The sequence below is a fragment of the Neobacillus sp. Soil_C_43 genome, assembly GCF_057656715.1.
The window spans coordinates 82,039-139,709 of sequence record NZ_JBDGJV010000004.1 but is presented as its reverse complement, the minus strand read 5'-3'; the positions used below and the strand labels follow the sequence as shown (position 1 = coordinate 139,709).

58 protein-coding genes, 1 pseudogene and 2 riboswitches (2 of these 61 only partly in view) are annotated in these 57,671 nt (G+C 37.4%); of the genes and pseudogenes, 14 read left to right on the top strand and 45 right to left on the bottom strand.

Annotated features, from left to right (window positions below):
- From AC3A54_RS08220 to AC3A54_RS08165, 12 genes are all read right to left on the bottom strand, one after another.
- On the bottom strand, positions 1–467 hold the 5' portion of the coding sequence (locus AC3A54_RS08220) for a potassium channel family protein (RefSeq protein ID WP_487654107.1). Its footprint begins 193 nt before the window's first position; the window shows 467 of its 660 coding nt (coding positions 1–467); the start codon lies at positions 465–467; its stop codon lies beyond the left edge, outside the window.
- Positions 468–537: 70 nt separating this feature from the next.
- Positions 538–1,449: a DUF4349 domain-containing protein gene (locus AC3A54_RS08215; RefSeq protein WP_487654106.1), complete on the bottom strand. Its 912-nt coding sequence runs from the start codon at positions 1,447–1,449 to the stop codon at positions 538–540.
- A gap of 342 nt (positions 1,450–1,791) precedes the next feature.
- Positions 1,792–2,247, bottom strand: coding sequence for a TlpA disulfide reductase family protein (locus tag AC3A54_RS08210; protein WP_308080332.1), 456 nt, complete (start codon positions 2,245–2,247; stop codon positions 1,792–1,794).
- Positions 2,248–2,316: 69 nt separating this feature from the next.
- Entirely contained in the window at positions 2,317–2,865 is a 549-nt protein-coding gene (locus tag AC3A54_RS08205; protein ID WP_487654105.1) for a peroxiredoxin, read from the bottom strand.
- Positions 2,866–3,137: 272 nt separating this feature from the next.
- A complete protein-coding gene (locus AC3A54_RS08200; protein WP_487654104.1) occupies positions 3,138–4,277 on the bottom strand; it encodes an N-acetyldiaminopimelate deacetylase in 1,140 nt (379 codons plus the stop codon).
- Positions 4,278–4,364: 87 nt separating this feature from the next.
- The gene (gene dapD / locus AC3A54_RS08195) at positions 4,365–5,075 is read right to left on the bottom strand and encodes a 2,3,4,5-tetrahydropyridine-2,6-dicarboxylate N-acetyltransferase (RefSeq protein ID WP_487654103.1); all 711 of its coding nucleotides are present in this window, start codon (positions 5,073–5,075) and stop codon (positions 4,365–4,367) included.
- 109 nt (positions 5,076–5,184) lie between these two features.
- Positions 5,185–6,072 (bottom strand): transcriptional regulator CcpC, encoded by an 888-nt coding sequence (ccpC, locus tag AC3A54_RS08190; RefSeq protein ID WP_308080336.1) that lies wholly within the window; start codon positions 6,070–6,072, stop codon positions 5,185–5,187.
- 32 nt (positions 6,073–6,104) lie between these two features.
- Positions 6,105–7,622, bottom strand: coding sequence for an MDR family MFS transporter (locus AC3A54_RS08185; RefSeq protein WP_487654102.1), 1,518 nt, complete (start codon positions 7,620–7,622; stop codon positions 6,105–6,107).
- Positions 7,623–7,869: 247 nt separating this feature from the next.
- Entirely contained in the window at positions 7,870–8,313 is a 444-nt protein-coding gene (gene cbpB, locus AC3A54_RS08180) for a cyclic-di-AMP-binding protein CbpB (RefSeq protein WP_335547763.1), read from the bottom strand.
- A 110-nt stretch (positions 8,314–8,423) separates the two neighbouring features.
- On the bottom strand, positions 8,424–8,660 hold the full coding sequence (locus AC3A54_RS08175) for a YkuJ family protein (protein ID WP_040204715.1): 237 nt from the start codon (positions 8,658–8,660) through the stop codon (positions 8,424–8,426).
- Positions 8,661–9,077: 417 nt separating this feature from the next.
- Positions 9,078–9,311, bottom strand: coding sequence for a hypothetical protein (locus AC3A54_RS08170; protein ID WP_308080339.1), 234 nt, complete (start codon positions 9,309–9,311; stop codon positions 9,078–9,080).
- Positions 9,312–9,410: 99 nt separating this feature from the next.
- Positions 9,411–10,622: an EAL domain-containing protein gene (locus AC3A54_RS08165; protein ID WP_487654101.1), complete on the bottom strand. Its 1,212-nt coding sequence runs from the start codon at positions 10,620–10,622 to the stop codon at positions 9,411–9,413.
- Between the two features lie 210 nt (positions 10,623–10,832).
- Here AC3A54_RS08165 and AC3A54_RS08160 point away from each other — a divergent pair, with 210 nt between their 5' ends.
- A complete protein-coding gene (locus AC3A54_RS08160) occupies positions 10,833–11,681 on the top strand; it encodes a C39 family peptidase (RefSeq protein WP_335545855.1) in 849 nt (282 codons plus the stop codon).
- Positions 11,682–11,844: 163 nt separating this feature from the next.
- Positions 11,845–12,723, top strand: a complete 879-nt coding sequence (locus AC3A54_RS08155) for a metallophosphoesterase (RefSeq protein ID WP_335545858.1) — start codon at positions 11,845–11,847, stop codon at positions 12,721–12,723.
- A gap of 43 nt (positions 12,724–12,766) precedes the next feature.
- On the opposite strand, the gene AC3A54_RS08150 is transcribed toward AC3A54_RS08155, so the two are convergent.
- Positions 12,767–14,881 carry a putative bifunctional diguanylate cyclase/phosphodiesterase gene (locus AC3A54_RS08150; RefSeq protein WP_487654100.1) on the bottom strand — a complete coding sequence of 705 codons (2,115 nt, stop codon included), beginning with the start codon at positions 14,879–14,881 and terminating at the stop codon, positions 12,767–12,769.
- Between the two features lie 199 nt (positions 14,882–15,080).
- On the opposite strand from AC3A54_RS08150, the gene AC3A54_RS08145 reads away from it, so the two are divergent.
- From AC3A54_RS08145 to AC3A54_RS08135, 3 genes are all read left to right on the top strand, one after another.
- Complete coding sequence (locus AC3A54_RS08145) at positions 15,081–15,578, top strand: YkyB family protein (RefSeq protein WP_309865409.1); 498 nt, start codon at positions 15,081–15,083, stop codon at positions 15,576–15,578.
- A gap of 388 nt (positions 15,579–15,966) precedes the next feature.
- The gene (locus AC3A54_RS08140; RefSeq protein WP_308080345.1) at positions 15,967–16,167 is read left to right on the top strand and encodes a hypothetical protein; all 201 of its coding nucleotides are present in this window, start codon (positions 15,967–15,969) and stop codon (positions 16,165–16,167) included.
- Between the two features lie 162 nt (positions 16,168–16,329).
- On the top strand, positions 16,330–17,484 hold the full coding sequence (locus AC3A54_RS08135; RefSeq protein ID WP_487654099.1) for an aminotransferase A: 1,155 nt from the start codon (positions 16,330–16,332) through the stop codon (positions 17,482–17,484).
- Between the two features lie 50 nt (positions 17,485–17,534).
- Here the strand turns inward: AC3A54_RS08135 and AC3A54_RS08130 are convergent, their stop codons facing one another.
- The 13 genes from AC3A54_RS08130 to AC3A54_RS08070 all read right to left on the bottom strand — a co-directional run bounded on the left by AC3A54_RS08130 (position 17,535) and on the right by AC3A54_RS08070 (position 29,020).
- Positions 17,535–17,711 carry a hypothetical protein gene (locus tag AC3A54_RS08130; protein WP_309865416.1) on the bottom strand — a complete coding sequence of 59 codons (177 nt, stop codon included), beginning with the start codon at positions 17,709–17,711 and terminating at the stop codon, positions 17,535–17,537.
- Between the two features lie 88 nt (positions 17,712–17,799).
- A complete protein-coding gene (locus AC3A54_RS08125; protein ID WP_487654098.1) occupies positions 17,800–18,678 on the bottom strand; it encodes an NAD(P)-dependent oxidoreductase in 879 nt (292 codons plus the stop codon).
- Between the two features lie 167 nt (positions 18,679–18,845).
- Positions 18,846–19,319, bottom strand: coding sequence for a hypothetical protein (locus AC3A54_RS08120; RefSeq protein WP_487654097.1), 474 nt, complete (start codon positions 19,317–19,319; stop codon positions 18,846–18,848).
- Between the two features lie 88 nt (positions 19,320–19,407).
- A complete protein-coding gene (locus tag AC3A54_RS08115; RefSeq protein ID WP_487654096.1) occupies positions 19,408–20,193 on the bottom strand; it encodes an SDR family oxidoreductase in 786 nt (261 codons plus the stop codon).
- A gap of 124 nt (positions 20,194–20,317) precedes the next feature.
- Positions 20,318–20,953: an FMN-dependent NADH-azoreductase gene (locus AC3A54_RS08110; protein WP_487654095.1), complete on the bottom strand. Its 636-nt coding sequence runs from the start codon at positions 20,951–20,953 to the stop codon at positions 20,318–20,320.
- Between the two features lie 196 nt (positions 20,954–21,149).
- Positions 21,150–21,296, bottom strand: coding sequence for a hypothetical protein (locus tag AC3A54_RS08105; RefSeq protein WP_487654094.1), 147 nt, complete (start codon positions 21,294–21,296; stop codon positions 21,150–21,152).
- A gap of 225 nt (positions 21,297–21,521) precedes the next feature.
- Entirely contained in the window at positions 21,522–23,234 is a 1,713-nt protein-coding gene (gene ptsP, locus AC3A54_RS08100; protein ID WP_487654093.1) for a phosphoenolpyruvate--protein phosphotransferase, read from the bottom strand.
- Complete coding sequence (locus AC3A54_RS08095; protein WP_309865430.1) at positions 23,234–23,500, bottom strand: phosphocarrier protein HPr; 267 nt, start codon at positions 23,498–23,500, stop codon at positions 23,234–23,236. Before AC3A54_RS08095 ends, ptsP begins: the two co-directional genes overlap by 1 nt.
- 348 nt (positions 23,501–23,848) lie before the next feature.
- Entirely contained in the window at positions 23,849–25,339 is a 1,491-nt protein-coding gene (gene glpK / locus AC3A54_RS08090) for a glycerol kinase GlpK (protein ID WP_487654092.1), read from the bottom strand.
- A gap of 30 nt (positions 25,340–25,369) precedes the next feature.
- Positions 25,370–26,572 carry a hypothetical protein gene (locus tag AC3A54_RS08085; RefSeq protein WP_487654091.1) on the bottom strand — a complete coding sequence of 401 codons (1,203 nt, stop codon included), beginning with the start codon at positions 26,570–26,572 and terminating at the stop codon, positions 25,370–25,372.
- The gene (locus tag AC3A54_RS08080; protein WP_487654090.1) at positions 26,569–27,765 is read right to left on the bottom strand and encodes a DUF58 domain-containing protein; all 1,197 of its coding nucleotides are present in this window, start codon (positions 27,763–27,765) and stop codon (positions 26,569–26,571) included. Before AC3A54_RS08080 ends, AC3A54_RS08085 begins: the two co-directional genes overlap by 4 nt.
- Positions 27,762–28,712: an AAA family ATPase gene (locus AC3A54_RS08075; RefSeq protein WP_487654089.1), complete on the bottom strand. Its 951-nt coding sequence runs from the start codon at positions 28,710–28,712 to the stop codon at positions 27,762–27,764. The genes AC3A54_RS08080 and AC3A54_RS08075 overlap by 4 nt, the downstream gene beginning before the upstream one ends.
- Before the next feature lie 113 nt (positions 28,713–28,825).
- On the bottom strand, positions 28,826–29,020 hold the full coding sequence (locus AC3A54_RS08070; RefSeq protein WP_309865438.1) for a hypothetical protein: 195 nt from the start codon (positions 29,018–29,020) through the stop codon (positions 28,826–28,828).
- A gap of 247 nt (positions 29,021–29,267) precedes the next feature.
- On the opposite strand from AC3A54_RS08070, the gene AC3A54_RS08065 reads away from it, so the two are divergent.
- The gene (locus AC3A54_RS08065; protein ID WP_149869412.1) at positions 29,268–29,456 is read left to right on the top strand and encodes a YkvS family protein; all 189 of its coding nucleotides are present in this window, start codon (positions 29,268–29,270) and stop codon (positions 29,454–29,456) included.
- A gap of 248 nt (positions 29,457–29,704) precedes the next feature.
- Here the strand turns inward: AC3A54_RS08065 and AC3A54_RS08060 are convergent, their stop codons facing one another.
- On the bottom strand, positions 29,705–29,827 hold the full coding sequence (locus AC3A54_RS08060) for a DUF6254 family protein (RefSeq protein WP_335545819.1): 123 nt from the start codon (positions 29,825–29,827) through the stop codon (positions 29,705–29,707).
- A gap of 143 nt (positions 29,828–29,970) precedes the next feature.
- Between AC3A54_RS08060 and AC3A54_RS08055 the strand changes: the two genes are divergently transcribed.
- Positions 29,971–30,582 (top strand): CPBP family intramembrane glutamic endopeptidase, encoded by a 612-nt coding sequence (locus AC3A54_RS08055; RefSeq protein ID WP_487654088.1) that lies wholly within the window; start codon positions 29,971–29,973, stop codon positions 30,580–30,582.
- Positions 30,583–30,623: 41 nt separating this feature from the next.
- On the opposite strand, the gene AC3A54_RS08050 is transcribed toward AC3A54_RS08055, so the two are convergent.
- Entirely contained in the window at positions 30,624–31,673 is a 1,050-nt protein-coding gene (locus tag AC3A54_RS08050) for a YkvI family membrane protein (RefSeq protein ID WP_487654087.1), read from the bottom strand.
- A gap of 201 nt (positions 31,674–31,874) precedes the next feature.
- On the opposite strand from AC3A54_RS08050, the gene AC3A54_RS08045 reads away from it, so the two are divergent.
- Positions 31,875–34,025, top strand: a complete 2,151-nt coding sequence (locus tag AC3A54_RS08045) for an ATP-dependent Clp protease ATP-binding subunit (RefSeq protein WP_487654086.1) — start codon at positions 31,875–31,877, stop codon at positions 34,023–34,025.
- A gap of 44 nt (positions 34,026–34,069) precedes the next feature.
- On the opposite strand, the gene AC3A54_RS08040 is transcribed toward AC3A54_RS08045, so the two are convergent.
- From AC3A54_RS08040 to AC3A54_RS08030, 3 genes are all read right to left on the bottom strand, one after another.
- Positions 34,070–35,764: a M3 family oligoendopeptidase gene (locus AC3A54_RS08040; RefSeq protein ID WP_335545812.1), complete on the bottom strand. Its 1,695-nt coding sequence runs from the start codon at positions 35,762–35,764 to the stop codon at positions 34,070–34,072.
- 93 nt (positions 35,765–35,857) lie between these two features.
- Complete coding sequence (locus AC3A54_RS08035; protein ID WP_335545847.1) at positions 35,858–36,298, bottom strand: MarR family winged helix-turn-helix transcriptional regulator; 441 nt, start codon at positions 36,296–36,298, stop codon at positions 35,858–35,860.
- A gap of 128 nt (positions 36,299–36,426) precedes the next feature.
- Positions 36,427–37,407: a phosphotransferase enzyme family protein gene (locus AC3A54_RS08030; RefSeq protein WP_487654085.1), complete on the bottom strand. Its 981-nt coding sequence runs from the start codon at positions 37,405–37,407 to the stop codon at positions 36,427–36,429.
- A 139-nt stretch (positions 37,408–37,546) separates the two neighbouring features.
- Here AC3A54_RS08030 and AC3A54_RS08025 point away from each other — a divergent pair, with 139 nt between their 5' ends.
- Positions 37,547–38,785 (top strand): MFS transporter, encoded by a 1,239-nt coding sequence (locus AC3A54_RS08025; RefSeq protein ID WP_487654084.1) that lies wholly within the window; start codon positions 37,547–37,549, stop codon positions 38,783–38,785.
- A 20-nt stretch (positions 38,786–38,805) separates the two neighbouring features.
- Here AC3A54_RS08025 and AC3A54_RS08020 read toward each other — a convergent pair whose 3' ends face one another.
- Positions 38,806–39,330, bottom strand: a complete 525-nt coding sequence (locus AC3A54_RS08020; RefSeq protein ID WP_487654083.1) for a hemerythrin domain-containing protein — start codon at positions 39,328–39,330, stop codon at positions 38,806–38,808.
- 223 nt (positions 39,331–39,553) lie between these two features.
- Here AC3A54_RS08020 and AC3A54_RS08015 point away from each other — a divergent pair, with 223 nt between their 5' ends.
- On the top strand, positions 39,554–39,901 hold the full coding sequence (locus AC3A54_RS08015) for a hypothetical protein (protein ID WP_487654082.1): 348 nt from the start codon (positions 39,554–39,556) through the stop codon (positions 39,899–39,901).
- Between the two features lie 334 nt (positions 39,902–40,235).
- On the opposite strand, the gene AC3A54_RS08010 is transcribed toward AC3A54_RS08015, so the two are convergent.
- From AC3A54_RS08010 to AC3A54_RS07995, 4 genes are read right to left on the bottom strand one after another with little or no spacing between them, the layout of a single operon-like run.
- Positions 40,236–40,520: a ferredoxin family protein gene (locus AC3A54_RS08010; RefSeq protein WP_040204690.1), complete on the bottom strand. Its 285-nt coding sequence runs from the start codon at positions 40,518–40,520 to the stop codon at positions 40,236–40,238.
- Positions 40,520–41,815: an FAD-dependent oxidoreductase gene (locus tag AC3A54_RS08005; RefSeq protein ID WP_308080370.1), complete on the bottom strand. Its 1,296-nt coding sequence runs from the start codon at positions 41,813–41,815 to the stop codon at positions 40,520–40,522. Before AC3A54_RS08005 ends, AC3A54_RS08010 begins: the two co-directional genes overlap by 1 nt.
- Positions 41,808–42,839 (bottom strand): electron transfer flavoprotein subunit alpha/FixB family protein, encoded by a 1,032-nt coding sequence (locus tag AC3A54_RS08000; protein WP_487654081.1) that lies wholly within the window; start codon positions 42,837–42,839, stop codon positions 41,808–41,810. The genes AC3A54_RS08005 and AC3A54_RS08000 overlap by 8 nt, the downstream gene beginning before the upstream one ends.
- 35 nt (positions 42,840–42,874) lie before the next feature.
- Positions 42,875–43,699, bottom strand: coding sequence for an electron transfer flavoprotein subunit beta/FixA family protein (locus AC3A54_RS07995; RefSeq protein WP_487654080.1), 825 nt, complete (start codon positions 43,697–43,699; stop codon positions 42,875–42,877).
- 394 nt (positions 43,700–44,093) lie between these two features.
- Here AC3A54_RS07995 and AC3A54_RS07990 point away from each other — a divergent pair.
- Positions 44,094–44,824 (top strand): annotated as a pseudogene (locus AC3A54_RS07990) (ZIP family metal transporter).
- A gap of 56 nt (positions 44,825–44,880) precedes the next feature.
- Here AC3A54_RS07990 and AC3A54_RS07985 read toward each other — a convergent pair.
- The 6 genes from AC3A54_RS07985 to AC3A54_RS07960 form a co-directional block, all read right to left on the bottom strand.
- Entirely contained in the window at positions 44,881–45,123 is a 243-nt protein-coding gene (locus tag AC3A54_RS07985; protein ID WP_487654079.1) for a Spo0E family sporulation regulatory protein-aspartic acid phosphatase, read from the bottom strand.
- A 374-nt stretch (positions 45,124–45,497) separates the two neighbouring features.
- A complete protein-coding gene (locus AC3A54_RS07980; RefSeq protein ID WP_487654078.1) occupies positions 45,498–46,031 on the bottom strand; it encodes a 1,2-dihydroxy-3-keto-5-methylthiopentene dioxygenase in 534 nt (177 codons plus the stop codon).
- Between the two features lie 248 nt (positions 46,032–46,279).
- Positions 46,280–46,909 (bottom strand): methylthioribulose 1-phosphate dehydratase, encoded by a 630-nt coding sequence (locus AC3A54_RS07975; protein WP_335548202.1) that lies wholly within the window; start codon positions 46,907–46,909, stop codon positions 46,280–46,282.
- Complete coding sequence (locus AC3A54_RS07970) at positions 46,903–47,577, bottom strand: 2-hydroxy-3-keto-5-methylthiopentenyl-1-phosphate phosphatase (RefSeq protein WP_335548199.1); 675 nt, start codon at positions 47,575–47,577, stop codon at positions 46,903–46,905. The genes AC3A54_RS07975 and AC3A54_RS07970 overlap by 7 nt, the downstream gene beginning before the upstream one ends.
- Entirely contained in the window at positions 47,578–48,789 is a 1,212-nt protein-coding gene (gene mtnW, locus AC3A54_RS07965; protein ID WP_487654077.1) for a 2,3-diketo-5-methylthiopentyl-1-phosphate enolase, read from the bottom strand.
- Positions 48,790–48,861: 72 nt separating this feature from the next.
- A riboswitch (SAM riboswitch) is annotated at positions 48,862–48,971 on the bottom strand.
- A gap of 78 nt (positions 48,972–49,049) precedes the next feature.
- Entirely contained in the window at positions 49,050–50,228 is a 1,179-nt protein-coding gene (locus AC3A54_RS07960) for an aminotransferase class I/II-fold pyridoxal phosphate-dependent enzyme (protein WP_487654076.1), read from the bottom strand.
- A gap of 120 nt (positions 50,229–50,348) precedes the next feature.
- On the opposite strand from AC3A54_RS07960, the gene AC3A54_RS07955 reads away from it, so the two are divergent.
- Together AC3A54_RS07955 and mtnK are read left to right on the top strand one after the other, a co-directional pair.
- Complete coding sequence (locus tag AC3A54_RS07955) at positions 50,349–51,134, top strand: carbon-nitrogen family hydrolase (RefSeq protein WP_487654075.1); 786 nt, start codon at positions 50,349–50,351, stop codon at positions 51,132–51,134.
- Positions 51,135–51,240: 106 nt separating this feature from the next.
- A riboswitch (SAM riboswitch) is annotated at positions 51,241–51,401 on the top strand.
- A gap of 99 nt (positions 51,402–51,500) precedes the next feature.
- Positions 51,501–52,685 carry an S-methyl-5-thioribose kinase gene (gene mtnK / locus AC3A54_RS07950; RefSeq protein ID WP_487654074.1) on the top strand — a complete coding sequence of 395 codons (1,185 nt, stop codon included), beginning with the start codon at positions 51,501–51,503 and terminating at the stop codon, positions 52,683–52,685.
- A gap of 42 nt (positions 52,686–52,727) precedes the next feature.
- Here the strand turns inward: mtnK and AC3A54_RS07945 are convergent, their stop codons facing one another.
- The 3 genes from AC3A54_RS07945 to AC3A54_RS07935 form a co-directional block, all read right to left on the bottom strand.
- Complete coding sequence (locus AC3A54_RS07945; RefSeq protein ID WP_487654166.1) at positions 52,728–53,312, bottom strand: DUF2087 domain-containing protein; 585 nt, start codon at positions 53,310–53,312, stop codon at positions 52,728–52,730.
- Between the two features lie 127 nt (positions 53,313–53,439).
- On the bottom strand, positions 53,440–55,734 hold the full coding sequence (locus AC3A54_RS07940) for a thiamine pyrophosphate-dependent enzyme (RefSeq protein ID WP_335548189.1): 2,295 nt from the start codon (positions 55,732–55,734) through the stop codon (positions 53,440–53,442).
- Positions 55,734–56,747, bottom strand: coding sequence for a 2-oxoacid:acceptor oxidoreductase family protein (locus AC3A54_RS07935; protein WP_335548187.1), 1,014 nt, complete (start codon positions 56,745–56,747; stop codon positions 55,734–55,736). Before AC3A54_RS07935 ends, AC3A54_RS07940 begins: the two co-directional genes overlap by 1 nt.
- 399 nt (positions 56,748–57,146) lie before the next feature.
- Here AC3A54_RS07935 and AC3A54_RS07930 point away from each other — a divergent pair, with 399 nt between their 5' ends.
- Positions 57,147–57,671: the 5' portion of a B12-binding domain-containing radical SAM protein gene (locus tag AC3A54_RS07930; RefSeq protein WP_487654073.1), read on the top strand. The gene runs 1,212 nt beyond the window's last position; 525 of the gene's 1,737 nt are visible here — the first part of the coding sequence; it begins with the start codon at positions 57,147–57,149; its stop codon lies beyond the right edge, outside the window.

Sequence of the window (57,671 nt, the reverse complement as noted above, 5' to 3'; positions counted from 1 at the left end):
CCGTTAGCAACGATTTCGACTATGCTATGCTCATCAGAAAGTTGTAGATAATCAACCACATTGCTTGAGGCCATATTAGTTGCAATTCGTTTTCCCATATCCCTTTCCGGGTGTACAACATGATCCGCTCCAATTTTCCTAAGAACTTTTTCATGATAATCATTTTGTGCTTTAACTGTAATACGTCCAACTCCTAATTCCTTTAAGATTAGGGTAGTTAAGATACTCGATTGAATATCATCGCCAATGGCTACAATTACATGATCAAAATTCCGAATCCCGAGGCTTTTTAATACATTTTCATCTGTTGTATCACCAACCACCGCATGGGAAGCAATCATTGCATATTCATTTACTCGCTCTTCATTTACATCAATTGCCAATACTTCCATTCCTTCATCGGTTAGCGTCCGGCATATACTACCACCGAAACGTCCTAAACCAATTACCGCATAACTCTTCTTCATAATATGACTCCCCCGCTAACTCATTAATCATGATGGTACTATCATAGCATTCTGGTGCTTGAGAGCGCCACTAATCTTGTCTATTTCGGTTTCGTCTCTGCTTAAATACTAGTAAACCTAAGAATCCGATTACACCCAATACTATAAGGATAGGTAGGTTTCCAATAATAAAAACAACAACTCCTGACAAGAAAGCTAAGAGCATGTTCGTACTCTTCATAAATTGTTTTTTTGTTTTTTCCCATGTATTTAACTGGTCTTTATTAAGGTCAGGAACGCTCACCTTATTCTCGTAAAGGGTAATTGTCACTGTAGAAAGTGATATTTGATTATCCAGATATTTCATTCTACCTTCAATGGTTTCAATTTCCTCCTGAACAACAGCTAAATCAGAGGAGATTTTTAATAGATCCTCTGTTTTGGTTGCATTTTTCATAAAAGCTAGGAGCCGTTCTTCCACTACTCTTTTTGATTTTAATCTTGATTCAAGGTCAACATATTCTTCCGTCACATCTTGCCCAGAAATGTTTCTCTGGAGTACTTCTACAGCTTCCCCTTCCGCATCATGTAGAAAGGTTTGAAAATATTTTTGCGGTATTCGTATAACAATTCTTCCGCTTAATTGTTCGTTCCCCTCTTTTGCCACGTTGGATTCTGAAATATAGCCTCCATATTTCACTGCTTTTTCTTCTAAACTTTGGACTGTCCTCTCAAATTTCTTTACTCGAAGCTGCAAATCCGCCTGATAAATAACCATCTGAGTAGTTGCCTCTAGTTTATCAGATTGGTTTGTTTGTTCCCCCTTAGCTTTTTCACCTGAAGCATTCATTGTTTCCTCTTGGCTGCCAGATGGAGCAGAATCCATTACGGCTTTATCTTCGTTCATCTTAGCCGATTCACTTTTACTGCTAGAACTACATCCTGCTAAAACCATGCACATAATCAGTAAATAAAATGGTACCCATTTAATTAATCTTTTCATAACCTTGACACCCCTTTTATATATCGTCTTGCCAGGCTGAATAAATACTGCAGTTCCAGTATTATTAATACGGACGATAAAATGGACACAAGGTTACAACACTACAAAAATAAATGGCTATATTAAAAGTGCCTGTTGATTTCCGCTCCAGGCACAAGCGGTTCGCGGGCGTGCAGGGGAGCCTCCTCGTCGCTTTGCTCCTGCGGGGTCTCCCCTGCCCCGTACTCCCGCAGGAGTCTTCGTGCCTTCCGCTCCAATCAACAGGGTATCAACAATATGCTTTAACATCACCAAATAAATAAAAACTGTCCGTTTGATGTAACGGACAGTCTTTTGTTTATTTTATTCTGTTTTTTCTAACTCATCTAATACTCGATTTACACGTTTTTCAAGCATTTTCATTCCACTTCCACCCGCTTGGAAATGTCGAAGTTTCCCTTCACGATCGAATACATAGTAGGCAGGAACATATTGATTTTCAAGCGCTTCAGTAAGCTTATGCTCATTATCAACAAAAATCGGTTGTGTGATACCGTGTTCAGCTGCTACTTGCTTTATTTCTTCCAGGTTCAAGTCATTTTCAGAACGGGGCATATGAACGGCAACAACATTTAGCTTGTCTTTAAAATCATCACGGAATTGATTTACCTGTGGCATTGCTTCCTTACATAAATGACAGCTGATAGACCAAAAATGGATTAATGTTGGTTTCTCACCAATCAAATCCTCTCTTGTCACTTGTCCGTTTAACCATTCTGTCGCACCCGCTAACTCCGGCATTGGTTCACGTAATTTCATTTGAAAATCCTCCTATTAAAAAGACCTAACACTTTAAAAAGGTTAGGTCTATCTTTTGTTTGTTAAAAATTAAACATTAAGTGTAGCTTGTCCAGGCTTCCAGTTAGCTGGGCAAAGACCACCAGTTTGTAATGCTTGAAGAACACGTAGTGTCTCATCCACGTCACGGCCAATGTTGTTGTGGTTAACAACAGAGTACATTAATTCGCCTTCAGGGCTGATGATGAATAATCCACGTAATGCAATACCTTCTTCTTCAATTAACACTCCATAGTCACGTGCTACAACATGGTTAGTGTCAGCAGCTAGAGGATAGTTCAAGTCGCCAAGACCATTTTCTTTGCGATCTGTTTTAATCCAAGCAAGGTGAGTATGGATAGTATCAGTTGAAGCACCAATAACTTCCGCATCAAGATCTTCGAACTCATCATAACGATCAGACATTGCTGTAATTTCAGTTGGACATACAAATGTGAAGTCCATTGGATAGAAGAACAATACTGTCCATTTATCATTTTTCATGTTTTCTTCAAGACTTACTTTTTTAAATTCTTTGTTTGGCATAACCGCATCCATTTCAAATCGTGGAGCTTGTTTACCTACCATACGTTCTGGCATACCGAATCCCTCCAATAATTAAATAAAATGAGTTTATAGCAAGTATTATTTGCTAACTCTTTGACATTTTCATTATAGGATAAAGACTATTTTGAGTCAATATTAAATTATAATTAATTTAAATAAATATTAATTATTAACTATAACCTAAATCTCCCTTATTAAGTTTTGCCCTATTCGCAATAGAATAAACGACGATATGTAACAATATTCTTTTTATTCTATTTGATTTTATCATGTCTAAACGATAAGTTGAAATGATAAGGCTTGTACTACAGGTAACTTTCGTTTCCTTTAAACTCGATATATGTCGTCATAGCTTTTACTGCAACATCGATTGCACTTTCATTTGGATTTAATTTGGAATGGTGTAAACCGAATGGTGAATCTACACCAAGCCAAAACATCAGCCCTGGAATTTCTTTGAGCATATATCCAAAGTCTTCGCCAGTCATCGCTTCCTTACATTCAACCACATGGATATCAGTCTCTTTTTTAATGGTACCAATGAATTCTTTTGTAATTGACTCATTATTATTTACCTGATAATACATGGAACCATAATCAATTACCGCTTTACAGTCAAAGCCAGTTTCGATCCCTTTTACCAACGCTTCTATACGTTGTTTCACCTTTCGCATCGAATCTGGTGACAATGTCCGAATCGTCCCTTCTAGCCTAGCTTTTTCTGCAATAATATTTTGAACCGTTCCCCCTGTAATCTTTCCTACTGTCACTACAGCACTATCTAATGGGTCCACATTTCTTGAGATAATCGTTTGCAACTGATTAACCAGCATGCACGCAGCAACAACCATATCATTTGTTTGGTGGGGATAGGCGGCATGACCTCCCTTTCCAATTAGGTCAATGAACAATTCTGAGGTATTGGCAAATAACAACCCAGGCTTTAATGCAATCGTTCCGACAGGATACTCTGGTGCAATATGAAGAGCAAAAATCATATCCGGTTTCCATTCCTGCATAATGTCCGATTTCAGCATTGGTTCTGCCCCTCCAGGACCTTCCTCGGCAGGTTGAAAAACAAATAAAAGATTATCATTAATTGGCTTCCGGATAAAGTGAGTCAACACTCCTAGAGCAATGCTCATGTGGAAATCATGACCGCAGGCATGCATATATGAATCGTGTGTAGAGGAAAATGGTAATCCTGTTTCCTCACTTATTGGAAGACCATCAATATCCGTCCGGTATCCAATCGTTTTTTGAGGATTTAAACCTTGGAGCATGACAAATAGCCCCGTCTTCCACTCCTTAATAGTTAGCCGTTCCTGTGGTAGAGACTTTAGATATGACAACAAATAAGCCTGTGTTTTAAACTCCTGAAAACCAAGTTCAGGAATTTGATGTAAATCACGTCGGATGTTAATTAAATCATTCACTACCTTCACCCTCTTCTCTCCTATAAAACAAGCGTGGAGAAGCTCCACGCTTTGTTTTGTTCTTACATCAGTCTGTTCAAGGCGCTTACGCTTTTCTTATAACTGACGAAGCTCTTGCATTATTTCAGTTTTTGATTTTGTCTTTTCGTCAATATCCTTGATTTTCTTTGCAGGTGTCCCTGCAACTACTGTGTACGGTGGAACGTCTTTTGTCACAACTGCGCCTGCAGCAACCACAGAGCCTGTACCAACTGTAACACCTTCAAGGACTACTGCATTCGCACCGATCAATACATCATCCTCAATGACAACAGGCTTTGCTGATGGTGGCTCAATTACTCCTGCTAATACAGTACCAGCACCGATGTGGCAATTTTTACCAACAGTTGCTCTTCCACCTAGGACAACGCCCATATCAATCATAGTCTTCTCACCAATAACTGCACCAATATTAATTACTGCACCCATCATTATAACTGCGTTATCACCAATTTCCACTTGATCACGGATGATTACACCTGGTTCGATACGAGCATTGATGTTTTTAGTATCTAGAAGTGGAATCGCAGAATTTCTGCGGTCATTTTCTAGTACATAATCTTCTATTTTTGCTTGATTTGCTTCTAATACTTCATTAATTTCTGACCACTCACCAAAAACTACACCAGTATTTCCGTTAATAAACACTTTTGAATTGCTGCCAAAATCTAATCCTTCTAAATCACCCTTCAAATACACTTTAACTGGAGTCGATTTTTTACTATTTTGAATAAAAGAGATAATTTCATTTGCATCCATCATTTTCATATTGTTGCCCCCTATGTAGTTGATCTAATAAAGTAGAAGCGACTAGTCGCTTCAGTTATTATAGAAAATACTTTAACAAACAAAAGAGTTGAAAACAAGAAAAACAACATCAATCTTCTGAAGATTCGGCGATATGTTCCTTAATTAGTTCTACAAATGCTTGAACCTGTTTTAACTGGAAAGAAGATTCATAACCAAGCAGCCAAGTATCACGTTTTAATGCTTCATTATTCTCATTTACAAGAGGAATTTTGAAAATATCCCTCTCCGCCTTAGTTAAGGTGATTCCTGGCAAAATGGCATAGCCAATACCATTAAAAGCCATCTGTTTACATGTTTCAATTTGGTCAACCACAACTGTTCTCTTTGGGGACATTTTAAAATTTCGCATCCACCAATCCTGAATTTCCTGATAGTAATTGGAATCACTTTTAAATTGAATAAAAGGACGATCGGTCGCCAAGACCTGCTCTGGTCTGGTAATTTCTCTGTCAACTAAATACAGAGGATCATTAAATAGGTGTACCTTTACCCCTTTCCAGTCCGGTGTTCCACGTATAATCCCAATATGAACCTGATCATCGTATAGGCATTTTAAAATCTCACTGCTCCACCCAGTTACTAATGAAATTTTCGCTTGTGGATATTTATCAATAAACTTTTTTAAAACTTGTGGCAGCCAATTTTGTCCTACAATTGATGCAACAGCAATTTTTAATGTCCCTGAAACGCCTGATTGAAGGGAGTGAATGGTCTCACGAACCTTCTCCTGTTTTTTTAGTACATCATTCACAAAATCAATCACATGTTCTCCAGATGGAGTTAGGGCTAACCCCTTTTGCGATCGAATAAATAATTTCGTACCCCAATCTTTTTCAATTGTTTGTAAGCGCTGTGAAAGAGCGGGTTGCGAAACAAACAGCCGTTCAGAAGCTTTTCGCATATTCATTTCTTGTGCAAGTACAGATAATAAGTGAAATTCTGATAATGAGGACAACGTGATCCCTCCTAAAAAAAGCCCTGTGAGCTTTACACAGAGACTTCATCCTTTTTTTTCGGAATAAAAAAGATTAAAACTAGACTAATTATAGCAAATGTAAAGACCACATAATAAACCGTATGTAATGATAAGGTTAGTCCATCCTGTAAGATCCGTCGCACCCCTTCCGCGAGGTCCTCACGCTCACTTGCCTTTAAGAGAATATTTGTATCGTCTACTGATAAAGAAGGATCTTTTTGACTAAAGTAAGCATTCAATCTGTTATTCAGTATTCCACCCAGTAATGCTGCTCCTATTGTATTGCCCAGATTTCGCATGAACATGTTTGCCGCAGTGGCTATTCCTCTATGCTGCCAGCTAACAGTACTTTGAATGGAAACAATAAATGCCGTTGATGTTAGACCCATACCTACACCAACAAAAAAGGACCCCACTGCTGCCCATATTGGACCAGAAGAAGATGACATCGTGATAAAAACAAAGCTCCCTAGGATTAAGAATACGCCACCAATTATAGAAGTTTTACGATAACCTATTGAGATAAGCATTCTCCCTGCAAGTGTAGAGGCAATTGGCCATCCAATAGACATCGTAGTTAATGTAAAACCGGCTACAATTGGTGTTTGTTCCATAACGCCTTGAACAAAAGTAGGTAGGAAGCTTGATATTCCAATTAACATTATCCCAGTAGTCAATGAAGTTATATTTGCTATAAATATGGAACGCTCTTTCCATATTGAAAATGGCATAACCGGCTCAATCGCACGACTTTCCTGAAAAACAAATGCAATCAAGGCGAGTACTGATAAAACTAAAAGACTAACAATTTGCCAAGATCCCCATGCCCAATGGCTTCCTGCTTCTACGAGGACAAACATAAGTGAGGATATTGTAATAGTTAATAAAACCGCCCCAAAATAATCAATGTCATGTTTTTTCTTTTCAACATTTTCATGAAGATACATCCATAGCCCTACTAAGGAGAGTATACCAAGAGGAATGTTTATCCAGAATACATAATGCCAACTGACATATTGAACAAGTAATCCACCAACAGCAGGACCTGTAATAGCGGATATTCCCCACACACTTGATAGATACCCCTGTATCTTTGCTCTTTCTTCAGCTGTATAAATATCTCCGACAATAGTTGTCGCGATCGGCATGACAGCACCAGCACCGAACCCTTGAATCAATCGAAAGATAATGAGTGTTTTCATAGATGTCGCAAACCCACAAAGGATAGAACCTAGTAAGAAAATAATAATCCCAAACGTGAGAATCGGCTTTCGACCGAACAAATCTGATAATTTACCATAGATAAGTACCGTTATTGAATTCATTAAAAGATAAGCAGAAAAAACCCAACTATAAAGTGTGAATCCACCCAAATCTGCTACTATTGCCGGCATGGCGGTTGAAACAATCGTTGCCTCAATCGCCCCCATAAACATGGCTAGCATAACAGCCGCTAATACAAGTGGCTTTTTCGTTTGCTTTTTTCGAGCACTGTCTGCTGCGGCATTCTTAGTGGTGGTATTACTCATCCTAACACCTCATATCTTTAAATAAATACAGCTCCCTAATTGGGAGCTCTTACCATCTTATTTTTTGGCTCTGTTAAACTTGCCTGTTGATTTCCGCTCCAGGCACTTCGCTTTCCGTGGGTGTTTCGGCGAGCCTCCTCGGCGCTTGCGCCTGCGGGGTCTCCCCTGAACCATACTCCCACAGGAGTCTTCGTGCCTTCCGCTCCAATCAACAGGTGTAAAAATCAACACTGTTCTTTAACACAGCCTATTTTTTAAACCTTTTTACTACCTTGTTTAGTTGGTTTAATACCGTGCTTCTTGGGAGTATGCCCTCAAAGAAGCCTTCCTCTGTTTCTACACAAAGGAATGGATGGTTAACCAATAAATCTAAGCACAAATAGATTGAATCAGTCACTTTTACTCGAGGTATTGAAATCTTCATGACCTCTTCTACCCGTTTATTTTCAAGCGCTTCAAATTCAATTCGTTCAAGTCCAAGAATAGAATCCATTATGATGGGGGTACTGATTAACCCATGTAGTTTATAATGCGGGTCTAAGACAGGTATAGCTGTATAACCACTTTTTGTTAAGACCAACAATGCATGTTCGAGATTGTTTCCGATTTGCACATGTGCAACGCGCTCTGATGGTATCATTAATTCTTCTATCGTATACTCTAAAAATTCCCCGCTTGGAAGACTGATCATCGCCGAAAACTCCTCAATATTTGTTTTTCTACAGACTTATTTTATCATAGTTTTCGGGGGTCTGTGAAAAATTTAAATCATATTCGAAAAAGAAAGGAACCCGAGGGTTCCTATTGAATCAAATCAAAAATTTCAATTGTAATCATATCAATATTATCAAATTGATATCTTTTTGGCTTTTCTTTCTCGTTATATATTTCTAATTCAAATGTTTCTGTTTTCGGATGAAATGTTACCTGACACTTTCTTTCACCATTTACCTCAAAATAGCGTTGTGCCGGTTCACCACTATTTGATTGTTCTTGTAGATTTTTTAATCTTGTTAATATACCTTGAAGCTGTGACATTTGCTTCTTCTCCTTTCAAACACAAACATAACTGTATACAGATATGTTTCTCATTTGGCCTATTTCTATCCTGATTGAAGATTTTTTCAGAATTTTACAATCGAGTGAATTTATATGCCAATATTAAAAGAATAAAATAACAAACTCCATTTGTCCAAGTAAAAATAAAGAATTAGTTATTTTTTTTAGGGCTTTGTTAAAATTGCCTGTTGATTTCCGCTACAGACACTTCGCTTTCCGTGGGTGTTTCGGCGAGCCTCCTCGGCGCTTGCGCCTGCGGGGTCTCCCCTGAACCATACTCCCACAGGAGTCTTCGTGCCTTCCGCTCCAATCAACAGGTTATAAAAATTAAAACTTTTCTTTAACACATACTTTTTTAGAAAACGCATAAAAAAATGGATCTCTTATTGAGACCCATTAATAAAAAGTAATGGCTACAAAAAAAACGATGAAAAGTAGTAAAGCAAAGAAGATTCCGTAGGCTAGAAAAATTGGATTTTTTATATATGCATGCTTCTGGACATGTTTTTCTATTTGAGTATCCATATTCCCTTCAACCACTTTCTGCTGTCTACCTAAAACCAGCGTATAAATAGCCGAAATGGCAAGAATTGCAATAATAAGAATTCCAAGAATATTGATAAAACCCATTAACAAAACCCCTTTTTAATGAAGTGTTCCGTATTGACCGGCTGTAGTACCCTCTTCATTAAAATGCCACTCCAGGAATCTTTCTATTCAACTGTATGTTTAAAGAAGTTGATCATGTTCAAATAAATATTGGTACGAGATATCAATGAATAGATAATCATTCCCGTTCATTGGAAAGGAAAAAGTTCGAATGGTTTCACCTGTTTCAATGTCACAATATAAATCAGACAGAATACCTTTTTGTTCATGACGCATTTTTATTATGTTTTCTAAAAAATAGGGACGCCAACTCCAGTTTTTATTTAAGTACTCAGATTGGCTGATCCAGCCATTTTTATCTTTAAAAATATTTGCTGACTTTTGAAAACCATCTTCGTCACATATATACATCCTAAAAGCCACCTGATCCATTTCCTTTATCAAAGCCTGAAAAAGTTCTTCATAACTTGCTTTTCTGTTTTTTATCACTAACTCCTGAACCTTTACTTGCAAGTTTTCTGCAGTAGTAAAAACAGCCTCTAACTTTTTCTTTTCATAGGAAATAAAATCATGAAATTTTTCTTTTAACCGATGCTTTAATAAGTCTCGTTCTATGAACTCAGCTGATGGTGGGTGTAAGTAATATCCCTGATAATAGTGGCCGCCATTTTTCCAAGCAAATTGCAGCTGATAACTCATTTCAATATTCTCAAACAAAAGAGTAGCACCTATTTTCCTTGCAAAAAGCGACAAGGAGAACAGAACATCATTAAAGTTCATCCCTGTTGACGTCGATTTGAGCGGGTGCAAATTGATCTTTAGTATATCTGGATTAAGCTGACCTAGACGTTCAAAATAATGACTTTCACTGTCAATGCTAGCTATGGCAATTTTAATACCATATGTCCTGTAATACTGCAGAAGATGGTCAAATTGATCAACATCCCCATTGTAATTACGATCAGAAATTTCCAGAACTATTCGCTGAAGATTTAACCCTCTTTTCTCAAAAGCTAAAAGCTCCTGTAAAAATGGCTCACCATGTTTATACATTAATAAATCGGCATTCCGATTTAAAAACAAGCGAATATCAGGATCTAGTTCCATTGATTTTTCAAGCGCCTTTTTAACAATTAATAAATCCACTTCGTATTTATATTCATCAGGGATCTCTTCGTCTTGAAAAAATGGACCCAAGCTTATTATATTGCCTTCAGATTGGTATCTCCCTAAGACCTCATAAGCTATAACCCGCTGTTCATCGGCACTAAAAATCGGCTGAAAATAGGGAAAGCAATTTTCAACATCCGATAGGATATCCAAAGCATCCATCTAAGTACCTCCAAAAAAATATTTTCATTATACCATACGCGTACGTGCCGTTTCTCGTTCTTTTCCAAAAGGATACCATTATAGCAACATAGATACAATCACATCCTATATACAAGCCCTATAAAAATGATTTTGGAATTCAGCGTTAATAGGGCAGATGGTGATACCAAAAGATCAACGCTTTAATTGAGCGTTCAAGGAGGATTATTATTGAAGAAGCTTTGCTTGGTGGCATTACTCCTTCCAATGTTTGGTTGCAGCCATTTTAATGCGAATACAAATTCTGTCTCTAACATGGAAAAACCAGAGTCTAGAGTTCCGATAAGTAAGAGTTCTGAGAACGAATCACTGACCGTCCCTATTAGTAATAAATCAAATACCTTAACGGACGTTAAAGACCAAATAATAAATGTAAAAAACAAGCCAATAAAGAGTAATTCTGTTAGTGCTCCACCGAAAAAAAATTCTTCCATGCTTAATGTAGTTTTAATCAAACAAAACCCCGAGTTACGTTATGGGTGTGAAGTAACAAGTTTAGCGATGGTTTTGAATTATGCAGGCGTGAAAACCAATAAAATGGATCTTTACCGCTCCATCCAGAAAGACCCAGATCCTATTATTCGTTCAACCAAAGGAGACATACTACGCTGGGGTAATCCTGCTGATGGATTTGTTGGGGATATGACTGGCCGACGAGCAGGGTATGCTGTGTTTGACAAACCCATGATTGCATTAATTAATCAAAAGCTACCGGGAAGAGCTGTTAATTTGACTAACCAACCCTTTGACAAAGTATTAGAGCACGTAGCTGCGGGTTATCCAGTTGTAGTCTGGACGACTGGCGATTACCGACTGCCTGATCGGTGGGAAGGCTGGTACCATGGAAAACAATACATCAAGACACCACTTGATTTACATGCAGTAGTGTTAGTTGGCTTTGATACCAATTACGTGTATTTAAATGATCCACTATCAGGTAGAAAACAGGTTAGAGTCGGTAAAACACAGTTTATCTCCTCCTGGAAGGCCCTGCAAAGTCGAGCAGTAAGTTATAAATAATAAGGCAGTCAAATTGACTGCCTTTTTTTAATGTATATTAGTATCTTTTGAACCGTATATGCATAAAAACTACCAAGTACCTTTTTCACTTGCAATATGGGGTAATTTTAAAGACAATATGAAAGGGCCCCTTTAAGTCCAATAACAGAAGGCTGGTAGAATAATGGCTAAAAAGCAGACGAGGAGAACATTTCTAAAACGATCATTCGGTTCATTTCTTGCCGTTCTCGGAGTAAGTTCGGGGGGCTATCTTTATGCAAACCGCATTGAACCTTCATTACTCGATATTCAAGAACAACAAATAAAACATCCGTTAATCCCTAAAGGCTTTAATGGAATAAAGATGGTCCAATTTAGCGATACCCACCTTGGATTTCAATACACTCTTACCCAATTTAAGAGGTTAGTGGATAAAATAAATACTATACAGCCAGATATTATAATCTTTACTGGAGATTTAATGGACGAGCCAAATAAATACACGGAAATCAATAAACTTGTAGATCTTTTAGAAAAATTACATGCCCCACTTGGAAAGTATTGCATATTCGGTAATCATGATCATGGTGGCTACGGTTCAGACATTTACCGTAATATTATGGAAACCACTAATTTCAGCGTCTTACTAAATGAAGCAAAAGAAATAAAAGTAAAGGATGGAAGTGCTATCTTTTTATTAGGAATTGATGATGCCATGTTAGGGAGGCCCAATTTACCTCTTGCCTTAAAAAATGTTCCTAACGATTGTTTTAAAATCTTACTTTCACATGCTCCAGACCTTGCTGAAACAGCTGCACAATTTCCGATTAACTGGCAAATAAGTGGCCACAGCCATGGTGGACAAGTTAAACTTCCCTTCATTGGTCCGCTTGTTATACCGCCTTATGCCAAAAACTATCCAGAGGGACTTTATACCATAGAAAATAATCACAAGTTAACTCTATATGTCAACAGAGGCATTGGAACTACTAGATTACCTTTCCGGTTTATGTCCAAACCAGAGCTAACCATTTTTACATTACTCTCAACAGAAGACATATAAAAAATCCTTATCAAAAATACAAATGATAAGGATTTTCACGTGTTTAGTTTCCAGCATTTTTTTTCAAAAATTTTTTCTCAAGCTCTTCAACAGGAAGTGGTTTAGAATAAAAATATCCTTGAATTTTATCACACTTCGCCTTAGCTAAAAATTCTACTTGTTGCTGGTCCTCTACACCCTCAGCAATCACTTCCAAACCTAAACTTTGGCCTAAGTGAATAATCGACCTAATAATAGCAGCATCTTTTTGATCTAAAAGAATATCCTTAATAAATGATTGATCAATTTTCAAGCCATCAATAGGAAATTGTTTTAAATAACTTAAGGACGAATACCCAGTCCCAAAGTCGTCAACCGAGATGGATATCCCTAGCTCCTTCATTCTTTTTAAAATAGGAATTGTTTCTTTTGTATCCTGCATGGCCCCTTCAGTAATTTCAATCCCTAGAGAAGAAGCTTGTATTCCATAGGTTTGAATCATTGATTGAATGAAAGGAACAAGGTTTAGATGCAGGAATTGTTTAGGTGATATGTTTATCGCTACACGAATATTCATATATCCCAAGGAATTCCAGGTATGAATTTGTTGACAAGCTTTTTCAATTACCCAATAACCTATTGGAATGATTAGCCCCGTATCTTCTGCCAATGGGATAAATACATTAGGTGAAATAAACCCAAATTCACTATCTTTCCATCGCAGCAGGGCTTCAAAACTATTTACTTCTCCTGTGGCGATATTAATCTGTGGCTGATAAAACAAAGACAGCTCATCTTTTTCAATAGCCTTTCTTAGGTGTGTCTCTAACGTAACCACATTGGTAAAAGTTGAATTCATATCAGTACGATAAAATTGAAAATGTGCCTTTCCTCTTTCCTTCACACGATAAAGTGCCTCGTCAGCGTTTTTGATCAGCATCTCCGCATCATTTCCGTCATCGGGATATAAGCTTATACCTATGCTGGGTGAAATATAATACTCCTGGGTATTTAAATAAAAGGATTGTGAGAAAACAGAAAATACTTTTCTGACAAAAGAACTGGCCCTTTCTCGATTAGCCGCGAGCAAAAGAACAGTAAACTCGTCACCACCTAGACGGTAAATATAGCATGTATCACTTTGAAATTGAGATAATCGATCAGCTACCTTTTTTAAAATCTCATCTCCTGCCAAATGCCCAAGAGTATCGTTAAGAAACTTAAACCTGTCAAGATCAATTGAAATTAAAGCAAATCCTTTTAATATATTTTCAGGTAAATGAATTTGATCATTTAATTGTTCCAGTAAGGCTCTTCGATTTAATAATCCCGTTAATTGATCGTGAAAAGCCATAAACTTTATCATTTCCATATTTTTAACTTTTTCTGATAGGTCCTTTAAGATCACATATAGCCCTTTGATTTCGGTATGAATGACAATCGGAACAGTTTTAATATGGACAATAAGTAAATAGCCTTTCGAATGAATAACCTTACAATCATGTGCCTCAAGTGCTATGCCAGTACAAGATTTCTGTAAGAGCACTTTAAATTTCTCAATATCCCTATCATTTATCAAGTCGTAAATGGATCGATTGATCATCTGCTTTTCTGAGTAGCCTGTTAAAAGGGAAGCAGCAGGATTGGCTTCTAGAATTTTTCCATTCAGGTTAATTGTAAAAATTGAATCAAGGTTATGTTCAATAATGGATCGATATCTCTGCTCACTTTCAATTATTTTATTTTTCTCATGTAACCATTCAGTCACATCTCTTGTTACTGCTACAATATAACTAATGGCATTGTCTTGATCCAAAACTGGAGTTAAGAGAGTTTCACCATAAATTATTCTTCCATCATTTAATTCAAACTGGTCGTCGAAGGTTATGACTGTTTTCCTTTTTAATAATTTCTCATATTTTCGCTGAAGGGAATTCGCGAATGAAAGGGGCAGCACTTCGTGAAAAGTCTTTCCAAGGGATTCAACAGAAAGGTTAGCTTTTTTCATGCCAGATTCGTTGACAAATATATATCGAAATTGCGGCCCTTCTTCAACCTTCATTACAAAGACCATATCTTGAATGTGCTGAAAAATAATATCAAAAATAATTTTCTGTATTTTTCCGCTGGCTTTGCCAGAAGCTAATTCATTCGTTAATAAATTATTTAAATGCTCCATTAAATCATCCTTCAGCTGAAAAATTCTGATTTCTTACAATAATGTTTTTACATTCTAGTATTTCTATTTTACAATGAATTTAATTGAATGAAAGTAATTTATTGAAAATAATGATTATTTCGCCAAAATTTTTTAGACCTATATATTGCTATGTTTCTATTTTTTTAAAAAAGAGGTATAATAAAGTTGCCTTAACAAAATGAAAGGAGAACATACCTTGAATCACGACCAGAAATATCCCCTATCCAAACTAAATCTAACCATCGAAAACCTCGCTCAAGCAGTCTTTATTGTGAATCGCCATGCAAAAACAGCAACTAATCCCAAATTCTTGTACAAATTGAAACAGGAATCACTAAAAAAATTAATCCAAGAAGGCAAGGCAAAAAAAGTAGGACTCCACTTTTCAGAAAATCCTAGAAACAGCCAACAGCAATCCGATGTGCTCGTTGAATGTGGCAGATACACCTTCCATATTCCTCCTATTAAATCTGATTTCCATGAACTTCCCCATCTTGGTAAACTTGATGGACGTGTTAGAAATCCCAAGGCGACCCTTTCACTAAGTTTCGCTAAAGCTTTATTGCAAACTTACACAGGAATAACTGAAATAGAGAATCCAGTATCCATATCAAAGAAAAATCAACGACCATACCAAAAACCTATATTTAAGAAATTAGGAGAAAGATATTCTTAATAACTAGGCTGTTTAAAGAACAGTGTTGATTTTTACACCCTGTTGATTGGAGCGGAAGGCACGAAGACTCCTGTGGGAGTATGGTTCAGGGGAGACCCCGCAGGCGCTTTTTTGGCCGAGGAGGCTCGCCGAAACACCCACGAACCGCTTGTACCTGGAGCGGAAATCAACAGGCAAGTTTATCAAAGCCAATAACTAAGAAAGGTGACCAAATACCTGGTCACTTTTTTTATTGATGTAAAGAATTCTTATATTCGCTACAACTTCTTGATAGTTTTGTGAACAAAATCACAAACCAATAGACTCAAATTAAAAACCGCATTACAATACAGTCATAAGAAGTTATTCCAAAACATTAGTATAAACTTTAAAAGAGGTGCTTTTAATTATGAAAGGAACTGCCATTCTATTTCAGGAGCAGAACATTACATTTATTGAAGATGTTGAACATTCCTTTTACGAAGAAATAAAAGAGCAATGTGGTTGTGAGCAATGCAGCTGCAAGCTTGATGAGAAGATCATCGATTTTGGCTCTGTGTCACCTGTATTCTGGCATGAAGATGAAATCGACTGGGATTACGGTTATTAATCATACTCAATAATTTCGATATAAAATTCCCCTCCCCCTAAAAAACGGTCTGAGATAACTCAGGCCGTTTTTCATTTAATTGTAGGTACCTTGCTTACAAATTGTCTAAATTCATGATATCCTAAACGAAGATTAATCCTTAACTGGAAGGATGGACAAAACTTGGAACATTTAGTAAATAACAGAGTTAAAGATATCGAAATATCAGGAATTAGAAAATTCTTTAATATGGTCTCTCACATGGATGACCTTATCTCGTTTACCATAGGCCAGCCGGATTTTCCTACACCTGAACATGTGAAAAATGCTGGGATTGCTGCGATTGAAAGAGATTTTACTTCCTATACTCATAATGCAGGAACAATCGAATTACGGAAGGCTGCTTGTGAGTTTGTTGAAAAAAAATATGATCTGAAATATAAAGCGGATTCCGAAATAATTGTAACTGTCGGAGCAAGTGAGGCAATAGATATTGCTTTTCGAACCATATTGGCGGAAGGGACGGAAGTTATTTTACCTGGTCCTATTTATCCAGGGTATGAACCCATTATTCGAATGATGGGTGCTGTACCAATACACGTAGATCTTAGAGAAAATCAATTTCGTTTCACCTTAGAAACGATAAAACCATTTATCACTGAAAAGACTCGATGTATAGTGCTTCCCTACCCATCCAACCCTACTGGTGTCAGTCTATCAGAGGCTGAGGTAAAAGAAATCGCAGTTTTTTTAAAAGATAAAGATATTTTTGTTCTTGCTGATGAAATTTACAGCGAGCTTACCTATGACCAGAAACATACGTCTATTTCACGTTTCTTAAAAGAAAAGACTATTGTGATTAATGGACTTTCGAAATCCCATTCAATGACTGGCTGGAGAATAGGCTTTCTATTTGCTCCAGAAAACATTACAAAGCACATTTTAAAGGTGCATCAGTATAATGTCTCATGTGCTAATTCCATTGCTCAGAAAGCCGCATTAGAGGCTTTAACAGTAGGAATAAATGATGCTTCAGCTATGAAAGAAGAATATGTGATAAGAAGGGATTATGTGTTTCATCGATTAACATCCATGGGACTTGATACAGTTAAGCCTGATGGAGCATTTTATTTCTTTGTTAAAATCCCTGAGACAATCCCTTTAAATAGCTTTGATTTTGCCATCAAACTAGTGAATGAAACAAAGGTTGCCGTAGTTCCCGGTAGTGCATTTTCTGACTTTGGAGAAGGCTATTTCCGTTTATCCTTTGCCTGCTCCATGAAAACGCTAGAAAATGGGCTCGATCGAATGGAACAATTTATGAATAATTTGAAATAACCAAAACCCCTCATCTAAAAATGAGGGGTTTTTTGCCAAAAGGTACGCTATTATCCTTTATATTTTCCGTTATTCTTTGGTGCTTTTTCTTTTTTAGCTTTATCTTTATGAATTTTATTGGTTGCAGCTGAACCCATTTCATGTGCAAATTCTTCATTTAATACCGCAGAATCAAAACCCTTTTTGTTTTTTTGCTGTGGATCATTCTTTTTTGTCCGTTTAGCCAATGTGTTTCCTCCTGTCTTCTTAAGGTTTCTATACTAGTTTCTTGAAGACAAGAAGAATTTATGCTTGGGAGATTGTGGCCACCGTGTATTAGTTCTTCCAATATTTATAAAGTGCTTGAGTACCGCTGTCTTCCTCTCCATTTTCAGCTAATTGTTCATAAAGCGACTTTGCCAATGCAAGTCCAGGCACAGGCATATCCATTCGCTCAGCTTCATCTAAAGCAATTTTCATATCCTTAATAAAATGTTTTATGTAAAAACCAGGTTCAAAATTCCCTTTCAGCATCCTCGGTGCAAGATTGCTTAATGACCAGCTCCCAGCCGCTCCTGTTGTAATGCTTTTTAATACGATTTCAGGGTCAAGCCCTGCGTTTTCGGCATAGATTACTGCCTCACAGACACCAATCATATTTGATGCAATGGCAATTTGATTGCACATTTTTGTATGCTGGCCTGCACCTGGTTTTCCTTGATAAACAATATTTGTACCCAGATGCTGCAGAAGAGGAGATACTGCTTCAAATGCTTCCTTTTCACCACCCACCATAATGGATAGCTTCGCTTCCCTTGCACCTACATCTCCTCCAGAAACAGGAGCGTCTATGCTTTGAATCCCTCTACATTTGGCTTCTTCGTATATTTTCACAGCTAGAGAAGGCGCAGATGTCGTCATATCAATGAGGTAACTTCCTTCCCTTCCATGAGGAATTAATCCATTTTCACCAAAATACACTTCCTCGACATCCACTGGATAACCGACAATGGTGAAAATCACATTTGCCTTTATTGCCACTTCTTTTGGGGTTTCGACCCACTCTGCCCCTTTCTCTACTAACTCATTTGACTTTTCCTTTGTTCTAGAATAAATCACTAAAGGATAACCAGCGTCTAATAAATGACCGGCCATACTCTTTCCCATTACGCCAGTTCCAATAAAGCCAATTACGGTGTTATCTGGATTATGCAAATTAATCTTCCTCTCAATGAGATTTTTCTCTATTTTAGCACTTTCATTATATTTTTAATAAATATTTGCATAAATAAAGACCGAACGTCCAGTCGTCCGGTCTCCGTGCTCCATCTCCAAATTTACGCACATATTAATGATGTCCTTACTCATTAAAAAATAAACTATTATAATTCAGAAGAAAAGTTTGTTAAATAGGTTCGTCCAAATACTTCCTTATCATTAAATACTTCTATAGAGACTGCTTGATCTCTTTCAATCATATTTTTAAGTTCATAAATATGTAAATCCTTCTTTAATGGAAGTGGATCCATAAAGATATACTTCTCGTCTTTTTCCCTTACCTCTAAATACTCTCCGTTAAGGACTTGTTCCTCACCATAAATAATTTCTCTTTTCCCGATAGCCTCAGCTAACTGATCATCATGGATTGTAACCTTTACTTTATACATCTGATGACCTTCTAAAATCTCATTGTTTATTCGAAAGCGAAATTGCAGCTCATTGTTTTTCGTTAATAATGCATCTGCATACCGATTCACAATTACCTCATTTGAGAATAAAAGCCCACAGCCACTTAAAAAAGAAATACAAAAAACTCCAATTAGTAAGGTAAACATTCGATGAATTTTTCTTCGCATTTATAACACTCCCCTTTATTTTTACCATAGCCATAATTGAACGGTAATAAACGTAAAGAAAGGTTAATAAAGGAAAAAAATCACATGCCTAAATAGCCTTTACCATTCCTCCATCTACTAGAAAAGAACTTCCAGTCATATAGGAATTTGCATCAGATAGAAGAAAGGCAGCAACATTGGCAAACTCCTCAGGTGTTCCGTATCTCTGCAATGGAATTCCTGCTTTTACCTGAAGTTCAACCGTTTCCCTCTCTACACCCAGCTTGTCAGCATTCACTTGATCTAAATGTTTAACACGATCAGTCGCAATTCTGCCAGGAGCAATAGTGTTTATTAAAATATTATAAGGCGCTAATTCTGTTGCCAATGTTTTTGATAAACCTACTATTCCTGTTCGGAATGTATTGGAAAGGATGAGACCAGGAATCGGTTCTTTTATTGATGAGGAAGCTATATTTAGTATTTTCCCCCCTTGTTGCTTTAAAAAAGGCAATGCAGCACGAATGACACGTACATAGGATAACAAATTCAGTTCAAATGAAGTTTGCCAATCTTCGTCCGTTAAGTCTTCGAACGCTCCTGCTCGTGGACCACCTGCATTATTTACAAGTAAGTGTAGACCTCCGAACGTCTCATTAGTGACAGCAACTAACTGGTTAATATCATTTATGTTTGTAATATCCGCTTTTTGAAACGCTACTCGTCCTGTACCGATTGACTGAAGTTCAATAGCTTTTTGTTTTAATTTTTCTTCTTCGCGGCCTGAAATCATGACGTTGACACCTTCTTTTACAAGCCTTTCTGCAATCGCAAATCCTAGTCCTTGACTGGACGCTACAACCAAAGCTGATTTACCAGATAAATTTAGTTCCATATTTTATACATGCCTCCTTATTATTCTATCTTCAGTATACAAGATTACCAAAGAAAGGTAGTGGTAGAAAACTCACAAAAACAAGGCGGAATATTTTATCCGCCTTGTTTTTGTCAACATATATTTAGAATGTATGTCCAAGATCCTTTGCACGCGCTATAGCATTTTCTTTAATTTCTTGTGCTTTATCCGGCATCGCATTATGACCTTCGACGAAAAGACCTTCAAGTTCGTTGATACCAAAGAAGCTCATCATGACACTTATATAACGGTGACCCATTTCCATCTGTGCCGCTGGTCCTTCAGAGTAGATTCCACCGCGCGCTTGGATGTGTAAAGCTTTTTTGCCTGGTAACAGTCCTACCGGCCCTTGTTCTGTATATTTAAACGTTTTACCTGCTACAGCAACAGAATCTAAATATGCTTTCATTACAGGTGGGAAGGAGAAGTTCCATAATGGTGTGACAAATACATATTTATCAGCAGCGATAAATTGGTCACTTAATTCATTTAGACGGCTGACTTTTGCTTTCTCTTCAGATGATAGTTCGTCCAATGCTTGTCCAGAACGGAGCTTTCCCCATCCACTGAAAACATCTGCATCGATATGAGGAATATTTTCACTGTATAAATCTACGTGAACCACTTCATCATTCGGATTTTTTTCTTTATAGCTATCTATAAATGCTTTACCAACTGCCATACTATATGATTGTGATTCATCATGAGGATGTGCAGTAATGTATAATACTTGTGCCATTCTAATCACCTTTCTTGTTGTGTAGGATCAAATATAGTTTGAATCAAAATCTTATAAAATAAACAATGATATTTATTTTAATTTAAGATATTTTTAATTCAAAGTAATTATATAAGAGAAGAGACTACCTTTCAAACAATCTGCTTGTACAAAATAAAAAAAGGATTTGTCATGTGACAAACCCTATCAAAGAACACTATTCATTTGTATCAAGTGAGTAAGGATTACGACCAATGTTTATTCTCATTTCATCAGTCATCTGGAATGGTTCAGTTACTACTGCCTCGTTTGTTGCTTGGCCAAGTTGAAAACTTCCATCATAATGTACAGGCTTTTGTTCCATTTTCCTTTTCACCTCCACAGACTCTTACAGTTATCTTATGTATATTTGTACCCATTTACCGCTTATCTCACTATTTTATATTACCTATAAAATTAGATAAAATTAACAGTAATACAGGCCTTTCTAACCATCATTATACTCCATTTGTCACACAAAAGACATAATTTTATAAAATTATATAAAAAAGAGACTGACTAAAAGTCAGCCTCTTCAAAGATTCTTCAATTACTTTATAGCAGCATTTACTGCTGCAATTACTTGGTCAGTTGTTTGCATGTTGAGAACTTCTTGAACTAGCTTCTCCATGTCAGACTTTTTTAAGTTCCGAATTAAGGAACGAGCCTTTAGTATGGATGTTGCACTCATAGAGAATTCATCAAGTCCTAATCCTAAAAGAACAGGAATAGCTGTTTCGTCCCCAGCCATTTCTCCGCACATACCAGCCCATTTACCTTCCGCATGCGCAGCATCGATTACCATTTTTACCAATCTTAAAATAGATGGGCTGTATGGCTGATAGAGATACGACACACGTTGGTTCATACGGTCTGCGGCCATTGTGTATTGAATCAAATCATTGGTTCCAATACTGAAAAAGTCTACTTCTTTAGCAAATTGATCAGCTAAAACAGCAGTAGAAGGGATTTCTACCATAATACCCAATTCAATATTTTCAGCAACTTTCTGATTTTCTGAAATAAGCTTTTGCTTTTCCTCTTCAAGAATCGCTTTAGCCTCTCTAAATTCATCCAAGGTTGCAATCATAGGGAACATAATTTTTAAGTTACCATAGCTGCTAGCGCGTAATAGTGCACGAAGCTGAGTACGGAAAATATCCTGCTCTTCAAGACATAATCGGATTGCACGGAAACCTAAGAATGGGTTTAATTCTTTAGGCAGCTCAAGATATGGAAGTTCTTTATCTCCCCCGATATCAAGCGTCCTTACTACAACAGGTTTTCCACTCATACCTTCTAATACTGCCTTATAAGCTTCGAATTGCTCTTCTTCTGTAGGAAGTTGGTCTCTACCCATGTAAAGGAATTCTGTTCTGTAAAGGCCTACCCCTTCACCACCATTTTCTCTAACTCCCTTTAAATCTTTAGGAGTTCCGATGTTGGCAGCCAATTCCACATGATGGTCATCAGCAGACACAGTAGGTTCATTTACTAACTTCGCCCATTCTGCCTTTTGTACCTCATATTCTTCATGTGTTTTACGGTATTGTTCAACAAGTTCTGGTGTTGGGTTAATGTGAACTTCACCCTTTAAGCCGTCTACAACAACTAAGTCACCATTGTTAATTTCCTCTGTTGCCGTCTTTGTACCGACAACTGCAGGAATTTCCATCGAACGAGCCATAATAGCTGAATGAGAGGTACGTCCGCCAATATTAGTTGTAAAACCTTTCACAAACTGTCTGTTTAATTGTGCTGTATCTGAAGGAGTTAAGTCCTCAGCAACAATGATTACTTCCTCAGCAATCATGCTTGGATTGACAATATGAACACCTAATAAATGTGAAAGAACACGTTTCGTTACATCACGAATATCTGCAGCACGTTCTTTCATATATTCATTATCCATTTGTTCAAACATCATAATGAACATGTCTGCTGTTTCCTTTAGAGCAGTCTCAGCATTCACATTTTCAGACTTTATTTTATCTTCAATAGGTGCATTTAACTCTGGATCACTTAATACAAGAAGATGTGCTTCGAAAATGGCTGCTTTATCTGCACCTAGGTCAATCTTGGCACGATCGCGAATAGCTTCTAATTCACTTTTTGATTGCGCCATAGCTTGACGGAAACGATCTATTTCAGCAGCAGAATCTTCAACTGTTACTTTTTCGAAAGATAAATCTGGCTCAACCAAACGGTATGCCTTCGCAATGGCAATACCATTTGATGCAGCAATTCCATTTAAGAACGTCATTATTCTGCCAAACCTTCTTTTTTCAAAGTTTCTGCTAAGCTGTTTAATGCCTCGTCTGCATCGTTGCCTTCAGCAGTGATCACAATGTCAGCTCCTTGGCCTACACCTAGAGACATAACACCCATAATAGATTTTAAGTTAACTTTTTTGCCTTTATATTCTAATGTAATTTCAGAATCGAATCTGCTAGCTGTTTGAACTAATAAAGTTGCTGGTCTTGCGTGAATTCCTGTTTCTGCGATTACCTTAAATTGCTTTTCTGCCATGATTAATCAAACTCCTTTAATAAGTAAATGTATTTATTCTGACTTAATAAAAATAAACATTTCTTCTTATTTAGTCAACTAAATCAATAAAGACTAAAGAATTAAAATCAACCCTTTTCAGCTTAATTTTTCCAAAAAACTAGCCATTCATGTATTGATTTTAACCTCGTCATGATGTTTATTTGTATACAAGTGCTAGAATATCATTATAATTCATAGTAAACAACTGAAAAACTCAAAAAACATTATTGTTCACAAAACTGTCAATAACTCTCAAAAACCACCAAAACACTTTAATGATAACAACACAAAAAGTTGTCTTTTAGGACAACTTTTTAAGGATTCCATTTATTTAAAGACCATAGCAGCGTTAACAGCCTTTTTCCAGCCTTCATATAAAGTCTTCCGATTTTCATCTGTCATCTTGGGATTAAATTGGTGTTCAATAGCCCACTGCTTGGAAATATCCTCTTGATTATCCCAATAACCAACTGCGAGCCCTGCCAAATAGGCTGCTCCAAGTGCGGTAGTTTCATTGATGATTGGCCGCTCAACAGGAACATTTAAGATGTCACTTTGGAAGGACATTAAAAAGTTATTTTTAACTGCTCCTCCATCCACACGAAGCGTTTTTAATTCAATAAGTGAATCAGCTTCCATCGCTGATAAAACGTCTTTTGTCTGATAGGCTAAGGATTCTAATGTGGCCCGGACAAAATGCTCTTTCGAAGTTCCTCGTGTTAATCCAAAAACTGCACCCCGGACATCACTATCCCAGTATGGAGTACCCAAGCCAACAAATGCTGGAACAACATAGACACCTGCCGTTGAATCTACCTTTTCTGCATACTCCTCGCTATCCTTTTCGTTCTTCAATATTCTTAGCCCATCCCGCAGCCATTGAATGGCTGACCCAGCAACAAAGATACTGCCTTCAAGGGCATAGTGAACTTTCCCATTTAATCCCCAAGCAATAGTTGTTAGTAATCCATGTTCTGATTGAACGGCTTTCTCCCCGGTATTCATTAACATAAAGCAACCTGTACCGTAGGTATTCTTAGCCATTCCTTTTTCAAAACACGCCTGCCCAAAGAGAGCTGCTTGTTGATCCCCAGCAACGCCAGCAATGGGGATTTCTTTCCCAAAAAAATGATAATCGACTGTATTCGCATATACTTCAGACGATGGTCGGACCTCTGGCAGCATGATTTTTGGTACACCTAAAATAGCTAATAGTTCTTCATCCCATTTTAGTTCAAAAATATTAAACATTAACGTACGGGAAGCATTAGAATAATCCGTTACATGCGCTCGTCCACCCGAAAGCTTCCAAATTAACCATGTATCAATGGTTCCAAATAGTAATTTTCCATCATTCGCTTTTTCACGAGCATCCTTAACATTGTCTAGAATCCACTTTACCTTTGTACCTGAAAAATAAGCATCAATAAGCAAGCCCGTTTTTTCACGAAATAATTGATTGTAGCCTTTTTCTCTTAGTTCATCACAAATCCCGCTTGTCTGCCTTGACTGCCAAACAATCGCATTGTAAATCGGCTCACCTGTTTCTTTATCCCACACCACAGTGGTTTCACGTTGGTTAGTGATCCCAATACCGGCTATTTGATTGGCTTTAATTCCTGATTCAGATAGTACACCTGCAATAACTGAGAGAATGGAACCCCAAATCTCGTTAGGACTATGTTCTACCCATCCTGGTTGTGGAAAATACTGAGTAAATTCCTTTTGGGCTGTGTGGATGATTTCACCTTTTTTATTAAAAAGAATGGCTCTCGAACTTGTAGTCCCTTGGTCCAGGGATAAAATATATTGTTCCAATCAAACCCCTCCTCATGCTCTCCCGAAGATTTAGTGCTTTCCCTTTTTATGAATTTCTATTAATCGCTGCTTTAACTGATGAATTTCTGCCTTTATATACGACTGTTCTTGAGTAGAGGACTGTACATGACCATAACGTACTTTTTCATATAGGCCTATTATTTCATCTCCTCCCACTAATCCAATTCTATTCCACCATTCTTCAAGCGATTCAGACGAAATACGACCTAATTTTAATTTATGGGCGTATTTCTCTAGATTATATATTTCCCTTCTTATATACTCCTCCGGTGGTTTACCTCTTTTCCGTAATCCCACCATCGAGTTTGTGCTAAAGAAAGCATCGAAAACCTCTACCCTTGGCGTGGAGTTACTTTCTATTGCCTGTTGCTTTAGTCTTTTCTTATAGATTAAGTAGCCAATAATCCCTACAACTACCACAATAAGAATTAGGAGTAAGAAATCCATTGAGAATGACCGCTCTTGATATTTACCCGCTTCATTCTCCATATCACTTTCGAAGGGTTTTGGCACATATTCCTCCTGCCCAAAAAGACCCATAATGAATTCAAGGCCACTTAAGAGTGGATTAGCAATTAGATTACTGAAAAGCATGACAATCACATGTAAGATGCTGAAAAAAGCGAGTTGAACATATTTCAGTAAAAATGTTAGTCCTATTCCAATAATAAAGAATCCAGCAAGGATTTTCATAAAATAAAAAGCAAATTTAGTTTTGTCTGTTTGAATAGAATACCATTTGCCATAAAAACTGCCCAATAGGGCTAGTATTATTTGAGATATTAGTAGATAAATCAATGCGTCTTGAAATGGATAGTGACTCAGCGCGGAATAGATGATTGCAATCAAACCTACCATAAAAGATAACAGTAATATTACCGCCTCAGATTGTAGCGACCCATTATCATACAATGATATTCCCCGCCAAAATATAAATAAACCAATAATTAATCCAAAAAATAGAGAATGCTCAGCTTGGTGATATATATATAACAGCAATGGAAAAATCGTTACAATATAAACCCATTTTCCCTTTTCATGTATTTTTACAAGAAGACTTGCTAAAAAAATCATCCCCCCCATACAAGTAAGCAACAAAAAGGAAATAGGCGGGATTTCTTTTTTATATATATAAAATAAAGAAAGGAAAAGAATCCCTACAATACACTCCAAGACAAATCGATAGGTTATGGAAGCGACACGTTTCATCATAGGCGTACCCTTCTATCCTTTTGAATGTCTAATTCACTTAGAACACCATGCTCCTGTTCAATAGTAAGCTCAAGCATCTTAGCTCCTCTTTGTCCGACCTTTAAGAGCATCCGATTAGTTTCTTCTGTCCTGATACCTGTGTGGATAAAAAAGGGTTGTGACGTTAGATGTCTATTATAAAAAGAAAGCATATATTCATATGGAATACTTGTATTTTGAGTACTAATGGAGGCCAGAGTTTCCAATGCCTTTTGGAGCTGTTCTTTTCCTTCTCCTTTTGGAAGAAATAAAAAAGGAGTACTCCCTGCTGTCCGTACATTAATACATAAGGAATAAGGAATCTGTTTGTTATATGCATAATAAGCAATTTCAGTCATTCCACTAATCAATTTCTCGATTTGAGCTGTCATGGAATGACCGTTCGAAACATTTAATGCAATCGTCCAGCCCTTTTCGGAAATTTTTTCAAAAACTTTTGTTTGCAGCGTTTGTTTTTTTGCACTCGCTTTCCAATGGATACGATTAAAGCTATCCGAAAATATATAATCCCTTGTTCCTAAAGGACCAAGGCGATCTTCATAAACAGAATAAGGAACCGCGTTTACACCTTGTAGAACAGACAATTTCTCTATTAGCCCTTTTACTGGAATAGGTTGGGGATAGACCACAGCTTGTTGCTTTAAAAACGATTTCGATTCCAAAATGATTTCACCGAATCCTAAAAGACTTGGCACATGAAATTCAAGCTTACGAATTCTGGCAATTCCCCTTCTACTAGCTTCGAAAGGAATGACTACCTGTTTTGTTTGTTTGCTAAAAATAGAAAACGGGATTGAAATATCATACATGGAAGAATTTGATTCCATTTTTTCACCCTCTGGAACCACAAAATGATCAAAGTAAACTCTTAGGTCACCCTTTAAGATGGGGAACCCCTCATTCCTAAAAATGAATGACCATTGTCCATTATCCTCGACAAAAAAATGGTTTTTTTCATAAATATTATCTAAATAAAGCTTATCACCTGCTTTTTTTAGATAATAATTATTAGCGACCACAATGACTAGAAAAAATATAGCTAAGAATAGGACTAATTTTGACTCCATATATAAGCTGACAAAGATAAGTATTATGGCAAAAGTACTAATACCCGGAATCTTTCGGTCTTCTACCGAATCTTTACTCCAAGTCATTCATTTGCCCCCACTTCTACTGGTACAGGTACTGAGCGTATGATTTCTTCAATAATTGATTCAGGAGTTTTAGTTAAGGAACTCTCAATTGATAAAAAGATTCTATGTCCTAGAACAAACGGAGCTACTGTTTTTACATCATCTGGGGTAACATATGTACGGCCATTCAAAAATGCTTTTCCTTGCGATGCTCTCATTAAGGCCAACGTTCCTCTTGGGCTCACACCTAATTCAATACTGTTATGCTCCCGCGTTCTCCTTACAACAGTCAGCAGGTAATCCTCCATCTCGTCTGAAATGTAAATGTTGTTGATGGATTGCTTTAATTGTTCTATTTCTTGCGCAGAAAAGACTTGGCCAATCGTGTTCATTTTTTTATCCCCGCGATGAATTTGCATGATTCTCTTTTCTTCCTCATACAACGGATAATCTACATTAATTTTAATAAAAAATCGATCCATCTGAGCAACAGGCAGTGAAAAGGTCCCTTGCTGTGATTCAACAGGATTCTGTGTGGCAATTACCATGAAGGGTTCCATTAATCTAACCGTTTCTCCATCAATTGTTACCTGTCTTTCTTCCATTACTTCTAATAAACTGGACTGTGTTCTCGGTGTGGCCCTGTTAATTTCATCAGCTAAAACGATGTTGGCCATAATTGGTCCTGGACGTAATTCAAATTCCTGCAGCTTTGGATTAAAAAACTGGATCCCCGTAACATCACTTGGAAGGACATCTGGTGTAAATTGAATGCGCGAAAATTTCCCTCCAATTGCAGTTGAAAAGCTTTTCGCGAGCATGGTTTTCCCTGTTCCGGGAACACTTTCAAGCAATATATGTCCATTAAATAATAAAGAAATTGCCATTAATTCTACTTCTGTATCCTTTCCGACAATCACTTTACCGATTTCTCTTTTTAATTCTGTGATTTTTTCTATAAGAACCACTCTCTCATCCCCTTAGACGTGTATTAATTTTATAGTCTTATATATTTTATCAAATTTTTAAATATTTCCAAATATAAACAAAAAACCGCTCTATAAAGCGGTTTTGTCTACTATTAACTTCTTGGTTCTTTAAGGTACTGGTATAGTACATCTCCCCCTCGCTGACCAATTCCACGGAAATGTTTAAAATCTTTTCTTTTTACAAGAACCTCGCGAAATTCCATAAAATCCTCGTTCTTCACGTAATACTCTGATAGTTCACCTGTCATAAGTCTATTTAGAATGTCGGTTACATACTCTTCGTTCATTTCTTAGCACCACCTTTTCTATAATTATTTTATCGTATATTCATTTCTTAAAGTCAAATATCGCTTTCTTCTATTCTACTTATGGTAGCGTTTTCTATTCTTTTTACTATTTTCTTCACATATACCTGAAATATTCAGTGATAATTAACAAAATTGTCAAATAAAAGGCTTTACGAATGCCGAAAAGTAGTGCAAACTGTTATTTAACTGGTTTTATTATAGTTTTGTAGTAAAGGAGAGAGACTAAATGAAAAAAGCAGAAGTTGGGAATATCATAGAATTCCGTGGTGGTTTGCAAGGGATTGTTGAAAAGGTAAATGAAAATTCTGTAATAGTCGACCTAACATATATGGATAATTATCGTGATTTAGAATTAGATCAACGTACGGTTGTAAACCATAAAAACTATAAGGTAGTAAAAGAAAGCGCTTATTAATGGAAAAAAATCGTAAGAAAAGGCAGTTTATCCTGCCTTTTCTTTTTTTATTGCTCTGTTTAATTTGTCTGTTGATTTCCACTCCAGGCACGAGCGGTTCGCGGGCGTGCCGGGGAGCCTCCTCGTCGCTCACTCCTGCGGGGTCTCCCCTGCCCCGTACTCCCCGGAGGAGTCTTCGCGCCTTCCGCTCCAATCAACAGGTGTGTCAAATCAACATAAGTCTTTAATATAGCATTTTCATTAATCCCTTATTCTTTTCCCTTCCCTGCTTCAGTCGCAAGGTCTTTTAATGACTTTACTTTCCCATGAGGGTTTTGATCCTGTTTTCTAACTGTCCATTCCCTCTCTTGCTCACTTTTTGACTTACTCATCCCTATCACTCCTTTCTAGGTTATTTTTTTCTTATTTTTCTTTTCTTATCAGTCATTTTTGTGAATTCATTCATGTAAACATTTCCTTTGAAAATCATTTTTGCTACAATAACCTTTATTCACTCTTAAAGGAGATGCCACAAATGAAAAAACACAACCTAGACATACGGCTTATTGTCGGGTTACTTGTTGCCCATATCCTCATCAACTTTTCATTTCATGATAAAGCTATATTTTGGTATATATTTTCTGGCTCTTTACTGGTATTAATTGCCTATGCCACCCTCCAAGGTGATGTAGACGATGAAGTCCAGTTTATCAACTATTTCTTTTTTGGTGTAGTAAGTGGATTTGTACTCTACTTGGTTTTTTGGCTGGGCATTCAAGCAATGGAGTTGCTTCACCTTCCATTTGAAAATAGCCTAAATAAATTGTACAAGTTGTATGCACCTTCGTTATTTTGGCAGTACATTGCTTTAATATTAGTTGCTGCACCTGGAGAAGAGCTTTTCTGGCGTGGATTTATTCAGAAAAATTTAATGAAATATTTTCGTCCATTGGTAAGTATTGTAATAGCTGCATTACTTTATGCTTCTGTACACATCTATTCTGGTTCTTTTTTGTTAGTTTTAGCTGCTTTTCTATCAGGTCTTACCTGGGGATTCCTCTATTACTGGAAAAAAAGCATGCCGCTTATCATTGTTTCACATCTTGTCTTTGACATCATGATTTTTATTATTTTACCGCTTAAATAGTTAATTGCAGAAAGTAGAGGCTGACTCTGAAGTCAGCCTCTTTAATTTTTTTCAGCTGGTTTAAAAGGTTTCATCCAAAGTAAAACAAAAAAGGTCATACAAATATACCCGAATAAAGGATATAAATATGATAACAGAGTTCCATAATTCACAAGGCTGATAAGATAGGAAACGACAAAAATAGACGAAACAGATACCATTGTTGGGATGGCCATATATTGTTTCAGCTGTCGATCAAGGCCGAAAACATTCCCAATGACAGAAGTGAAGATCTCGCCGTAAATGACAAGGACAAAAACGCCATGGAGAAAGGGTGCTAAATTTTTCATAATAATGGCCATTGGAATTTCATATAGTTCAAGATTTGGAAGCATAATCAATGTTGAATGACTAGCAATTAAGATAAGAGTTAAGGCCATTCCCCCAAGAATCCCCCCCCATTTAATTGTCCAATCATCTTTTATTTCTGATGCAATCGGTACTAGAACTGCCTGAGCTAAGCCAAGATTCAAGGCTGTATACGAAAACGGTGCCACGACACTTTTCCACCCATCTTCTGCATGGGGTATATATAATAATTGATTTAAAAAATTAGGCATTTGAATGGAATAAGACATCAATATGAGACTAAAACAAATCATCAGTGGAACCACAAAACTATTCACTGCAAAAAGCCCCTTAGTTCCAATTAACATAACAATAATGGATAATGTGATCGTCAGAAACACACCCAGGTTTTTAGCAAGACCTAGCTGCTCTTCAAAAACAGCCCCTGCACCTGCAAGCATTACTGCGCTTACCCCTAGAAGCATAAAAAGCATAAATATGTTAATAACCCTACCCGGCCATTTGCCAAACAAGTACTCATTTAACTCTTGATATGATTTTGCGTTTATTTGTGCAGCTATTCTCATTAACTTAGACCCTAATGCAATAAAGAGATACCCGCTCATTAATATACTAATAAAGCCAAAGAATCCAAACCGTGAAAAAAACTCAACGATTTCCTTTCCAGTGGCGAACCCTGCTCCAATCACTGTTCCAACATAGACTGCCGCAATTTGAAAGGCTGCTGGCCAATTTTTCCTCACATCATCTCCCCCTTATCATCAATATATGAGTTAAGGGACAAACAAAGACGAGCTTTTTTCTGTAATTGGTAACCATTTCTATAAACAAATCACTTGAAAGTCAAAAAAGGTCAGAGTATACTATGCTCATAAAATCAAAGATAGTCAAAGTCAAACGATGATGTTAAACAACTATATATATTTTTAGGAGGTTATTTACTTATGCTTTGTCAAAAATGTAATATAAACCATGCAAATGTACAGTTAAATATGAATATCAATGGCCAACGTAAGGAAATAAAACTCTGTCAGGAATGCTATTTGAAGGAAAAGCAAACCTTAGGTTCTAGTTTTGGTTCACATATGAACTCGTTCCCTAGCTTTCCTTTTGAAAATCTGTTTATGAGTAACCACGTACCACAGGATTCTCAAATCAATGAACCATTTACAGCTCAACAAAAAGCTTCACATGGTGGATTTATCGATCAATTCGGCCGTAATCTAAGTAACATGGCGAAAGCAGGTCTTATAGACCCAGTTATCGGTCGAGAAGATGAAGTGAAACGTGTCATTGAAATTCTCAACAGAAGAAACAAAAACAACCCCGTATTAATCGGTGAACCTGGTGTAGGTAAGACAGCTATTGCTGAAGGTCTTGCCCTTCAGATTGCAGAAGGAGCTGTTCCAGGAAAACTGAAGAATAAAGAGGTCTATCTTTTAGATGTTGCCTCCCTTGTTTCCAATACTGGAATTCGTGGTCAGTTTGAAGAACGAATGAAAAAATTGATCACTGAATTACAAGAACGCAAAAATATTATTCTTTTTATCGATGAAATTCATTTGCTTGTCGGTGCAGGTTCTGCAGAAGGATCAATGGATGCAGGAAATATTTTGAAACCTGCATTAGCACGTGGGGAATTACAAGTAGTGGGTGCAACAACCCTCAAAGAATATCGCCAGATTGAAAAGGATTCAGCCCTAGAACGCCGCTTCCAGCCGGTTCATGTTCTTGAACCAACAGCAGAGGCTGCTGTGGAAATTCTAAAAGGAATTCAAAAGAAGTACGAGGATTATCATGAAGTGGTATTTTCTGATGAAGCCATCCATGCATGTGTCCAATTGTCACAGCGCTATATCCAAGATCGCTTCCTACCAGATAAGGCCATCGATTTACTTGATGAAGCTGGTTCAAAATTAAATTTAAACTCTGATTATAAAAGTACTGAACAAATTGAGGCCCGCTTAAAAGAGATTGCAGCTGCCAAGGAAGAAGCCCTTAAAAAGGAACTATATGAAGCTGCAGCTAAACTCCGTGATGAAGAGTCACAGCTTGAGAAATCATTAAATACAGATACAAGCTCTGAAAGACCGGTTGTTCAGGTTTCACATATTCAAGAAATTATTGAACAAAAAACAGGGATTCCAGTTGGAAAACTGCAACAAGAAGAACAGTGTAAGATGAAGGATTTAGAAGCAAATTTAAATCATAAAGTCATTGGGCAGGAAAAGGCCGTAAAAAAAGTAGCAAAAGCGATTAGACGCAGCCGTGCTGGCTTAAAATCCAAGAATCGTCCGATTGGATCTTTTCTTTTCGTCGGTCCTACTGGTGTAGGAAAAACGGAACTATCTAAAATACTGGCTGAAGAACTATTTGGTACGAAAGATGCCATGATTCGTCTGGATATGAGTGAGTATATGGAAAAACACAGTGTATCAAAATTAATTGGTTCACCTCCTGGTTATGTTGGTCATGATGAGGCAGGACAGCTTACCGAAAAAGTACGTAGAAATCCTTATAATATTATTTTGTTAGATGAGATTGAAAAGGCACATCCTGATGTTCAACATATGTTCTTACAGATTCTTGAGGATGGTCGTCTTACAGATAGCCAAGGAAGAATTGTAAGCTTTAAGGACACAGTCATCATCATGACAAGTAATGCGGGTGTCGGTCATAAATCAATCCACGTTGGTTTTAGTACAAATGAGGCAGTTGAAGAAGCCAACATTCTTGACTCTTTGGGTAGCTTCTTTAAACCGGAATTCCTAAATCGCTTTGATAATATCATTGAATTTAACGCATTAGACAGTGAAAATATCTTATATATCGTTGATTTAATGATAAAGGAATTACAAGAAACATTATCTGAACAAAATATTGAGTTACACATTACGTCAGAAGCTAAAGAAAAGTTAGCTGAGCTTGGTTACCATCCTGCTTTCGGTGCACGCCCACTCCGCAGGGTCATTCAGGAACAACTTGAAGATACCATTGCTGACTTTATCCTTGAACAGCCAGATGCTAATAAGTTACAAGCCATTTTAGAAAATGGCCAATTAAAAGTCGTTTCTGACATGGTTCTAGTTCAATAAAAGGATGAAAGAGGTTGACTGAGTCAACCTCTTTCATTTATTTCTTATAGTTTTTTATCCTCAATAGAATTGAGCCAATTCTCAATCTCACCAACTACTGATTCTACACAGCCGTTTTCAAATGGAGAAATGAGGTTTGCTGCTTCCACTAACTTGGTAAATGACATACTTCCACCAAGCTTACATAGATTCACATAATCATTCCAAGCCTCTTCTTGATTTTCTCTTGAACGTTTCCAAAATTGGAAGGCACAAATTTGTGCAAGCGTGTAATCTATATAATAAAATGGAGAATTGTATATATGGCTTTGACGCTGCCAGAAACAGCCGTTTTCTAAGTATTCATTCCCATCGTAATCCTTATGTGGTAAGTATTTTTTCTCAATCTCACGCCACTGAAGATTACGTTCCTTTGGTGTTGCGGTTGGATTTTCATATATCCAATGCTGGAATTCATCAACAGATACACCATATGGGAGGAATAATAGGGCTTCACTTAAATGGGAGAACTTATATTTATCCGTATCTTCCTTGAAGAACAGCTCCATCCATGGCCATGTAAAGAATTCCATACTCATGGAATGAATTTCACATGCTTCATAGGTAGGCCAATAGTATTCTGGAATCTCAAAGTGACGACTAGAATAAACTTGGAAAGCATGCCCAGCTTCATGCGTTAAGACATCAATATCACCTGATGTGCCATTAAAATTAGAAAAAATAAATGGTGCTTTATTATTTTCAATAAATGTACAGTAACCGCCAGCAGCTTTTCCTTTTTTGGCTACTAGATCCATAAGGTTATTGTCTTGCATGAAACGGAAGAATGATCCCGTTTCCTCTGAAAGTTCTTCGTACATTTTCTGTCCGTTTTCAATGATCCATTCAGGACTGCCTTTTGGAACCGCGTTTCCTGTTTTAAAAATAAATCCCTCATCGTAATATTTCAATTGGTCAAGACCAATTCTCTCTTGTTGACGAGCTTTTAGTTTTGTAGCTATTGGAACAATAAAATCCTTCACCTGCTGACGGAAATTCGCTACCATTTCTGCATTGTAGTCTGTTCTCATCATTCGATAATAAGCTAACTCTACAAAGTTATTGTATCCAAGCTTCTGAGCAATCTCGGTTCTTACTTTTACAAGATCATCGAAAATTCGATCAAGCTCTGCCTGATGTTCTGCTAAGAACCCAAACCTTGCCTCATTTGCCCGTTTCCTCATATCTCTATCTGTCGACTCAGTAAATGGTTGTAATTGTGTTAAAGTCCTCTCTTCACCTTCAAAATCAATCTTTGCTGATGCAATTAGCTTTGTATATTCTGTTGATAAGCGATTTTCCTTTTGAAGTAATGGGACAATTTCTGGCTTAAATGTCTTAAGCTGACCTTCTGCAAGAGCAAAAAGCTGCTTGCCCCACTTTTCCTCTAATTCACGGCGAAATGTTGATTCTACCAATGCTTGATAATACTTTGTAGCTAGACCTTCAACCTCAGGCTGAATTTCATCCATATAGTCTTGTTCTTGCTTGTAAAACTCATCGTTTGTATCAATGGAATGACGAATGTAACATAAGTTGAACATGGTTCCAATGTCATTTCTAAGTGCATTAATTTCATGCATAGCCTCACTCTGTTCCTCAACTGAAGCTGCACTTTTAAAACGCTCCAGTAACGCATCGAATGTAACAGTTACTTCTTCTAAATTTGGGCGTACGTATGTATAGTTTTCAAAGCTCATTAAACATCCCCCTTATCTTGTTTTCTGCATATATTTCTTCGACACTCTACCATCATATTCCTTTTACAAAAAAAATACGACCTTTTGGCCGTATTAAAATTTACCTGCAGGTATACCTAATTTTTTTAATAGATCAATCGCTTCCGACTTTTCCGAATCAGTTAGACTAGACATGAGCTGATCAATTTGATTTGCATGCTCTGGGAAAATGTCTTGAATAAATGCTCTTCCTTCTTCCGTAATTTGAGCATAAGTGACCCTTCGATCCTTTGGACAAGCAATTCTTTTTAACATTCCTTTTTGCTCCAGCTTATCCACTACATAAGTAATACTCCCGCTAGCTAGCAAAATTTTCCCTCCAATTTGCTGCATGGGCTGGTCTCCCTTATGATAAAGAAGCTCTAAAACAGCAAACTCAGTAGGGTTTAAACCGCTTGCTTGAATCACTTTATTTACATGTTCATTAATCGCTTTATATGCTCGTGAAAGGACAATAAATAACTTTAATGATTTTGCTACTGAATCATTCTCCATAAAAACTCATCCTTTAGATTTGTTTTAAAAATTATCTTGATTTCAAAATTATTATAAAAAAGTTTTTTACTTATGTCAATTTGCATGTAAATGAAAAACGAGACACAACTTGGTTTCGTCTACATCGTTTATACAATTGTTTCTTTATTGATAATCCTATATTGTATCTCATTAATAAGTTTATTTAACCGCTCATCCCTGTCTTCGGGTGCGATCTTCTTTTGGAAAACTGAATACAGAGTAATATCTCTTAATTGAAGAAAGAGAGGTAAATGTTCCTCCCATCTTTCCGGTAAGGGATTACATTCCTTATATCCTTCAGTAAAGTGAGTTAGAAATCGATGAGCAAATTCAGTTTTTTCCTGTTTATTCGAATTACGTAGCCCATTAAAAATGGAATAATAAAGCGGGATGGCAATATCTGATGTAAACCAATGGTAGCTGCAATCATCAAAATCAAACACATGGACATTCTTGCCATCATAAAAGAAATTACCGGAATGGATGTCTGTATGGATTAAACCGAAGTTATCTTTCGTTTGAGGAAGTTCCCATAGCTCTTTCATTAGGACATTAGTATTCTTAATAATTTCCGGTTCGTCTGGAAAATACGTTTTTACATCAATGAGTTCTTCTTCATGCCAAAAAGGGCGCAATTTCAATCCTTTTTTCGGTTGATAATGCTTTGTCACTGCATGCATATGTCCCGTTACTCTACCCCAGGCATAAACTAATTCGTTATTGTATTGATCAGAATTGATTTTAACAGGAAATCCCTCAGCCTTGGTGTATAGACAAGCATAAAAACAGGACCCATCCGCTGCCTCCAAGGATTCTATTAATTGTCCCTTTTTGGAAGGAAATACTTTTGGACAATGAACACCATGTTCGTTCAAGTAGTTCATCCAATCTAGCTCTGCTTCTATTTCACCTAAAGAGCGGTGTGAACTATGGGTAATCCTCAAGACAAATGGTTGGTCATTGCGATACACTTCAAATACATAATTCTCAAAGTCTCCCAATTTCTTTACTCTTAATTCTAATTCAAACCTAGTTAAAAATTGATTTAAAACTTCTTCAGTAAACAATACTTCAACAGACTTTTCCATAAATCCCCCTATGAAACAATTATTCTTTCATTATAGTTTAAAAATTCCAAAATCAGAAATAAATATTTCTTATTCTTGGCAATCGGTAGTAAGATATGGATAGAAAACTATTTGCACTTTTTACAAAGAAGGGATGTCAATGAGTCAGCAAGCTGCTTTACCCGTTAAAACGCCAAAAGCCTCAGAGTCTACCATGTTTAAAATTCTCTTTATCATCGGGCTATGTCATTTATTAAATGATGCGATTCAGGCTGTTATACCAGCTATGTTTCCGATATTAGAGAAGTCGATGGGGTTAAGCTTCACCCAGCTAGGGATCATTGCTTTTTCATTAAATATGGTCTCCTCTGTCATGCAGCCACTAGTCGGGTTCGTAACTGACAAAAAGCCTATGCCATTTGCTTTGCCAATAGGACTTACTTTTACTTTAGTTGGAATACTTGGATTAGGATTTGCTTCAAATTTTGTTTGGATTGTCTTAGCTGTTGTCTTGATTGGTCTCGGTTCAGCCGTGTTTCACCCTGAAGGCTCTAGGGTTGCCTATATGGCTGCAGGGAATCGCCGAGGTCTTGCTCAATCAATTTATCAAGTCGGCGGAAATACTGGTCAGGCATTGGCCCCACTTATTACAGCGCTTATTCTAGTCCCACTGGGACAGAGGGGTGCATCTTGGTTTACCATTGTTGCTGCTCTTGCTGTGATTTTATTGATTTATATTGCAGGTTGGTATAATCAGAGACTAAACCAATCTCCTAAAACAGCAAAAGGTAAAAGAACAGGTATGGATCAAAAAGTCGGGTTGTCCAAAGAAGTTAAAAATACAATCGTCTTTATCCTGTTACTTATCTTTGCTAGGACTTGGTACACATCCGGAATGACCAATTTCTATACATTTTATGCAATTAAAGAGTATGGACTTACCATTAAACAGTCTCAGCTTTTCTTATTTGCCTTTCTCGTATCGGGTGCAATTGGGACATTCTTTGGAGGTCCGCTTTCTGACCGTTTTGGAAAGAAACAGATTATTTCCTTTTCCATGCTGGCAACTGTTCCTTTTTCGTTTCTCATTCCTTATGTACCTCCAACAATTGCCTTTATCTTTTTGATTTTTACCGGATTTATTTTAATGACTAGTTTTTCTGTGACAGTTGTCTATGCACAAGAATTAGTTCCTGGAAAGATTGGGACAATGTCTGGTTTAACTGTAGGACTTGCATTTGGCATGGGGGCAATTGGTTCAGTGGGGTTAGGATACCTTGCTGACTGGATTGGTTTACAATCAATGATTACATGGCTAGGGGTACTCCCCTTACTCGGTTTAATCGCTTTTTTACTTCCATCTGATCAGAAGGTGTGGGAATGGAATCAAATAAAGTAAGGATAGGCTAATGCCTATCCTTACTTTATTTCTTGAATTCTTTTGTACAATTCAGCTTTTTCTTCATCTGTTAGCATTCTTTCTGCCATTGGGAATAGTACATTTTCTTCTTTAGAGAAATGCTCGGTTAAGATGAAATAGGCATTTTGGATTAACTCAGCTAACCTTTTCTTTTCTTCAGTAGATGCTTCTGTAACTTCTGCATTTGTTAGAAAAGAACCGATATTGGTTTTCGCTTGATCATGTTCATACTCCATTACCGCAATAGGTCCTGAGGTTGTTCCAATATAGGTTCCCATCATTGGGAAAAGGACGCCTTCTTCTCTTTCTGAATGTGAGTCTAAAGCTGCCTTAAAGGCTTTCACTTGCTCAATTAATTCAATAAAATCTTCTTCAACATTCAACTCTTGGTCAATGTTTTGTGTTAAAGTGTATAGCTTCTCTAATTGTTCTAATAATGGAGGATGTTCACTTTTAAGTTGTTTTAATCCTTCACTTAATTCAGCTTGGGGCATACCGCCAAACCCACTCATGCAACCACTCATTATCATTCACCTCTATTGTAATTTGTGTCCTAAGTATAAAATTAACTATGAATTAATGTAGTGACAGAGGTCACATCTCTGAAAAAGAAGCGGATAGTTGTCGTATTTTTGTCATTTTTATGAAACCGCTTTAATTTTTTTGAAAATTTAACATTTATCACACAAAAATTGTTTGAAAGTTTCATATAATGAAGATAGAACATGAAAGGGAGGTCAAAAATACATGAAAACCCCAAATTACCATGACTTTTATCAAAAGGCATTAATCCCAATCGGTTTTAACGATTTAAAGGCACTAAAGGAATCTGATGCTACCATCCCTAATTCTCCTTATACACATTGGCTTATTGCTGTAGAAGGGGTACAACTCCCACAACCTACCATTTACTATAATTGGAAAGTTAGCATATATCCCGCTGATTGTGACGGTGATTTCAATTGGAGAAAGCCTTATTATTGTTCAGAGAATATAGAGTTCATGGATCATGCAAACCAACTAGCTTCTTCATTCGTTGCTTCAGGAAAGAAAGATGAGCTATCCTCCTCAACCCTACTAGAGAAAATTAGCTAAGCCTCTAACATACCAACCTTCTGCTTTACCTCTTTTTTACCCCCACTTGTGAAAAAACCTACATATAGTGATATTAAAGATATTTCTATTTTAATAGTCATGCATATGGCAGTTATTTTTAAAGCCTAAGCATGTTTTCTAGCAGGAATCCAATACGGTAAATTAGACTGGCTTCTACGTTACCCGTTCCCCTTTCTCATCACCTCTTCGGTCACCTAAGACTGGCTACTTAATAATAATAATAGAAAATCAACGACAGCACTTTGTGTTCTCGGATACCGAATAAAAAAAGTGTTGTTCACGGCAAGCCGCAAACAACACTTTTTCTATTATTCTATGCAAGTCTAAATACTATTCCATGTCCACCCTTTGGATACTCCCATTTGATGTTTTGGTAAGGACAGCCTATTCGGCAGCTTCCGCATTCATGACAACCCTCGTAGCCCACCTGCATCCTTGTTCCTTCCCACTTATACACCTCTGCTGGGCAAAATACTGTGCAAATTTTATCGGGACATTGTGTCATACATACATCATGATCAAGTACGGTTAAATGAGACTTCGTGTCACACTTAAAACGGAGAAGATACTGTTTTTCTTCAATATTCTTCGTTGACATTATTTCACCGCCTTCCAAGCACGATAAATATCTTGCAATACTCGAATCGTTCCTCTTTCAGAAGTGACACTCTTCATAATCTGCTTTTGCTTTTCACGTTTTGGTGTTCCATCTACCGTAAAGAATTTGCTCATGGCTTTATTCATCATTGGAACATATTCATTGAAGTATTGTGGATACTTTTCAAATGTATGTGCAGCATCTTTATATTTCTCTAAATCTTTTATGATAAAGCTATCATATAACTTCTCACGATAGAGGTTTAAGCTGGACTCTGAATAGTCGCCTCGATGTTTCGCTTCTATTACCGTTTCAGCCGCTAACATGCCTGAATGCATGGCCATATTCGAACCTTCACGGTGGATGGCATTAACAAGCTGAGCAGCATCACCGATCACAACTACTCCATTTCCAGCAACCTTAGGAACCGAACGATATCCGCCTTCTGGAATGAGATGGGCAAGATACTCTGCGGATTCTCCACCTGCAATTAATGGTTTTACCATAGGGTGTGTTTTCAAGTAATCAAGCAGCTCATACGGCTTTAATTTGGCTTTAATCATACTGGAAAGAGTAGTACCTACTCCAATGTTAATACTTTCTTTATTGGTGTAAATAAAAGCTGTTCCGAGGTTACCTTTTGTTGAATCCCCAAATACCTCTATGGTACAGCCTTGGTTATCTTCCAAATTAAAACGATCATTGATCTTTTCCTTGGATAAATTAACCACTTCCATAACAGTTAATGCCACTTCATCTGGTCGAAATTCTTTATGGAAGCCTAACTGTTTAGATAAGAGTGAGTTTACTCCGTCTGCAAGTACAACGACGTCGGCATATACCTCTCCATCTGGGCGGTCCGTTCGCACACCTACTACTTTTCCATTTTCAACAATACATTCGGTAACCACCGTTTCGTTGATTAGGAGCGCTCCGGCCTCGACTGCTTTTTGCGCGAACCATTGGTCAAACTGTGCTCGGAGAACAGTGAAGTTATTATAAGGTTCTACGGCCCACTCAAGACCTTTATAGCCGAAGGAAACAACAGATTCTTTATCCATCATCCAAAAGCGCTGTTCAATCACGGGTCTCTCAAGAGGTGCTTCCTTCCAAAATTCAGGAATCAACTCTTCCATTTGCTTTCGATATAACACTCCGCCCATTACGTTTTTGGCACCAGGATATTCTCCTCTTTCGATAAGCAAAACGTTTAATCCATTTTTCGCACAAGTCAGAGCACAGGAAGTTCCTGCAGGACCCGCACCAACGACAATCACATCAAATTTCTCAGGCATAGCTTACAACACCGCCTTTTTCTGATCTGAGCTGCTTAAATTGCTCGATTAGTTTAGGTAGAACTTCCATTGCATCTCCAACAATTCCATATGTTGCAACATCAAAAATGGGTGCATTTGGATCTTTGTTGATAGCAATGATGAACTCGGAGTTTTTCATACCAACTACATGTTGAATTGCTCCTGAAATACCAATAGCAAAATAAATCTTCGGAGTCACCGTTTCTCCCGTTTGACCAACTTGCTGTTCGTGCGGTAGCCATCCAGCTTCTACAACATCACGAGTACCGCCGACACTTGCCCCTATTGTTTCTGCTAACTCGTGAATCAGCTGGAAATTTTGAAAATCTCCCATGCCTTTTCCACCACATACTATGACATGTGCCTCTGCTAAATTAGCTTTTTTTGTTACGTCATTCACAATTTGGAGTACTTTTGTCCGCATATCTTCTTCTTGCAGTGAAATTTTTTCTTCAATGACTTTACCAAGACGGTCTGGATCTGGCGCTAGTGCCTTCATTACTTTCGGTCGAACAGTGGCCATTTGTGGTCGATGCTTTTTACATAAGATGGTGGCCATGATATTTCCACCGAATGCTGGTCTGCTTGCTTCTAGCAATCTATTATCGGTATCCACATCCAACATCGTAGTATCCGCTGTTAAGCCTGTAGATAAATCGGTTGCTACCGCACTTGCTAAATCCTTTCCATTTGGTGTTGCTCCGTAAAGGATAATCTCTGGCATATATTTTTGAGCCAGCAGCATAACACCCCTCATATAAGATTCAGTCCGATAATCTTTCATTACCGGATGATCGATGACATACACCTCATCAGCACCATAGGCTATTACCTGATTTGCTAATGGTTTAATTTCACTTCCTAATAAGAATCCTGCTAAGGGAACTTGCAGTTTATCTGCCAGCTTTCTGCCGGCTCCAAGCAATTCAAGTGAAACGCCTTCTATTTTACCTTCGTTTTGTTCTATAAAGACCCAGACTCCACGATAATCGTCTAGATTCATGTAAACCCCTCCTTGCGGCAACTGATTAATCTTTGTTATTTTGATGACTGGATTGTTAACAGGTCTTTTTTCTCTGATAACAATTCCATGAGCTGCTTCACTTGCTCATCAGCAGTACCCTCAAGTTTTTTACCACCCTCTGGTCGTGGAGGTGTAAACATCTTACCTACAATGGTCGGTGAACCCTTAAGTCCTAATTGAGAACGTTCAACATTCTCTAGATCACTTACTGCCCAGATAATAGGTTCATATCTAGCTGCACTAATCATGTTCGGCATTGGGGAATAGTCGATATCATTTATTTCTTTTTCAACTGTTAATAAGCAAGGTAGCTCAGACTGAATGAGTTCATATCCGTTGGTTAATTTCCGTTTGATTAAAATGGTTTTCTCCGCTTGATTAACTTCCGTAACTTCAATTACATTTGTAACTGGTGGAATATCCATCCTTCTTGCGATTCCTGGTCCAACTTGCCCTGTATCTCCGTCGATAGCATGTTTCCCACAAATCACTAAATCAACTGGAAGATCCTTCCCGATTCTTTCTAATGCTTTAGATAAGGCATAGCTTGTTGCAAGTGTATCTGCACCCGCAAAGGCACGGTCAGAAATCAAATAGCCTCTATCTGCACCTATTTCAATACTCTTTTTAATTACAGCCGTTGCTTGCGGTGGTCCCATTGACAAAACAGATATGGTACCTCCCGTTTTTCCCTTAATTTTCACAGCCTCTTGAACAGCATGTGCATCGTAAGGATTCAAAATAGCTGGAGCACTTCGGCGGTCGAGTGTGTTTGTTTTAGGATTGATTTTAATGATTTTTGTATCAGGTACTTGTTTGACACATACGACAATGTGCATGTAGGACTTTCCCTCCTCCATATAGTCTAAGATTGGTGAAAGCGTTTGCTTCCTTTGGTTATAAAAAATGCTTTTATTAACGATATATGAACCGTAACACAAGCATAGTACCAAACAATGATGGTTTTCTTTTTTTTCTTACAAAGATTATTGAGACTACGGATAAACTAAATAAGCATGACAAACTTGAGTAGATTCTAGGGAGTAGGATTAAAATAACAAAAAAAGTTGAAGTAATGACAAATTGTGGTAAGATATGTAGTTAATCATGATGTGAGATTGTATAAATATAGCACTAATATAACTATATGAAATATTGGGATATAAACAATGATAAAAATCACAGTACTGTCTAAAATTGTAGATTTTATGATTATAAGGAAGGAGGAAAGAAATGAAGGAGGTTATTTTTGGGAGTGTACTCTCTGCTTTATCAACAGGAGTTGGAGCGTTACTGATCTTATTTATTCATCATTCTATTACACATCGATGGAAGGACGTATTGTTAGCATTTAGTGCAGGCATTATGATGGCAGCTTCTACTATTGGTTTGATTCCGGAAGCCCTCAAATACGGAGGATTTATATCACTTTTTGTCGGTGTTTGGTTAGGGGTAGGTGTACTAACTCTCTTGGAAAAAAATATTCCCATATTGACTTACAACATAGTAAAAAGGGAATTCATTTTGATGAAAAAGCTTTGTTAATTATCGCTGCCATTACTTTACATAATATCCCTGAGGGTCTATCTGTTGGTGTTAGTTATGCATCTACAGAAGGAGATACTGGAAATTTAATCGCATTAGCAATCGGTTTTCAAAATGCTCCAGAAGGCCTTCTTGTCGCTCTCTTTTTAATTAACCAGCAAATTAGTAAATGGAAGGCCTTCTTTATAGCGACCTTAACAGGTGCAATTGAAATTGTAACTTCATTATTAGGGTATTTTTTAACTTCATTTGTTCAAGGCCTTGTTCCATACGGCCTATCTTTTGCGGCAGGTGCGATGTTATATATCATTTATAAAGAATTAATTCCCGAAAGTCATGGAGACGGAAATGAGCGGGTATCAACCTATGCGTTTATAATGGGGCTTTTAATTATGGTGTTAATAATTAATATTTTTTAATAGGACAAGCATTTTTCAATGTATTTATACGCTGTTTTGTACCTCTCAAATTCCATTTAGACTAATACTTTAGGCCAAATCATAATCATTTGTTTAAAAGCAATTTTAACTTCTTCATTTGGCCTGGAAGCTTGTCCCATTACCCTATGGTAATCATTAATTAATTCATCTAGCTCCTGACTGTATTTAATTGTTTCCTCACTTGTATAGCCCAACGTGTTTGCGCAATTTATCATTAATTCCCTTTTGACCCTTATCTGTTCAATCATATCATTTTGATTAATACTATCCTTGTACAATGTTATCCTCCTACTCATTACCCTGTTACTGTAATTGACTAATAAAGTTGACTACTTGAAGAATTATGACAAGAATTTCTTTAAAAGTAAATACATTCGCAAAAGTAGACAAAACATTCTATTTCTTTCGTTTTTCGACAAATTCCTTCGTTTTTTTCAAGCTTTTACGACAATTGTCTCCGCCTTCCTTCGATTGCATTATGACAAATTTTACCTTACGCAAATAGGAAGGAAAATGATTGAATAAGTTTCTTTTATTTTGATTGGATTATTAAGCTAATGATAAAATTTTTCCAAAATACTTCCAACTCCGAAAAATGAATTCAAAAATAGATAAAAAAACTGACTGCATTGCTGCAGCCAGTTTTCCTTTTTTATTGGTTTACTTCTTCTTTTTCGTAAATAGGAACCCAGCCTTCGGTTGTAACAAAAATTCTTACTGCAACAACCTTTCTGTCTTCTTCAAGGGTAAAATAATGTCTTGTATTTTCTGGTACAGAGATCAAATCACCAGGATTTAAATGAACTTCAAAAAACTCTCCATCTTTACCTTGAATAACAAATACCCCGTGACCACTTACAATAAAACGAACTTCATCATCTGTATGATGGTGCTCGTTTTTAAAATTAGTAAGTAATACGTCAAGATTTGGAGTGTTTTCAGATAATGAGATCACATCTTGTGCTTTATACCCACGTCTCTCAGAAATATCTTCAATCTCTGCTGCGAAAGTGTTTAAAATTTCTTCTTTTTCTTCATCGCTTAAAAGGTATTTTTCTACTAACGATTCTGGAAGCTTGTCAATATCCCAGTTTTCATAAATAACTTCCTGACTTTCTAGGAAGCTTGCAACTGCCTCCTGCTCGTGAATTTGATCTTCTTTCTTTTGAAATGTAATATATGCCATTATAAATCAGCCTCTCTTCTTTTTTAATATTAAGCCATATGCGCAATGAATTTTATTAGTTCATTTAAACTTGTCTGTTGATTTGCGCTCCAGGTGCTTCGCTTTCCGCGGGGCGTTCCGGGAGCCTCCTCGTCGCTCACTCCTGCGGGGTCTCCCGTGACCGCTAATCCCGCAGGAGTCTTCGCACCTTCCGCTCCAATCAACAGGTGTGTAAATTTAACATACGTTCTTTAACAGATCATTCTCTTTTAAACTACTTTAAATAATTGGTATGGTTTATGTTCTAGTAACCGCAGTTGGTAGCGGAATAGAAATTCTGACGCTTCTAGGATTTTTTTTGCCTCAAATGCATTCCGTCCCCACACTGTGATTCCATGGTTTCGAATTAGTACAGCACCGCTGTCTTCGGAGACATGTTCTGAAAATTTATTTGCAAGTGTAGGAATGTGTGCATAATTTCTTATAATAGGTATCTTTAAAACAGCATCCTCTTCCCACTTATCAAAAGCCTTAATTAACTCTTGACCCTTAAAGGTAACTTCTCCATGATCACCATAGACCTCTGAAATCACATTATTATCAATGGTATGAACATGAAGACTACAACCAGCATTTGTCTTGCGATAAATCTCCACATGAAGAAGTGTCTCTGCTGACGGTTTTAAATGAGTCTCTTCTACCGGACGACCAAATTCATCCACTAATAAAAAATCTTCTGAAGTCCGCTTACGTTTATCTTTTCCGCTGGCTGTTACCAAAAATTGAAGCGGATGATCACTCACTTTAATGGCAAGGTTTCCACTTGTCCCCATAAACCAATCTCTCTCTGCCAATTCATCCTTAATATCGGCTAATTCTGCCCATCTTTCCTTTAACATGTTAGCTCACCCACCTCAATTCTTTTATTTATTTCCTCGATACAATCGAAGAAAGTATGAAACCCTTGATGGTTAATACCCCACTCCACACATTTTTCCTGAAGTAAATCCCTTGCTAACACAAAGTCAGCATGTTTAGCAGCCTCTAGGTCGGTCACAGAGTCGCCTATTACGATTTTAAAACTCCCCATTGGATTGTTCAGTTTCCGCATAATACTAGGCTTACAGCAACCACAATCATTGTTACAAGAGGAATCGCATTCATGTGGCCAAAGTATATTAATTGTTTCTTCAGAAAAATCAGAATGATTACAATACACTCCATCAAAAGGAGCGTATTCTGCTAAAATCGGATGGACAAAAAAATCTATACCGCCACTAACAATATAGAGGGGAATTCCCTTTTCACGAACATACCCTACAAACTCCTTAAAGCCTGGTCGGATTTTTGCATTTTCAATTGCAAATTCAGTTATTTCTTTCTTCTTATTACTAGGCAATAAGGAAAATAATTTCCCCACACCCTCATTCACTGAAATCTGACGAGAAAGAATTAAATCCTTGATTTCCACCCATTCAGGAGGAGCAAATTGTTTCATTATAGCAATGATGTTATCACTTTCTGTAATGGTTCCATCAAAATCACAATAAATAACCGGCTTTGTCATTTAGACCGTCACCTCGGCATTTCCCCAAAGCTGAAGTGCCTTATTAAGTTCAGGGTACTGCTCCGCTCCTACTGAGAGTGTGTTTCCCTGAAGAATGGCATCCACTGCTTGTCGGAAGGCAAGGCCACCTCCACGAGCACCGTTTGGATGCCCATGAACGCCACCACCTGCATTTATTACGGAGTCAATTCCAAAGTCACGAATTAACAAGGATACCAACCCTGGATGTATTCCCGCTGATGGCACTGGAAAAGCTTTTTTATAAACATCCTCTTTCGTCAATTCAGTTGCAATCGAAAGTGCAGATGTTTTTTCTAATGCCACCGTTCCATATGGAGATGGGAACAGTGATAAATCAGCACCTGCATAACGTAAAAGCTTTCCAAGGAGCAAAGAATGGGAAAAGCCATATTGGGATGAAGAAGTTAATGCGCCGCTTACTGCTGGATGTGCCATTAAAGGCAACCCAATTTCATTGTCCTCTCTTAATTCTTGCAGGACATCTAATCCATAGGAGAAGACATTAAATAATAGTAAGTCTGCTCCAAGCTCAGCTGCTTTTTTTGCCTTCTCCTTAAGTTGTGAGGATCTCCCAGTCAGGTTTACTGCGTACAGCGTTCTATGACCAGTTTCGTCTAGAACTTCATTTAACACTTGTTTTCCCGCGGTAATTCTTTTTTCAAAAGGTGTTAATTCATTTTCAAAGAGAATCTCATCATCTTTGACTAAATCAACACCACCAAGAGCTTGCTGCTTTAACTGCTCTACCAAAAAGTGTATGTCCTTACCAAGTACGCCTTTAAAGATGCTCATCACTAATGGTCTTTCATATACGTTTATTTTCTCTCGAATTCCATCGATACCGAATCTTGGTCCAGGAAAATGACTCTTTAAGCGACCATCAAACTGCAAATCTAGTAATTTTATTTTTCCATCCAAGGACAGTTTTCCGAAAACAGTAGTTAATATCGCTGGCAAGTCAGTAGAGAAATTAATGGTTGGATAGGCAATCCGAATGATTGCTAGACCGTCTCTTTCAGAGTCTTTCCCTTCAATGGAAACGACTCTGCCCTTATGCTTACGTAATTGGTTCTGCTCAAGCTCAGGAAGATTCGTCCAAGAACCAACAGTTAATCCAAGAGCAATTTCCTCTGCTTTTTTCTCCGGATTTTTTTCATCATGAACAAGATATGTTGCAATTATTTCAGACATTTTTCCAACTTCCCTTCTAAAATGCAAAAAAACCCCTTCGAAAAGAAGAGGTTAGCATCACAAACTAACATCTTCTCATCTTTCAGCCAGATTGCTGCAAGATTTAGCACCGTGCTTAACTTTTGGTTAAGTCGGTTGCCGGGCTTCATAGGGCTTTTCCCTCCACCTGCTCTTGATAAGAAAACGATTCGTATTTATTCACATTTATAAGTTGTTAAACTTTATTTTGGATTATCGCAAGAAAAAAAACATTTGTCAACTTATTTTTTGAACATTTCTAAACAACTAATTCTTCTGACAGCTTCAGCTAACCGTTCTTCGGATGATAATAAGCCTACTCGAACAAAGCCTTCTCCAAATTCACCAAAACCAATACCTGGTGCGACCATTATATGTGCTTGATCAAGTAGAATTTCAGCAAATTGTCCAGATGTGTACCCAACAGGCACCTTAAGCCATGCAAAAAAGGATCCCTTTGGTGCGGTTACATCCCAACCTATCGACCGAAGTCCGTTAATTAATACATTACGTCTTCGCTCATATAGTTCATTCAATTCTCTAACACATTCTTGTGATGCAGTTAAAGCTGTAGCTGCCGCTTCTTGAACAGCTCCGAACAAACTTACATACAGATGATCCTGTAGGAGTTCAATGGCTGAAATCACACTTTCATTCCCTACAGCAAATCCTACACGCCAGCCAGCCATATTGTAGGTTTTAGATAAAGTATAAATTTCGATTCCTACTTCTTTAGCCCCTTCGGTTTCTAGGAAGCTTATAGGTCTCTGACCGTCGAAACCAATGGCACCGTAAGCAAAATCGTGAACAACGCAAATATTTTGATCGTTTGCCAGTTTCACTGTTTCTTTAAAAAATTCTTCAGTGGCAACAGCACCGGTAGGATTATTTGGGTAATTCAAAAACATGACCTTTGCTTTTACTAACGATTCGGAAGAAAGTTCGTTGTAGTCAGGTAAAAATGCATTTTCCTCCCTCAATGGCATTGTAACCATTTCCGCTTTTGCCAGAGCCACACCTGACCAATAATCTGGATAACCGGGATCTGGCACAAGGATGGTATCCCCTGGATTCAACAAGCACTGTGGAATCTCTACAAGCCCTGCTTTTCCGCCAAAAAGAATAGCCACTTCCTTATCAGGATTGATCGTTACTCCATACTCTCTCAAGTAAAAATCAGCTGCTGCCTGTTTTAAATATCTATGCCCCTGAAACGGAGAATATTTGTGATTGATGGGATTAGCGGCCGCCTCCTGTAATTTTGACACGATATGCTCAGGCGTTGGCTGATCTGGATTTCCTTGTCCTAAATTTATAACGTCATGCCCTTCGGCAATATACTCTCCAACCTTCTTTACAAGGCCTGCAAAAAATTGTTTTGGCAGACTAGTTAAAAGCTCTGATGGTGGAAATTGTTTCATCACTCTCTCACCTGCTTATTCATTACAAATTTTTGTTGAAATTCTAGTCACAAATGATATAACTTTTATAACAGCTTGTAAAGAAAAAATTCTGATTTTTCGAACCGGAGGGAAAATTCTTTGAAATTAAACATATCTTGTCTACAAATGGATATCGCCTTTGGTAATCCATATGAAAACTATCATTCTGCTGAAAGACTGATTGAAAAAGCAATGGAAACTAAGCCTGACATTCTCGTCTTACCTGAACTCTGGACCACCGGATATGACCTAACACGACTTGATGAAATTGCAGATGACCAAGCGAAACAAACGATTCAGTTTCTACAGGAGGCAGCAAAAAAATACCAAGTTCATTTCGTTGGAGGATCTGTTGCAAACCGCAATGATAGCGGAGTAAAAAATACTTTGATTATCATAAACAAAGAAGGCCAGTTGGTTCACCAATATAGTAAATTACATTTGTTTAAGCTTATGGATGAGCATTTATATTTAGAGGCTGGTACAGAAAAAGGCTTATTTCAATTACAGAATCGTCATTTTGCGGGAGTCATTTGTTATGACATCCGTTTTCCTGAATGGATACGCACCCATACTTCTCATGGTGCGGAAGCACTATTTGTGGTCGCAGAATGGCCTGAACCACGGTTAGCACATTGGCGGGCCTTACTAATTTCTCGAGCAATCGAAAATCAATGTTATGTTGTTGCCTGCAACCGGTCTGGAAGTGATCCAAATAACAAATTTGCTGGTCACAGTATGATTATTGACCCTTGGGGAGAAGTGATTGCAGAAGCTGGGGATGAAGAGGAAATTCTATCTGCAGAATTAAACATGGACCTTGTTAAAGATATCCGCAAACAAATCCCTATCTTCGCAGATAGAAAGCCAGAATACTATCGTTAGAAGTTTCAAATTTAAAAATTAATAATATTTTCAAAATTTTGTTGACACCTTTCTTTTTATCCTGTTATAGTTTTTATCATACTGAAAAAATAGAATATTAGATTTACTCTTATCACGAGCTGGCTGAGGGATTTGGCCCTTTGAAGCCCAGCAACCGACCTTAACCCACTGAAAAGCGGGGCGCTTATCATGAGATAGGTACAGGGGACTCCCTAAAAGGCACGGTGCTAATTCCAACAGAAGGATGTTCTTTCTGAGAGATAAGAGGTGCGAAGAAACATACATCTTCTAGCCTCTTTCAGACAAGAAAGAGGCTTTTTTGTGCGTAAAGTACAACAGAGCCTCCAAAATAAGGAGGAATTTATTATGAGTCTATTAAAACAGACAACGTACAAACCTTTAACTGAAGAAGCTGCTATCGAATTATCAATTAATTTAAATATTTTCTCTGAAAAAGCAAACCTATCTAGTAAGGAAATTGGTGATGGCAATCTTAACCTTGTATTCCACTTGGTTGATCAAGATTCAGGGAAAAGTATCATTATCAAACAAGCTCTCCCTTATGCAAAAGTCGTGGGTGAAAGCTGGCCATTAACACTTAAAAGGGCGAAAATTGAAGCAGAAGCCTTAAAAACTTTTGGTCAGATTGCTCCAAATTTCGTACCACAGGTATATTACACAGATGATGTTTTAGCTGTTACTGTAATGGAGGACTTATCCCATCTCTTAATTGCTAGAACAGGATTTATAAAAGGTGCGACCTATCCCCTCATTTCTAAACATTTAGGTGAGTACCTGGCTAGAACTTTATTTTTCACCTCAGATTATGCGCTAACTCCAGCAGAGAAAAAGGCAAAAGTTCAGCAATTTATTAATCCTGAGCTATGCAAAATTACTGAGGATTTAATTTTTACAGGTCCATTTTTTGACGCAGAAACAAATGAATTTGAATCTGACCTGCGTCCAGTAGTGGAAGATCTTTGGCTGGACGAGGAGCTAAAGTTTCATGTTAATGTTTTAAAAAGAAGTTTCTTAACAGAAGCGGAATCACTCCTTCATGGAGATCTGCATACAGGAAGTGTCTTTGCCGACGATTCCGAAACAAAAGTAATTGATCCTGAATTTGCTTTTTACGGACCAGCTGGTTTTGACATTGGTCAAGTTTTTGCTAATTTACTCTTCCAAGTCATTGTGAATGTGCCAAAACGTGAACTGTTTATCACTCATATTGAAACTGTTTGGAATGTCTTTGAAGAGCAATATTCACAATTATGGAATACGGAAAACAAAGAACCATTAGCTAAGACCCCTTCGTTCTTACGCTTTCAGCTGGCTAAATTCTTTGAGGATACAATCGGTTTTGCTGGATGCGAGTTGATCAGAAGAACTATCGGACTCGCCCATGTAGCGGATTTGGATAGAATTGAGGATGAGCAAACACGATTAGCAGCGAAGCGACATTCTATAGAACTTGGAAAAATCCTTGTCAAACAGAGAAAAGAAATAAAAGACCTCACTGCGTTCATTCGTACAGTCAGAGAAGCACTCTAGGAAACAAAGAGAGGTTGACTCATAGAAAGTCAACCTCCATTTTTATTGTGGTTTTGCCCACATTTCTTCTGGGTTTAGTTCGTATATACTATTTTCCCGATACATGTAATGATTGATTATGAATTCCCGTCGTATGGTTGCATAATCATCATGGAATTGTTTGATATACTCGTTTAATTCTTTTTCTTCGTATTTTTTACCTGCTTTTAACCCTTTTACGATATGTTCAAAGACGATTAATTTCTTCTTCCTCTGAGCAGGAATGCTTTTTAATTTCCCATCTTTAGTAAAGAAATTCTCAAGAACTTTTTGTCTTTCTAAACTAGATTCCACCATATTCCCCAGCTCCTCTCCTTTTTTCTCAAGTAACTGCGTTAATACCTGTGCTTGTTGTTTAATCATAGATTCATTTAAATAGAAGTAAATCGTATTTTTATCTCTTCTTTCATATACCACATGAATTTCCCTCAGTTTTTTCAAGTGATGTGTGATGGTTGGTGCCGTTAATCCTAGTTTACCTGCAATAGCCTGACCATGAAGAGGACCCTTAGCTAAAAGAGCAACGATCCTGAATCTCGTTGGATCACCCATTGTTTTATAAAACGCTACTAAACGGTTTAGCTGCATCATCGTATACACCTCTCAATTTCGATATTCATCTAATTAGATATATATCAAACTTTAATTTTTCTGTCAATAAGAAAAGCAAAAGAAAAAGCAAAGTGCACATGACACTTTGCTTTTTCGATCTAACTTATAGCATTGGACTTTCGTGTTTAGCTTTTAAACGCTGCCATCTTTTTTCTACTTCTGCTTCAAAATCTTCTAAGATTGGCTTGTTTTCATCTTTTAGCAAATGTTTGGTTTTACCCATATATTTTAACCAATCAGCCAGTGGAATTCGTTTGTTCTTTTCTTCTGGGTTATACGTAATTGTTGTAACCCCTTGCTCTACTTCATAAAGTGGGAAGAAGCAGGAATTTACAGCCGCTTCAATGATTGTTGCACCGTAACGGTCATCAGATTTCCAGTTAAGTGGACAAGTGATTAGAAGTTTTCCATACACCGTTCCGACATTTTGCGCATACCACTGTGCTTTTGCTCCCTTCTTGATAAGGTCTTGAGGGAATGCTTCTGAACCTGTAAATACGTAAGGAATATTAGTTGAAGCCATAATTTGCGCCGTGTCCTTATGATGGAAGGCTTTTCCTCTCTGTGTCTTACCAACTCCAGAAGTACTTGTCATATGTCCAATTGGTGTGGAATAGGACATTTGAGAGCCAGTATTCATGTAACCTTCATTATCATACTCAAGCATGATTAACTTATGTCCACGAAGAGCTGTACCGATGGCAGAACCCATTCCAATGTCCATACCGCCATCTCCGGTAATCATAACAAACGTAGCATCATCAGAAACTTGAATCTCACCACGGCGTTTTAATTCCATGAAAGCCTCCACTGTACCTGATAAGGTTGCAGCACCATTTTGGAACAAGTTGTGCATCATCGTTTGCTTATGAGATGTATGCGGATAAGCGGTTGTTGTAACATAAGCACAACCTGTTTGGAATAGAGTAACAATATCTCCTTCTATTCCTTTGAAGAATAACTCAAGGCCGGCAAAAATTCCACATCCAGGGCAAGCACCATGACCAGAAGCGATTCTCTTTGGTTTACCAGTAAGAGCTCGTAGCGGTGGGATTTTCACTTTTAACTTATTGGTTTCCTCATCCATTTTCACATCAATTAGACCGGATTTATATACATCTCCATGTTGCGGTAAAATAACCGGCTTAAGGATCTTTTCAGGGTTACCTGGGATATGACCATAGTAATCAAATGGTTTTTCGGCGTAGCCTTTCTCCATCGTTTCAATAGCCATTTCAAAGAACTTCTCAGCATCACTTGCATAGAAGTCTTTTCCTCCAAGACCGAAAACACGACTTAAAACAATTGTTTGATTATTACGGTCATCTTGAAGAGCAGATTTCACTTCATGTGTTAAATTCGGACCATTAGCTCCATATGAATCGGCACGTTCCCCAATTAATAAGGATTTCACGTTTTTAAGAGCTTCACGAATTTCCTTCGCAGGGAATGGGCGGATAATATTCGGACTAATGACTCCTGCCTTAATTCCCTTTGCACGAAGCTGATCAACGACATCCTTAGCTGATTCAGCTGCGGAATTTAATAAAAATAACGCCACTTCTGCATCTTCCATTTTATATAAGTCAAGAACTGGGTATTCTCTACCAGATAGTTTCGCATATTCAGCAGCTACTTCTTTAAATACCTCACCAGCATTATACATGGCTTCGGATTGCTGGAAATGATTATTAATAAAATCATCACCGCTCATATGTGCACCAATGGTAACTGGTTTTTTAGGGTCTCTAGCAAAATTGTAATCTGTTGGGCACTCCCCAACAAACTGTTGAACAACGCGACGATCCTTAAAGAATTCTACCCTACGCTTTTGATGTGAAGTGAAGAATCCATCATACGCTACAATAACTGGTAAGCGTACCTTTGAATGCTCGGCAATTTTCAGTGCCATAATATTCATATCATAGACAGCTTGCGGTGTTTTGGCTGTTAAAATAACCCAGCCAGTGTTTAATGCATAATAAAGGTCAGAGTGGTCTCCACGAATATCAAGTGGACCGCTGACGGAGCGTGTAACTAAATTCATTACCATTGGGAAACGAGTTCCTGATTGTACAGGAAGCTGTTCAATCATATATAGTAATCCATTTGCACTTGTCGCATTAAATACGCGAGCACCGGTAGCAGCAGCACCGTAGCAAATACCCGCTGAACCATGCTCACCATCTGCAGGGATTAATTTAATATCATGCTCGCCACGAGTTTTCATTTGGTCTAGGAATTGCGCTACCTCAGTAGAAGGAGTAATTGGGAAATACCCCATGATATGATAGTTGATTTGAGCTGCAGCCATTGCAGCCATTTCATTACCTGATTCAAAAGTTGAAATTTGTTCGGCCATCGCTTGAGTTGTTAATTTATCTTCTAAAGTTGCCATTAGAGACTACCTCCTGTAACATAAGGAAAGTTTTGCTTCACGCGGTTAGCGTCTGCATACCCAATCATTTCACGTAGATCTCCGAGCGCATCTGTTGGACATGCCTCCACGCATTTTAAACAGCCCTTGCAATATTGATAATCAATTCCCTTAAGGAACATTTGCTTTCTGCCGCGCTTATCTTCTCCTTCTTCCCAAACGAAACAGAAATCTGGACATACGTTGTCGCAGGCAGCACAATGTATGCATTTTTCTTGCTGGAATTCCGGAAGGAAACCTTGACGGGAACCACTTAAATCTTTAAAAATACTATTTGCTTGTGAAACTAAAACCCCTCCGATTTCCTGGGTTGTAAACCCTAGCATCGGAAGTGGACGAGTGAAGGCTTTACCCTCCGCCCCTTCTGGAACTTCATAGGTTTTAAATTTCACTTCATTATATCCACGATCAAACGTACGAATATTTGGTTCAACAAGATGAGGATATTTCTTTGTAAATGTTTTACGTATAACATCTCTCATTGATTCTGGATCTAAAAAGTCTAGTATCCGGTATAGAGCACCGAGCATCGCTGTATTTACTTTTGTTTTTTCTTCAACCGCAATACTTAAGGCATCAATAATGGCCAAAGTTCCATTTTCTAGTTGTAAATCCCTTTTTACTTCATCAAATTCTCTTTCTGTATTTACTAGAACTATTCCCTCAGCACCTAAGCCACTGACAACATTAACTGTCTTATATAGGGCTTCGTGGAAAACACCAACGATATGTGGCTGTTCAATTGGACTATGATCTCTAATTTCTACATCTGGTTCACAAAAACGGATAAAGCTCTTTACAGGAGAGCCCTTTTTTTCTGATCCATATGATGAAAAGTTGGAACCCTTCAACCCAAGACTAAGAACACCAGCTTCCGCCAACATTTTTCCAGCTAGGTTTGCACCTAAGCCTCCAATTGATTCAAGTCGAATTTCAAAAAATCCAAGTTCATTTTTTTTCGGTAAAATAGACATAATGTCCCTCCCCATTGTTAAAAAAGTATACACATGGCTCTTGAGCCTTTTGCGCTACACTTATTCGTTCATAAAAATACCTTTAAAATGTCATAAAAAATTAACTTCCCCACGATCATTGTAAGACATGCAAATATATTAAGCTGTGACAAAAGTCAAACATAAGAGAATTTTTTTGAAACACATTTATATTTTTCCGAAGAAACATTAATATGACTGAATTAATTAGAATTATACAATTATATAACAGCATTACATTTGTAATATAACAGCTTTAAGTTAGTGGATTATAAGAAGATAATATGGAGCCATAATCTTTCAGCCTGTTTGTCTGCTATCTTTTTGGTTGAAAATAAGATATAATTATTTTTTGTTTTATCATTGAAAAGGAGCCAGTTTATGAATGTAATTTGTTCTACATTGAATGCAAAGTTCATCCATACAAACCTTGCTATTCGCTATTTAAAGGCTTATGCCGCTCCCGAATTTACCATACAGCTCAAAGAATATACGATTAAGGACCCGGTTATGAACATTGTGTCAGACCTTTATCAATCCAAACCGGCCGTTATTGGTTTTAGTTGTTATATTTGGAACATTGAAGAAACACTCAAAGTAGTCAATATGCTTAAAAAAATTGACCCCTCTATTTTAATCGTCTTAGGGGGACCTGAAGTTACCTACGATACGATGGAATGGATGGAAAAACACTCTGAGGTCGATTTTATTGTAATCGGTGAAGGTGAACAAACATTTAAACAGTTACTCACAGAAATCGAAACGAATAATGATTATCGTAACGTTCCCGGTATTGCTTATCGTTCTCGGGATAGGGTTATCATAACCCCACAAATGAATAAGCTAGATCTTAAAGAGCTTCCGTCTCCCTACCGACTTCCTGAAGATATCCCTTACTTAGGTAAG

Excerpts from the sequence above, each read along its gene's own strand:
- AC3A54_RS08215 (WP_487654106.1), bottom strand. The coding sequence starts at position 1,449 with ATGAAAAGATTAATTAAATGGGTACCATTTTATTTACTGATTATGTGC.
- AC3A54_RS08210 (WP_308080332.1), bottom strand. The coding sequence starts at position 2,247 with ATGAAATTACGTGAACCAATGCCGGAGTTAGCGGGTGCGACAGAATGG.
- AC3A54_RS08205 (WP_487654105.1), bottom strand. The coding sequence starts at position 2,865 with ATGCCAGAACGTATGGTAGGTAAACAAGCTCCACGATTTGAAATGGAT.
- dapD (WP_487654103.1), bottom strand. The coding sequence starts at position 5,075 with ATGAAAATGATGGATGCAAATGAAATTATCTCTTTTATTCAAAATAGT.
- AC3A54_RS08185 (WP_487654102.1), bottom strand. The coding sequence starts at position 7,622 with ATGAGTAATACCACCACTAAGAATGCCGCAGCAGACAGTGCTCGAAAA.
- cbpB (WP_335547763.1), bottom strand. The coding sequence starts at position 8,313 with ATGATCAGTCTTCCAAGCGGGGAATTTTTAGAGTATACGATAGAAGAA.
- AC3A54_RS08175 (WP_040204715.1), bottom strand. The coding sequence starts at position 8,660 with ATGTCACAGCTTCAAGGTATATTAACAAGATTAAAAAATCTACAAGAA.
- AC3A54_RS08170 (WP_308080339.1), bottom strand. The coding sequence starts at position 9,311 with ATGGGTTTTATCAATATTCTTGGAATTCTTATTATTGCAATTCTTGCC.
- AC3A54_RS08165 (WP_487654101.1), bottom strand. The coding sequence starts at position 10,622 with ATGGATGCTTTGGATATCCTATCGGATGTTGAAAATTGCTTTCCCTAT.
- AC3A54_RS08155 (WP_335545858.1), top strand. The coding sequence starts at position 11,845 with ATGGCTAAAAAGCAGACGAGGAGAACATTTCTAAAACGATCATTCGGT.
- AC3A54_RS08150 (WP_487654100.1), bottom strand. The coding sequence starts at position 14,881 with ATGGAGCATTTAAATAATTTATTAACGAATGAATTAGCTTCTGGCAAA.
- AC3A54_RS08145 (WP_309865409.1), top strand. The coding sequence starts at position 15,081 with ATGAAAGGAGAACATACCTTGAATCACGACCAGAAATATCCCCTATCC.
- AC3A54_RS08140 (WP_308080345.1), top strand. The coding sequence starts at position 15,967 with ATGAAAGGAACTGCCATTCTATTTCAGGAGCAGAACATTACATTTATT.
- AC3A54_RS08120 (WP_487654097.1), bottom strand. The coding sequence starts at position 19,319 with ATGCGAAGAAAAATTCATCGAATGTTTACCTTACTAATTGGAGTTTTT.
- AC3A54_RS08115 (WP_487654096.1), bottom strand. The coding sequence starts at position 20,193 with ATGGAACTAAATTTATCTGGTAAATCAGCTTTGGTTGTAGCGTCCAGT.
- AC3A54_RS08110 (WP_487654095.1), bottom strand. The coding sequence starts at position 20,953 with ATGGCACAAGTATTATACATTACTGCACATCCTCATGATGAATCACAA.
- AC3A54_RS08105 (WP_487654094.1), bottom strand. The coding sequence starts at position 21,296 with ATGGAACAAAAGCCTGTACATTATGATGGAAGTTTTCAACTTGGCCAA.
- ptsP (WP_487654093.1), bottom strand. The coding sequence starts at position 23,234 with ATGACGTTCTTAAATGGAATTGCTGCATCAAATGGTATTGCCATTGCG.
- AC3A54_RS08095 (WP_309865430.1), bottom strand. The coding sequence starts at position 23,500 with ATGGCAGAAAAGCAATTTAAGGTAATCGCAGAAACAGGAATTCACGCA.
- AC3A54_RS08085 (WP_487654091.1), bottom strand. The coding sequence starts at position 26,572 with ATGATGAAACGTGTCGCTTCCATAACCTATCGATTTGTCTTGGAGTGT.
- AC3A54_RS08080 (WP_487654090.1), bottom strand. The coding sequence starts at position 27,765 with ATGACTTGGAGTAAAGATTCGGTAGAAGACCGAAAGATTCCGGGTATT.
- AC3A54_RS08070 (WP_309865438.1), bottom strand. The coding sequence starts at position 29,020 with ATGAACGAAGAGTATGTAACCGACATTCTAAATAGACTTATGACAGGT.
- AC3A54_RS08065 (WP_149869412.1), top strand. The coding sequence starts at position 29,268 with ATGAAAAAAGCAGAAGTTGGGAATATCATAGAATTCCGTGGTGGTTTG.
- AC3A54_RS08060 (WP_335545819.1), bottom strand. The coding sequence starts at position 29,827 with ATGAGTAAGTCAAAAAGTGAGCAAGAGAGGGAATGGACAGTTAGAAAA.
- AC3A54_RS08055 (WP_487654088.1), top strand. The coding sequence starts at position 29,971 with ATGAAAAAACACAACCTAGACATACGGCTTATTGTCGGGTTACTTGTT.
- AC3A54_RS08045 (WP_487654086.1), top strand. The coding sequence starts at position 31,875 with ATGCTTTGTCAAAAATGTAATATAAACCATGCAAATGTACAGTTAAAT.
- AC3A54_RS08040 (WP_335545812.1), bottom strand. The coding sequence starts at position 35,764 with ATGAGCTTTGAAAACTATACATACGTACGCCCAAATTTAGAAGAAGTA.
- AC3A54_RS08035 (WP_335545847.1), bottom strand. The coding sequence starts at position 36,298 with ATGGAGAATGATTCAGTAGCAAAATCATTAAAGTTATTTATTGTCCTT.
- AC3A54_RS08030 (WP_487654085.1), bottom strand. The coding sequence starts at position 37,407 with ATGGAAAAGTCTGTTGAAGTATTGTTTACTGAAGAAGTTTTAAATCAA.
- AC3A54_RS08025 (WP_487654084.1), top strand. The coding sequence starts at position 37,547 with ATGAGTCAGCAAGCTGCTTTACCCGTTAAAACGCCAAAAGCCTCAGAG.
- AC3A54_RS08020 (WP_487654083.1), bottom strand. The coding sequence starts at position 39,330 with ATGAGTGGTTGCATGAGTGGGTTTGGCGGTATGCCCCAAGCTGAATTA.
- AC3A54_RS08015 (WP_487654082.1), top strand. The coding sequence starts at position 39,554 with ATGAAAACCCCAAATTACCATGACTTTTATCAAAAGGCATTAATCCCA.
- AC3A54_RS08010 (WP_040204690.1), bottom strand. The coding sequence starts at position 40,520 with ATGTCAACGAAGAATATTGAAGAAAAACAGTATCTTCTCCGTTTTAAG.
- AC3A54_RS08005 (WP_308080370.1), bottom strand. The coding sequence starts at position 41,815 with ATGCCTGAGAAATTTGATGTGATTGTCGTTGGTGCGGGTCCTGCAGGA.
- AC3A54_RS08000 (WP_487654081.1), bottom strand. The coding sequence starts at position 42,839 with ATGAATCTAGACGATTATCGTGGAGTCTGGGTCTTTATAGAACAAAAC.
- AC3A54_RS07995 (WP_487654080.1), bottom strand. The coding sequence starts at position 43,699 with ATGCACATTGTCGTATGTGTCAAACAAGTACCTGATACAAAAATCATT.
- AC3A54_RS07980 (WP_487654078.1), bottom strand. The coding sequence starts at position 46,031 with ATGGCATATATTACATTTCAAAAGAAAGAAGATCAAATTCACGAGCAG.
- AC3A54_RS07975 (WP_335548202.1), bottom strand. The coding sequence starts at position 46,909 with ATGTTAAAGGAAAGATGGGCAGAATTAGCCGATATTAAGGATGAATTG.
- AC3A54_RS07970 (WP_335548199.1), bottom strand. The coding sequence starts at position 47,577 with ATGACAAAGCCGGTTATTTATTGTGATTTTGATGGAACCATTACAGAA.
- mtnW (WP_487654077.1), bottom strand. The coding sequence starts at position 48,789 with ATGTCTGAAATAATTGCAACATATCTTGTTCATGATGAAAAAAATCCG.
- AC3A54_RS07960 (WP_487654076.1), bottom strand. The coding sequence starts at position 50,228 with ATGAAACAATTTCCACCATCAGAGCTTTTAACTAGTCTGCCAAAACAA.
- mtnK (WP_487654074.1), top strand. The coding sequence starts at position 51,501 with ATGAGTCTATTAAAACAGACAACGTACAAACCTTTAACTGAAGAAGCT.
- AC3A54_RS07945 (WP_487654166.1), bottom strand. The coding sequence starts at position 53,312 with ATGCAGCTAAACCGTTTAGTAGCGTTTTATAAAACAATGGGTGATCCA.
- AC3A54_RS07940 (WP_335548189.1), bottom strand. The coding sequence starts at position 55,734 with ATGGCAACTTTAGAAGATAAATTAACAACTCAAGCGATGGCCGAACAA.
- AC3A54_RS07935 (WP_335548187.1), bottom strand. The coding sequence starts at position 56,747 with ATGTCTATTTTACCGAAAAAAAATGAACTTGGATTTTTTGAAATTCGA.